Annotated in this window: 60 protein-coding genes and 1 tRNA gene; 50 read left to right on the forward strand and 11 right to left on the reverse strand. The window is 50.2% G+C overall.

Translation table 11 applies throughout. From position 1 onward, the window contains the following. Positions 1–120 precede the first annotated feature (120 nt). Complete coding sequence (locus ACQ9LF_RS08695) at positions 121–1,068, forward strand: PEP-CTERM sorting domain-containing protein (protein ID WP_462489001.1); 948 nt, start codon at positions 121–123, stop codon at positions 1,066–1,068. A 141-nt stretch (positions 1,069–1,209) separates the two neighbouring features. Further along, positions 1,210–3,828, forward strand: coding sequence for a LamG domain-containing protein (locus ACQ9LF_RS08700; RefSeq protein WP_462489002.1), 2,619 nt, complete (start codon positions 1,210–1,212; stop codon positions 3,826–3,828). A 109-nt stretch (positions 3,829–3,937) separates the two neighbouring features. Here ACQ9LF_RS08700 and ACQ9LF_RS08705 read toward each other — a convergent pair whose 3' ends face one another. Continuing rightward, a complete protein-coding gene (locus tag ACQ9LF_RS08705; protein ID WP_462489003.1) occupies positions 3,938–6,373 on the reverse strand; it encodes a glycoside hydrolase family 127 protein in 2,436 nt (811 codons plus the stop codon). 294 nt (positions 6,374–6,667) lie between these two features. Here ACQ9LF_RS08705 and cimA point away from each other — a divergent pair, with 294 nt between their 5' ends. Continuing rightward, the gene (cimA, locus tag ACQ9LF_RS08710; protein WP_462489004.1) at positions 6,668–8,239 is read left to right on the forward strand and encodes a citramalate synthase; all 1,572 of its coding nucleotides are present in this window, start codon (positions 6,668–6,670) and stop codon (positions 8,237–8,239) included. A gap of 7 nt (positions 8,240–8,246) precedes the next feature. Here cimA and nikR read toward each other — a convergent pair whose 3' ends face one another. Continuing rightward, positions 8,247–8,684 carry a nickel-responsive transcriptional regulator NikR gene (nikR, locus tag ACQ9LF_RS08715; RefSeq protein WP_462489005.1) on the reverse strand — a complete coding sequence of 146 codons (438 nt, stop codon included), beginning with the start codon at positions 8,682–8,684 and terminating at the stop codon, positions 8,247–8,249. A 437-nt stretch (positions 8,685–9,121) separates the two neighbouring features. Here nikR and ACQ9LF_RS08720 point away from each other — a divergent pair, with 437 nt between their 5' ends. The 9 genes from ACQ9LF_RS08720 to ACQ9LF_RS08760 all read left to right on the forward strand — a co-directional run bounded on the left by ACQ9LF_RS08720 (position 9,122) and on the right by ACQ9LF_RS08760 (position 17,066). Beyond that, positions 9,122–9,832 (forward strand): energy-coupling factor ABC transporter ATP-binding protein, encoded by a 711-nt coding sequence (locus ACQ9LF_RS08720; protein ID WP_462489006.1) that lies wholly within the window; start codon positions 9,122–9,124, stop codon positions 9,830–9,832. A gap of 133 nt (positions 9,833–9,965) precedes the next feature. Then, positions 9,966–10,745 carry a hypothetical protein gene (locus tag ACQ9LF_RS08725; protein ID WP_462489007.1) on the forward strand — a complete coding sequence of 260 codons (780 nt, stop codon included), beginning with the start codon at positions 9,966–9,968 and terminating at the stop codon, positions 10,743–10,745. Beyond that, entirely contained in the window at positions 10,742–11,428 is a 687-nt protein-coding gene (locus ACQ9LF_RS08730; RefSeq protein ID WP_462489008.1) for a hypothetical protein, read from the forward strand. The genes ACQ9LF_RS08725 and ACQ9LF_RS08730 overlap by 4 nt, the downstream gene beginning before the upstream one ends. A gap of 99 nt (positions 11,429–11,527) precedes the next feature. After that, positions 11,528–12,907 carry a replication-associated recombination protein A gene (locus ACQ9LF_RS08735; protein ID WP_462489009.1) on the forward strand — a complete coding sequence of 460 codons (1,380 nt, stop codon included), beginning with the start codon at positions 11,528–11,530 and terminating at the stop codon, positions 12,905–12,907. Positions 12,908–13,013: 106 nt separating this feature from the next. Continuing rightward, entirely contained in the window at positions 13,014–13,598 is a 585-nt protein-coding gene (locus ACQ9LF_RS08740) for a 5-formyltetrahydrofolate cyclo-ligase (protein ID WP_462489010.1), read from the forward strand. A 51-nt stretch (positions 13,599–13,649) separates the two neighbouring features. Beyond that, positions 13,650–14,816 carry a L,D-transpeptidase family protein gene (locus tag ACQ9LF_RS08745; RefSeq protein WP_462489011.1) on the forward strand — a complete coding sequence of 389 codons (1,167 nt, stop codon included), beginning with the start codon at positions 13,650–13,652 and terminating at the stop codon, positions 14,814–14,816. Between the two features lie 97 nt (positions 14,817–14,913). Beyond that, the gene (locus ACQ9LF_RS08750; RefSeq protein ID WP_462489012.1) at positions 14,914–15,768 is read left to right on the forward strand and encodes a vWA domain-containing protein; all 855 of its coding nucleotides are present in this window, start codon (positions 14,914–14,916) and stop codon (positions 15,766–15,768) included. A gap of 72 nt (positions 15,769–15,840) precedes the next feature. Continuing rightward, complete coding sequence (locus ACQ9LF_RS08755; RefSeq protein ID WP_462489013.1) at positions 15,841–16,620, forward strand: MotA/TolQ/ExbB proton channel family protein; 780 nt, start codon at positions 15,841–15,843, stop codon at positions 16,618–16,620. Next, on the forward strand, positions 16,620–17,066 hold the full coding sequence (locus ACQ9LF_RS08760; RefSeq protein ID WP_462489014.1) for an ExbD/TolR family protein: 447 nt from the start codon (positions 16,620–16,622) through the stop codon (positions 17,064–17,066). The genes ACQ9LF_RS08755 and ACQ9LF_RS08760 overlap by 1 nt, the downstream gene beginning before the upstream one ends. 72 nt (positions 17,067–17,138) lie before the next feature. On the opposite strand, the gene ACQ9LF_RS08765 is transcribed toward ACQ9LF_RS08760, so the two are convergent. Further along, positions 17,139–17,861 carry a sensor histidine kinase gene (locus ACQ9LF_RS08765; RefSeq protein ID WP_462489015.1) on the reverse strand — a complete coding sequence of 241 codons (723 nt, stop codon included), beginning with the start codon at positions 17,859–17,861 and terminating at the stop codon, positions 17,139–17,141. Between the two features lie 179 nt (positions 17,862–18,040). On the opposite strand from ACQ9LF_RS08765, the gene ACQ9LF_RS08770 reads away from it, so the two are divergent. The 4 genes from ACQ9LF_RS08770 (at position 18,041) to ACQ9LF_RS08785 (ending at position 23,588) form a co-directional block, all read left to right on the forward strand. Next, positions 18,041–19,432, forward strand: coding sequence for an ArnT family glycosyltransferase (locus ACQ9LF_RS08770; protein ID WP_462489016.1), 1,392 nt, complete (start codon positions 18,041–18,043; stop codon positions 19,430–19,432). Then, positions 19,429–19,584 carry a hypothetical protein gene (locus tag ACQ9LF_RS08775; protein ID WP_462489017.1) on the forward strand — a complete coding sequence of 52 codons (156 nt, stop codon included), beginning with the start codon at positions 19,429–19,431 and terminating at the stop codon, positions 19,582–19,584. Before ACQ9LF_RS08770 ends, ACQ9LF_RS08775 begins: the two co-directional genes overlap by 4 nt. Next, entirely contained in the window at positions 19,581–20,045 is a 465-nt protein-coding gene (locus tag ACQ9LF_RS08780) for a DUF3568 family protein (RefSeq protein ID WP_462489018.1), read from the forward strand. Before ACQ9LF_RS08775 ends, ACQ9LF_RS08780 begins: the two co-directional genes overlap by 4 nt. 558 nt (positions 20,046–20,603) lie before the next feature. Further along, entirely contained in the window at positions 20,604–23,588 is a 2,985-nt protein-coding gene (locus ACQ9LF_RS08785; RefSeq protein WP_462489019.1) for a chitobiase/beta-hexosaminidase C-terminal domain-containing protein, read from the forward strand. Between the two features lie 134 nt (positions 23,589–23,722). Here ACQ9LF_RS08785 and ACQ9LF_RS08790 read toward each other — a convergent pair whose 3' ends face one another. Both ACQ9LF_RS08790 and ACQ9LF_RS08795 read right to left on the reverse strand, forming a co-directional pair. Further along, positions 23,723–24,571, reverse strand: a complete 849-nt coding sequence (locus ACQ9LF_RS08790; RefSeq protein ID WP_462489020.1) for a metallophosphoesterase — start codon at positions 24,569–24,571, stop codon at positions 23,723–23,725. After that, the gene (locus tag ACQ9LF_RS08795) at positions 24,543–25,412 is read right to left on the reverse strand and encodes a serine/threonine protein kinase (RefSeq protein ID WP_462489021.1); all 870 of its coding nucleotides are present in this window, start codon (positions 25,410–25,412) and stop codon (positions 24,543–24,545) included. The genes ACQ9LF_RS08790 and ACQ9LF_RS08795 overlap by 29 nt, the downstream gene beginning before the upstream one ends. Positions 25,413–25,656: 244 nt before the next feature. On the opposite strand from ACQ9LF_RS08795, the gene ACQ9LF_RS08800 reads away from it, so the two are divergent. The 18 genes from ACQ9LF_RS08800 to ACQ9LF_RS08885 all read left to right on the forward strand — a co-directional run bounded on the left by ACQ9LF_RS08800 (position 25,657) and on the right by ACQ9LF_RS08885 (position 41,705). Then, positions 25,657–25,729, forward strand: a tRNA-Asn gene (locus tag ACQ9LF_RS08800). 318 nt (positions 25,730–26,047) lie between these two features. Beyond that, a complete protein-coding gene (locus tag ACQ9LF_RS08805) occupies positions 26,048–26,242 on the forward strand; it encodes a hypothetical protein (protein WP_462489022.1) in 195 nt (64 codons plus the stop codon). 19 nt (positions 26,243–26,261) lie between these two features. Then, positions 26,262–26,753: a DUF2924 domain-containing protein gene (locus ACQ9LF_RS08810; protein WP_462489023.1), complete on the forward strand. Its 492-nt coding sequence runs from the start codon at positions 26,262–26,264 to the stop codon at positions 26,751–26,753. Next, positions 26,750–28,288: a recombinase family protein gene (locus tag ACQ9LF_RS08815; protein WP_462489024.1), complete on the forward strand. Its 1,539-nt coding sequence runs from the start codon at positions 26,750–26,752 to the stop codon at positions 28,286–28,288. The genes ACQ9LF_RS08810 and ACQ9LF_RS08815 overlap by 4 nt, the downstream gene beginning before the upstream one ends. Continuing rightward, complete coding sequence (locus ACQ9LF_RS08820) at positions 28,285–28,692, forward strand: hypothetical protein (RefSeq protein ID WP_462489025.1); 408 nt, start codon at positions 28,285–28,287, stop codon at positions 28,690–28,692. Before ACQ9LF_RS08815 ends, ACQ9LF_RS08820 begins: the two co-directional genes overlap by 4 nt. Positions 28,693–28,828: 136 nt before the next feature. Beyond that, positions 28,829–29,191, forward strand: a complete 363-nt coding sequence (locus tag ACQ9LF_RS08825) for a helix-turn-helix domain-containing protein (RefSeq protein WP_462489026.1) — start codon at positions 28,829–28,831, stop codon at positions 29,189–29,191. 22 nt (positions 29,192–29,213) lie between these two features. After that, positions 29,214–29,903, forward strand: a complete 690-nt coding sequence (locus tag ACQ9LF_RS08830; protein ID WP_462489027.1) for an ImmA/IrrE family metallo-endopeptidase — start codon at positions 29,214–29,216, stop codon at positions 29,901–29,903. Between the two features lie 59 nt (positions 29,904–29,962). Beyond that, positions 29,963–31,159: a hypothetical protein gene (locus ACQ9LF_RS08835; RefSeq protein ID WP_462489028.1), complete on the forward strand. Its 1,197-nt coding sequence runs from the start codon at positions 29,963–29,965 to the stop codon at positions 31,157–31,159. Further along, complete coding sequence (locus tag ACQ9LF_RS08840; protein ID WP_462489029.1) at positions 31,125–32,096, forward strand: hypothetical protein; 972 nt, start codon at positions 31,125–31,127, stop codon at positions 32,094–32,096. The genes ACQ9LF_RS08835 and ACQ9LF_RS08840 overlap by 35 nt, the downstream gene beginning before the upstream one ends. Positions 32,097–32,303: 207 nt before the next feature. Beyond that, positions 32,304–32,912 carry a helix-turn-helix domain-containing protein gene (locus tag ACQ9LF_RS08845; RefSeq protein WP_462489030.1) on the forward strand — a complete coding sequence of 203 codons (609 nt, stop codon included), beginning with the start codon at positions 32,304–32,306 and terminating at the stop codon, positions 32,910–32,912. A gap of 159 nt (positions 32,913–33,071) precedes the next feature. Further along, entirely contained in the window at positions 33,072–33,866 is a 795-nt protein-coding gene (locus ACQ9LF_RS08850) for an ATP-binding protein (RefSeq protein ID WP_462489031.1), read from the forward strand. Then, a complete protein-coding gene (locus ACQ9LF_RS08855) occupies positions 33,859–34,311 on the forward strand; it encodes a DUF669 domain-containing protein (protein ID WP_462489032.1) in 453 nt (150 codons plus the stop codon). The genes ACQ9LF_RS08850 and ACQ9LF_RS08855 overlap by 8 nt, the downstream gene beginning before the upstream one ends. After that, complete coding sequence (locus tag ACQ9LF_RS08860; protein ID WP_462489033.1) at positions 34,299–34,685, forward strand: RusA family crossover junction endodeoxyribonuclease; 387 nt, start codon at positions 34,299–34,301, stop codon at positions 34,683–34,685. Before ACQ9LF_RS08855 ends, ACQ9LF_RS08860 begins: the two co-directional genes overlap by 13 nt. Further along, a complete protein-coding gene (locus tag ACQ9LF_RS08865; protein ID WP_462489034.1) occupies positions 34,648–36,324 on the forward strand; it encodes a DEAD/DEAH box helicase in 1,677 nt (558 codons plus the stop codon). Before ACQ9LF_RS08860 ends, ACQ9LF_RS08865 begins: the two co-directional genes overlap by 38 nt. Positions 36,325–36,338: 14 nt before the next feature. After that, a complete protein-coding gene (locus ACQ9LF_RS08870) occupies positions 36,339–38,429 on the forward strand; it encodes a bifunctional DNA primase/polymerase (RefSeq protein WP_462489035.1) in 2,091 nt (696 codons plus the stop codon). A 294-nt stretch (positions 38,430–38,723) separates the two neighbouring features. After that, positions 38,724–39,359 carry a hypothetical protein gene (locus ACQ9LF_RS08875; protein WP_462489036.1) on the forward strand — a complete coding sequence of 212 codons (636 nt, stop codon included), beginning with the start codon at positions 38,724–38,726 and terminating at the stop codon, positions 39,357–39,359. 220 nt (positions 39,360–39,579) lie between these two features. Beyond that, the gene (locus ACQ9LF_RS08880; protein ID WP_462489037.1) at positions 39,580–40,875 is read left to right on the forward strand and encodes a DNA modification methylase; all 1,296 of its coding nucleotides are present in this window, start codon (positions 39,580–39,582) and stop codon (positions 40,873–40,875) included. Beyond that, positions 40,872–41,705 carry a Mom family adenine methylcarbamoylation protein gene (locus tag ACQ9LF_RS08885; RefSeq protein WP_462489038.1) on the forward strand — a complete coding sequence of 278 codons (834 nt, stop codon included), beginning with the start codon at positions 40,872–40,874 and terminating at the stop codon, positions 41,703–41,705. Before ACQ9LF_RS08880 ends, ACQ9LF_RS08885 begins: the two co-directional genes overlap by 4 nt. Before the next feature lie 58 nt (positions 41,706–41,763). On the opposite strand, the gene ACQ9LF_RS08890 is transcribed toward ACQ9LF_RS08885, so the two are convergent. From ACQ9LF_RS08890 to ACQ9LF_RS08915, 6 genes are all read right to left on the reverse strand, one after another. Continuing rightward, positions 41,764–42,156, reverse strand: coding sequence for a type II toxin-antitoxin system death-on-curing family toxin (locus ACQ9LF_RS08890; RefSeq protein WP_462489039.1), 393 nt, complete (start codon positions 42,154–42,156; stop codon positions 41,764–41,766). A 3-nt stretch (positions 42,157–42,159) separates the two neighbouring features. Then, the gene (locus tag ACQ9LF_RS08895) at positions 42,160–42,387 is read right to left on the reverse strand and encodes an AbrB/MazE/SpoVT family DNA-binding domain-containing protein (protein ID WP_462489040.1); all 228 of its coding nucleotides are present in this window, start codon (positions 42,385–42,387) and stop codon (positions 42,160–42,162) included. 129 nt (positions 42,388–42,516) lie between these two features. Continuing rightward, complete coding sequence (locus ACQ9LF_RS08900) at positions 42,517–42,981, reverse strand: winged helix-turn-helix domain-containing protein (protein WP_462489041.1); 465 nt, start codon at positions 42,979–42,981, stop codon at positions 42,517–42,519. 27 nt (positions 42,982–43,008) lie between these two features. After that, positions 43,009–43,239: a hypothetical protein gene (locus tag ACQ9LF_RS08905; protein WP_462489042.1), complete on the reverse strand. Its 231-nt coding sequence runs from the start codon at positions 43,237–43,239 to the stop codon at positions 43,009–43,011. A gap of 15 nt (positions 43,240–43,254) precedes the next feature. Next, on the reverse strand, positions 43,255–43,479 hold the full coding sequence (locus ACQ9LF_RS08910; protein ID WP_462489043.1) for a hypothetical protein: 225 nt from the start codon (positions 43,477–43,479) through the stop codon (positions 43,255–43,257). Positions 43,480–43,493: 14 nt separating this feature from the next. Next, positions 43,494–43,742 (reverse strand): hypothetical protein, encoded by a 249-nt coding sequence (locus ACQ9LF_RS08915; RefSeq protein ID WP_462489044.1) that lies wholly within the window; start codon positions 43,740–43,742, stop codon positions 43,494–43,496. A 320-nt stretch (positions 43,743–44,062) separates the two neighbouring features. On the opposite strand from ACQ9LF_RS08915, the gene ACQ9LF_RS08920 reads away from it, so the two are divergent. The 16 genes from ACQ9LF_RS08920 (at position 44,063) to ACQ9LF_RS08995 (ending at position 56,278) form a co-directional block, all read left to right on the forward strand. Further along, on the forward strand, positions 44,063–46,342 hold the full coding sequence (locus tag ACQ9LF_RS08920) for a terminase gpA endonuclease subunit (protein WP_462489045.1): 2,280 nt from the start codon (positions 44,063–44,065) through the stop codon (positions 46,340–46,342). Further along, a complete protein-coding gene (locus ACQ9LF_RS08925) occupies positions 46,332–46,517 on the forward strand; it encodes a hypothetical protein (RefSeq protein ID WP_462489046.1) in 186 nt (61 codons plus the stop codon). The genes ACQ9LF_RS08920 and ACQ9LF_RS08925 overlap by 11 nt, the downstream gene beginning before the upstream one ends. A 189-nt stretch (positions 46,518–46,706) precedes the next feature. Continuing rightward, positions 46,707–46,904 (forward strand): hypothetical protein, encoded by a 198-nt coding sequence (locus tag ACQ9LF_RS08930; protein WP_462489047.1) that lies wholly within the window; start codon positions 46,707–46,709, stop codon positions 46,902–46,904. Further along, on the forward strand, positions 46,904–48,352 hold the full coding sequence (locus ACQ9LF_RS08935) for a phage portal protein (RefSeq protein ID WP_462489048.1): 1,449 nt from the start codon (positions 46,904–46,906) through the stop codon (positions 48,350–48,352). Before ACQ9LF_RS08930 ends, ACQ9LF_RS08935 begins: the two co-directional genes overlap by 1 nt. Further along, positions 48,339–50,246, forward strand: coding sequence for a phage major capsid protein (locus ACQ9LF_RS08940; protein WP_462489049.1), 1,908 nt, complete (start codon positions 48,339–48,341; stop codon positions 50,244–50,246). The genes ACQ9LF_RS08935 and ACQ9LF_RS08940 overlap by 14 nt, the downstream gene beginning before the upstream one ends. Positions 50,247–50,284: 38 nt before the next feature. Then, a complete protein-coding gene (locus ACQ9LF_RS08945) occupies positions 50,285–50,641 on the forward strand; it encodes a capsid cement protein (RefSeq protein ID WP_462489050.1) in 357 nt (118 codons plus the stop codon). A 72-nt stretch (positions 50,642–50,713) separates the two neighbouring features. After that, positions 50,714–51,079, forward strand: a complete 366-nt coding sequence (locus tag ACQ9LF_RS08950; protein WP_462489051.1) for a hypothetical protein — start codon at positions 50,714–50,716, stop codon at positions 51,077–51,079. Beyond that, the gene (locus ACQ9LF_RS08955; RefSeq protein WP_462489052.1) at positions 51,076–51,429 is read left to right on the forward strand and encodes a hypothetical protein; all 354 of its coding nucleotides are present in this window, start codon (positions 51,076–51,078) and stop codon (positions 51,427–51,429) included. Before ACQ9LF_RS08950 ends, ACQ9LF_RS08955 begins: the two co-directional genes overlap by 4 nt. A gap of 7 nt (positions 51,430–51,436) precedes the next feature. Further along, entirely contained in the window at positions 51,437–52,651 is a 1,215-nt protein-coding gene (locus ACQ9LF_RS08960; protein WP_462489053.1) for a LamG domain-containing protein, read from the forward strand. A 9-nt stretch (positions 52,652–52,660) separates the two neighbouring features. Continuing rightward, a complete protein-coding gene (locus tag ACQ9LF_RS08965) occupies positions 52,661–52,963 on the forward strand; it encodes a hypothetical protein (protein WP_462489054.1) in 303 nt (100 codons plus the stop codon). After that, the gene (locus ACQ9LF_RS08970; protein WP_462489055.1) at positions 52,964–54,136 is read left to right on the forward strand and encodes a hypothetical protein; all 1,173 of its coding nucleotides are present in this window, start codon (positions 52,964–52,966) and stop codon (positions 54,134–54,136) included. A gap of 11 nt (positions 54,137–54,147) precedes the next feature. Beyond that, the gene (locus ACQ9LF_RS08975; RefSeq protein WP_462489056.1) at positions 54,148–54,636 is read left to right on the forward strand and encodes a hypothetical protein; all 489 of its coding nucleotides are present in this window, start codon (positions 54,148–54,150) and stop codon (positions 54,634–54,636) included. Then, entirely contained in the window at positions 54,633–55,079 is a 447-nt protein-coding gene (locus ACQ9LF_RS08980) for a hypothetical protein (RefSeq protein WP_462489057.1), read from the forward strand. Before ACQ9LF_RS08975 ends, ACQ9LF_RS08980 begins: the two co-directional genes overlap by 4 nt. Positions 55,080–55,097: 18 nt before the next feature. After that, the gene (locus ACQ9LF_RS08985) at positions 55,098–55,532 is read left to right on the forward strand and encodes a phage tail tube protein (RefSeq protein WP_462489058.1); all 435 of its coding nucleotides are present in this window, start codon (positions 55,098–55,100) and stop codon (positions 55,530–55,532) included. Between the two features lie 12 nt (positions 55,533–55,544). After that, the gene (locus ACQ9LF_RS08990) at positions 55,545–55,991 is read left to right on the forward strand and encodes a hypothetical protein (RefSeq protein ID WP_462489059.1); all 447 of its coding nucleotides are present in this window, start codon (positions 55,545–55,547) and stop codon (positions 55,989–55,991) included. Positions 55,992–55,996: 5 nt separating this feature from the next. Further along, a complete protein-coding gene (locus tag ACQ9LF_RS08995) occupies positions 55,997–56,278 on the forward strand; it encodes a hypothetical protein (protein ID WP_462489060.1) in 282 nt (93 codons plus the stop codon).

A 56,278-nucleotide genomic window follows, 5' to 3' on the forward strand; every position in this document is an offset into this window, starting at 1 on the left:
TAATTGTTGATTGAAAGGGAAATATGGCATAAACGACAAATAGTGAGTAGTGTGTTGGTGAAATTACTTAAGTGAATGCGTATAAATAACGATACAATAATTAATTTGGAGGTGGTTTAGATGAAAAAGCAAATGGTAGTATTATTGGCCGTATTGAGTCTGTTATCAATGACTGTAACTGCTGACACTGTTGCCTATTGGCGTTTTGAGGATGGCACCCCAGATGCCCCGGTGGCACATCCGGTTGGGGATGGTCAGTATTATGAAGGGGTTGTCGATGTCTCAGGCAACGGTAACGGCCTGTCGGTGTGGAATGAAAGCTGGGCGGGTTATGTGTACAAATCGGAAGTTGGCGGTACCAGCGTCAATGGGCTTGCCAACAATTTAAGTGTCAAAAATGCTGGCGGCTACCCTGCGATGTGGACCGATCCGTCCGACCCCATCAGTTCAATCACTCCCGCGGCCTTCACCATTGAAGCCACGTTTAAACTGGAAAACGGCGGTTATAAGACCATCGTCGGCCGGGATTCGCGTGGAAGCGCATCCATCAACGGTGACCTTGCCGCTCTGTATTTCCAGGCCGTACCGGACAATGGACTCGCGATCAAATTCTGTGATGTATCCGGCTATTGGCATGAAGCGGTTGCGGCTCCGGGTTCCTATATTGGTTTTGACTGGGGGACCGACCCGGATGGAACACAGGCCCACTGGTACAGCATGGCCGGCGTCAGCGATGGCTCAACGCTGTCCCTGTGGCTCAGAGATGTAACGACCAATGGCGCCTGGCAGTTAATTGCTCAGACCGATATGACTCTGGCTGGCAGCCCTGACACCGCTCTGACCAAGGGCACCGGTTCCGCCGGCGACTGGACAGCGGGGCAGTGGTCCGTGGGACGCGGCCTGTATGCCGGCGGCCACGGTGATCGTGCCTATGGCTATATCGATGAAGTCCGTATTTCCGATGCAGCTCTGAGCGTGGATCAGTTCCTGATGGTTGTTCCGGAACCGGCTACGATGGCGGTTTTGGGGCTTGGTGCTTTGATGGCTGCCCGTATGCGTCGTAAATAATCTTGCTCTTTTGGCAGCATTGAATTTAGAAATGATGTAAAAGAGAGGGAATGGCGAGGAAACCCATTCCCTTTCTATTTCCCAGGATGTTACAGTGTAAACTGTTGTATGTGTAAGATTAACTGAGTTATGGAGGTAACAATGAACAAAAGGAATTTATGGATTATCTGTGGGGTATGCCTGATGCTGGTCAGCATATCCGCCAGCGCCAAGACGGTTGCGTACTGGCGATTCGAAGCAGGTCCGGCGGGGACCAATATCCAGCACGGGGCTGCGGCAGGGGTTTACAGTCCGGACGTTCCGGATGTCTCGGGCAACGGCAATCACCTGGCTGTGTGGACCAGCAGCCAGTGGCAGTACCGTGCCAATGTGCCTTATGCCACCGTTCCCAATACCGGTGAGGCGAATCTGTACAGTGTCAAAAATGTCACCGGCTATCCTTCCTTGTGGAACAAATCACTGGCAACCTGGGAACCTGCCCAGTGGACGATCGAGGCGACGTTTAAAGCCGAAAACAACGGCTGGAAAACCATTGTGGGCCGTGATTCGCGGGGTATCCCCATGATGGGAGAAAACACCAATGGTGACCTGGCGGCCTTATATCTCCAGACGACCGACAGTCCGGCCAGAGGGCTTGCGATCAAGTTTATCGACAAAGCCGGTTACTGGCATTCCGCTGAAGCCGGGCCGGATGCATATGTCGGCTTTAATTACTCGACTGATCCGGACGGCAACTCGGCGCCGTGGTACTCCATTGCGGCCACCAGTGACGGCCGATGGCTGAGATTGTATCTGTACAACCACAGTCAGCCGCAAAATGGGTATGTCAAGATTGCCGAGACTGATATGACCGTGGTCAATCCCGGCAGCACCAATACGGCGCTGAACAAAGGTGCCGGTGATGGCTCTGACTGGGATGCCGGTGATATCACCGTCGGGCGTGGTATGTACGCCGGCGGTCATGGCGACCGTTTCTATGGCTATATTGACGAAGTTCGTCTTTCTGACAGGGCCTTGAAGCCCAGTGAGTTCCTGATGGCTCCTGGCTATGTCAAGCCGGTGTCCCCGGCCAAGGACGAATTCCTTGCCACGACAGCTGCCACGACCTATACCTGGACGACCAACACAGAAGCGATGAATGCAAATAATGTGGTGTTTGATCGGTATATCATTTATATTGCCAATAATGCGGCAGACCTGACGCCGGAAACCCCCACAACGTACCTGCATTCCAATACCATTACCAATGTTGCTACACAGTCCTATAGCGGCTATACGGGCACATATGCGTACAGTGAGGATTACTTCTGGCGTATTGATATGGTTGCCATGGATCCCAATGAGACCGATCCCAATCATATTGTCTATAATGTTCCTCATCTCTATCAGGGTATGCCGGTCCGCTTCTTTGGGCCGCGAGCCTGCCCGTCGGTGTCGATTTCCGGTAATGTGTCGATTGTTCCCGACCCGATTACTCAAATTTATACCGCACAGGATGCCGTCTTTACTGCCGATATCGCCCGCGGCAATGTCAATGTGGCTGCGATTAGCTGGTACAAGGTCAATGGTGTCCAGGATAAAGGTGTATTCGACCCCAATGATCTGCCGGATACCCTTATCAGTCATGTGCCCGGTGTGACCCAGATTACCTATACTCCGAATCTGGCGACGGCCACATCGACCACTCTGACGATTGTGAATGCGACTCCGGCGAACAATGGCAGCTATTATGCCAAGGTGCGTCTGGTGGATCCGCTGGGTGGCTCTACCGGATGCGAAGACGTTTCACCGACGGCTGAGCTGTTTGTCCGTGATGATACCCATGCTTCGACGAACTATCTGGTTCATCGGTATGGCTTCGACGGTAACGCCAATGACTCGATTGGCACAGCTCATGGTACCGTCGTGGATCTGGGCGATGTCAATCATGCCTTCCAGGATGGTCAGCTGGTGCTCAACAATGCGGGCTTGAATTCCAGGCCGATTCAGAATGAGCCGGGGGTTGGTGATCGGCTTCTGGATGCACAGGGAGCCTATGTCGATCTGCCCAACGGCCTGATTTCGCCTCTGGGCAAGAGTGCCACCTTTATGGCGTGGTTTACGTTTACGCCCGTTGCCAATGATGCATGGCCTCGCATCTTTGACTTTGGCACATCGACCGGCGGCGAAGGGTTTGCCACCGGTGCCGACGGGGTTAAATATATTAACGGCCTGCCGTATCTGGATACTGCCGCAGAAGACCAGCAGGAATACGTGATGCTGACTCCGCAGCAGGGAACCGGTTCGTCATGGCGTTTCGAATCGCAGGTTCGTCCGCCGTCAAACAGCGTCTATGTTGATCCGTCGGACAACACCGCTCTGAAGAATGTGGAAGTCTGCGTAACGTGCGTCTTTGATGCGGTCTCCGGATTCAACACCGTGTATCTCAACGGTGTTCAGGTCCTCCGCTCGGCCAATACCACACACAGCCTGGCCAATATCAATGATGTCAATAACTGGCTGGGTCGTTCCCAGTGGCCGGATGCCATGTTTACCGGCAAGCTCAATGAATTCCGCATCTATGATGTGGCCCTGAGCAAGTACTGGGTCAAGGCCTATTATCTGCAGGGTCCCGATGACTATCTGACCCGGCCGAATCCCTGCATTCAGGATCAGGCCAATGCAATGGACTTCAACAGCGACTGTGCGGTCGATATGCTGGACTTTATGGAATTTGCCCAGCAGTGGCTGTCCTGCGATCGTCTGTATGGCTGCAACTAAGTTCTGGCTGAATTGTCGCAGATAGCGGCTTTGCAAGTAAAAACAAAAGCGGGCCTCGGATTTCCGAGGTCCGCTTTTTTGTTTGAGCCAATCCCAGACTGCTGTGGGGTTAGTTGACTGTCCATTCATGGACGCCGGTGGAATAACCAGGCTGACAGGTAATCTCCATCCGCAATCCATCTGTCTTGACAGGGGTAAAACTGAGCCGATCCATATCATCTTTGGTGACTTTATAATCGCTGAAATTGTTCACCGGCTTCCATTGTCCGTTATCCCGGTATAGAACCTTCCAGGCCTTGGGGACGCGGCATTCACCCCGGCCGGTATCGTCAAACCAGTACACCGACACAGAGCCGACTTCCTGAACCCCGTCGAAATCATACTGAATCCATTCGGTCGTTCCCTTGTGCGGCCACCAGTGCAGGAAGCCTTTGGATTCATCCCCGGAGCTGTCCGGCACAAGCTGGTCATTGACGTACTCGGTTTTGGTTCCGCCGACATCGCTCAGAAACGAGGTGCTGACTTTGCTGGTCGAAGCAATCGTCGGGCTGGGCAGGGGGCTGGCGTTCTTTTCGTTCCGGGGGATCCAGATCATCATCTGTCCCTTGCCCCGATGGGCCCAGGCATAATAGGGAATCGCGGCAAATTTACGTTCTGTGCGTTCCATCACATCCGGAGTGCTGGTCTTGCGTAATTCTATTGCGGTGCCTTCGATGACAGTCAGGCCGTTGAGCAAATTCGGTTTTTCCGATGCCGTCAATTGTGCCGTATCCGGCAGCATCAGATTGAACAGCTTGCCGCCTTCCACGTCCGGCCATTCGAGGCAATACACCAGCGGCCCGCGCTGGATCGCCACCCGGCCAATATTATCTTTGACGCGTTCATCACAGATAATCCGCTGCGGTGTCATGGGCAGATCGAGCCGGACCATATCCCCGTCTTTCCAGTTGCGTTCAATCACAGCAAACCCCTTGTTCGCCCTGACCTCCATTGAAGCTCCGTTAACCGACAGCGAAACCTTGTCCTGGGTCGGGTGAAGGACTGAATACAGCTTGCCGGGAACGGGCTGATTGACCGCCCAGCCCGGGATACGCACATGCAGTGCAAACGTCTGGCCCGCACTGGCAGGACTGACTTTCAGTGCAATCGTTCCATCCCAGGGATAGCGGGTGATTTGGGTGATGGCCACCTTTTTACCGCCAACCTGAAGATCGGCAGTGCTATTGACAAACAAGTTGACATAGACTGCGTTGTCGCGGACAGCATAGACATATCCCGGTACCGAAGCCAGAAAGCGGCAAATATTGCTCGGACAGCAGGCGCAGCCAAACCACGGCTGGCGGTCATGGCCGGTGCTTTCCAGCGGATTGGGATAGAAAAACAGTTTTCCGTCCAGCGATACCCCCGACAGCACATTATTATAGAGCGACCGTTCCATCACATCGATGTATCCTGCATCGCCGTGCAGCAGAAACATCCGGTGATTCCAATAGACATTGGCAATGGCCGCACAGGTTTCGCAGTAGGCTGTACGATTGGGCAATTCATAGCTGTCGCCGAAAGCTTCACCTGCATGACGGGCGCCGATGCCGCCGGTAATATACAGCTTGCTAGAGACGACATTGTTCCAAATGCGATCGATAGCGGCAATATAACTGGCATCGCCGGTCATGGCCGCAACATCGGCCATGCCGCTATACATATACCCGGCCCGGACTGCGTGACCGACGGCCTCATCCTGCTGGGTGACGGGTTTATGCTTTTGGGCATAAGCCCCTTCGTCTTTGACACCTCGCCGATCCAGAAACCGCTTGGCCTGCTCCAGATAGGTCTTGTTGCCGGTTGCCCGATACAGCTTGACTAATCCGATTTCGATTTCCTGATGGCCGGGCACATCCGTCCGTCCGTCGGGCCCGAATGTTTTGACGATTAAATCCGCACTTTTGATCGCCACATCCAGGAAACTGCGTTTGCCGGTGGCCAGGTAATGTGCTACAGCGGCCTCATACATGTGCCCAAGATTGTAAAGCTCATGACTGTCCCGGATGTTATCCCAGGGCTCGTTGATATAGCAGCAGGCGATGTTTTTGCCGTCTTTTTTCGCCCGGGCCGTCCATGCAGTGTAAAGATAGCCGTCCGGCTCCTGGGCGGCAGCAATATATGAAATGACTTCATCCAGATAGTGATCCAGTTTGGGATCCGGATGCACCATCAGACTGTATGAGGCCCCTTCGATAATCTTGTAGACGTCGCTGTCGTTAAACCCAAAATCACCCACCCAGGGCTTGTTCGACAGTTTGGCTGCGACTTTGAAGTTTTCGATACGCCCGGTGTCTTCGGATTGCTTAAACGCAAAGGGAATGGTTGCGACCCGGTTGGTTTCCATTCGCGGCAGCCAGAATGTATCCGAAAAGTGAACCTGAGTGAAGGGGACCGGCTGATACGGATAATCCGCTCCAATCTCAGCCGACACAATCCCGCAGACACTCAGGCACAACAACAGGGGGAATAAATACAAGCCCGACCGATCCAGTTTGTGTTCCATGTGCAATCCCTTTCTAATGTGGTTAAGAGTTGAAAATGTTGTTACTGTATCTTAGCATTTGGCGCCTCACTGAGCAATCATAATACAGACATACCTTATCGACATGAGGTTTCACCTGTGTTGTTCTTTAGGTACCCGCGGTTGTCAGGGAAATGTCAAAAAAAGACAAACTAAAGATGGTATAGTTTTAAATAGGATTTAGGCGTGTTTGCAAGTTTTAGGGAAGCCGCTTTACTTTGGAGGGGGGTTATCCTATAATAGCCCCTTTATTGAACCCGAAAAAAAGGTTTAACTATGGAAAAAGTCAAGATTTACGATACTACGTTGCGGGATGGGATGCAGGCCGAAGGAATTAGTTTTTCGGTTGAGGACAAACTGCTGGTTGCTCGCAAACTCGATGAGTTTGGTTTGGATTATATTGAAGGCGGTTTTCCTCAAAGCAACCCAAAGGAGGCCCAGTTTTTCCAGCGGCTGGCCGAGCAGCCCCTCAAGCATGCAAAACTGGTCGCCTTTGGCAGTACCCGGCGTGCCGGTAATACCGTACAGGATGACCCCGGCATCAGGGCCTTGCTGGAAGCCAGTGCTCCCGCCTGTACCGTGGTCGGCAAAAGCTGGGATTTGCATGTGACTACCGTGCTTCGCTGTTCGCTTGAAGACAATCTTGCTGTCTGTGCCGATTCGGTCCGTTATCTGAAGAAACACGGCAAAGAAGTCATTTTTGACGCCGAGCATTTTTTTGATGGCTACAAGGCCAATCCGGAATACGCCCTTAAAGTGCTTCAGGTTGCTGCCGAAGCGGGTGCTGTCTGTTTGGTCCTGTGCGAAACCAACGGCGGCAAACTGCCTCACGAAGTGTATGAAATCGCCTCTGCTGTGGTCAAGGCGCTGCCGGGGGTGGAAATCGGGATTCATTGTCATAATGATACGGATTGCGCGGTGGCCAATTCGCTGGCGGCAATCCGGGCCGGTGCCAGGCATGTTCAGGGGACCATCAACGGCCTCGGAGAGCGCACCGGAAACGCCAATCTGTGCACCATCATTCCGAATCTGACTCTCAAGATGGGTTTTGATACCGTTGGGACGGAAAAACTCAAAACGCTCACGGAATTGTCACGTTTTGTGTTTGAAGTGGCCAATATGACGCCCATCAACAATATGCCGTATGTGGGCGAAAGTGCCTTTGCCCACAAAGGCGGGCTGCATATTGACGCTCTGCGCAAGAATCAGAAAACCTACGAGCAGATTGACCCGGAAGCGGTAGGCAATTCCCGCAAATTCCTGATTTCCGAACTGTCTGGTGCCTCGAATGTGCTGGATAAGCTTGAGAAGAAACAACTGGTTTCCGATAAAGTGTTGGCCCGTAAAATTCTTCAGCGTGTCCAGGACCTCGAGAATGAAGGCTATCAGTTTGAGACCGCCGAGGCCAGTTTTGATTTGTTAATCCACAAAACACTTGGCGATTACAAGCCCTGCTTTGAATTGCAAAAATATCATATCGATATAGAACGTTCCCCCGATGGCAGGATCGTGACCGAGGCGACGGTAAAATTAAGCGTCGATGGCCAAACCGTGCATGTTGTCAGTGAAGGCGACGGTCCGGTTAACGCCCTCGATGGGGCCTTGCGAAAAGCACTTGAGCCGTTCTATCCGAATCTTAAAACCCTGAGCCTGATTGACTACAAAGTCCGCGTTGTCAATGCCCGGGCCGGCACTGCTGCTCGGGTCCGTGTCGTCATCGAAAACAGGGATCAGGACGGTCTGTGGGGTACTGTCGGGGTCTCCGAGAATATCATGGAAGCCAGCTGGATAGCCCTTGTGGACAGCATCGAGTACAAACTGCTCAAAGATGCTGGTCGAATGAAATAGCGGCTCCTCAAGCCAGATGCGAGTGAGGTGGGGCGTCGGTCTGCATCGCCATCATATTGACGGTGCTGATTTTGACTCCCTTGACGCTGGTCAGGCTGTCGGCCAGCTTCTGGATTTCACCTGTTTTGCCCTTGAGAATAATGACTTCAAGGCAATTATGGTGGTCCAGGTGCACATGGGTTGAGGCAATCACATGATAAAACTGGCTGTGCTGCATGTCATTGAGTTTTTGATTCAGTCCGGCAGTATGGTGATCATACACCAGAAAAATACCAGCTACGGCACAGGATTGGGGATTTTGCAATTGCTCCTGTGACAAGGCACACCGGATCAGATCCCGGATTGCCTCCGAACGATTCGGATACCCCTTCTTTGAAAGAAACGCATCAAATTGTCTTAGCAGATCGGTTTCAACCGAAATGCCGATTCGTTCGATATTGGCCATATAGAAATCCTGCTTAGAAGTCTTTGTTTGGATGCAGCCTTGTACCTGTTTTGCGTATGGCAGAACAGGCCTGAACCACTCAATACCAGCATCAGATGATAATGGTATCAGCCCCTTTTGACAAGGTCAAACAAAAGCAATCCCATCCAGCATGAGTACGAAGGATTCTCGGACCTTGTGCAAAGAGCCTTGAATGAATAGGTAATTGTCCTGGCCCAAAAAGCATTATTTTCCTCAGACAAGCAGGGTTTTTTGCCGATATTTACGGTATGTTTCGGGTCGGAGACTGCTATGAAAGAGAAAACAATACCACTGATCAGGATGTCATCACACGCGGTGCACTCTCTGTCGGATGCCACAGGGCGGTTTTTGCATCGAATCTCACTGCACAATTACAGGACGTTGCCAATCCATCTTTGTTTTGAATGGGGTCAAGTATGAATCATGCCATTGAAATCTGCAATTATTCCTATGTCTATCCGGATAGTACCGTGGCCCTGGATTCGATCAATGTCACCATTGAACCGGGTGAAAAGGTGGTGATGGTGGGGCCTAATGGAGCTGGAAAATCAACCCTTTTGCAGGCCATTATGGGTTTCATACGCGGAACAGGAACGATCCGAATCGATGGTATGGAACTATCCAGCCGTACCTTGAAACAGATTCGTGCCAGGCTCGGCTGTTGTCTGGACAACCCGGATGACCGGCTTTTTATGCCGACCCTGTATGAAGATGTCATTTTCGGACCGCTGAATATGAACCTGTCTCCTGGGCAGGTCAAAGACCAGGTGGACCGGGCTATTGAAACTGTGGGTGTAACGACACTGGCCAATAAAGCCACGCACCATCTGTCTGTCGGCCAGAAACGGGTTGCTGCAATTGCGACGGTTCTATCAATGGCCCCTCAGATTATTCTGTTTGATGGACCGGAAATAGCCCTTGACCCCCGGAACCGTAAACGGTTGGAAGAGACGCTCAGTAGTATGTCCCAGACCCTCCTGATTGCAACCTCTAATGTACGTTTTGCTGCCGCCATGGCTACTCGTGTGATGGTTATTGACCAGGGCCGGATTGTTGCAGACGGTCCTGCTGAGTCTATTCTCTATGACCAAGACCTGATGAACATGCACGGCCTGGAAACCCCTTAACAGCTTCCGACTTGATATCCAAGGATGGATTTGGGCAGTAAAATAGGCAGAATAGGGGACATAAACCCAGATTATTAATGTTAAAATAAACAATCTGACGATATGATTCCAAAGGAATTATTGTCAGGAGTTTATGGATACATTTTTAAAGGAATTTCAGGACTCTGTCTATCATTTATCTCCAATAGTTTTAATTGGAGTGGGTTTTATTCTGATTTGGATAGGGTTGAGTCTGTGGCTGGGCGGTTTAAAATGGCTAAAGATTCTGGCTGCTTTTATCGGGGCCGGAATCGGATATGCCATCGCTTATTGCTATACCAGCAAAGAGGTATATATGCTTGTTGGTATAGCAGTTCTGGGTGGATTGATTGCCCTGTTTATCGAAAAAGCCGTGGTGGTCTTTGGGGTTGCGGGACTTGCGGCGATAGCCGTCAACGTCCTGATTGCCTGGCCCACGCTGGCAGATGCCAAAACCTGGCAAGATGTCCCTAAAATCGAACTATCGGTAACCACGCCGCCTGATGTGATCCAGAGTCTCAATGTGCTTGAAACGTATGGTTGGTATGTATGTCAGAAAAGCGTTCAGGTTATTCAGTCACTGGGGACAGTGGGCTGGACGGCCGCCATCATTGCAATCCTGGTCGTTTTAGGTGTTGGTTTTGCGATGCCTCGCGGGGTATGCGCTTTGGGGTGTGCGGTCGTCGGGATTAGCTGGGTTGCGATTGGACTGCTGCTGTTATTGTTATATAAAGGCGCCAAGCCCATCGATTATATAATCCAGCAGGCCAGGGTTTTGGCGATGGTGGTGATGATTCTTGTTGCTTTTGGTACTCTTGTGGATTTGGCTTTATGTCCGGATACGAGCAAAAAGAAGTCCGGCATGATGAATCAATCGAAAGGAAATAAAAAATGATGCCATGGCTACTTGCTGAAACCGCGCCGGAAACGACGTCTTCCACCTTCAGTATGGATCCGGCATTGAATTTTGTCTGGGAACAAATTACCAATCTCACCTGGCTTCAGGCCGTGATAGGGATATCCTTCGGCCTGGTCTATCTGCTGTATGGATGGCGAATATTCCGAATCCTGGTGGTGATTGCTTTTGCCCTGATTGGGATGTTTCTGGGCATTATGGCCGGCCAGAAATTCGGCAGTGAATTAATGGGGGGCATTATGGGGGTTATCCTGTTTGCAATCCTGTCGATGAGTCTGGTCAAATGGTGCGTCTCCATTCTCGGTGCCGCCGCCGGCGGTGTCCTGACAGGAGGGCTTTGGTATGCATTTGGCCTGCCGGAACAATTTATCTGGGCCGGGGCAATTGTGGGCGTGGTGGCCGGCGGGATGATGTCATTTATTCTGCTCAAGATTTCAGTCATGCTCTTTACCAGCCTGGGCGGTTCAGCAATATTGGCAATCAATTTTCTGGCTTTGCTCCACCAATATGAAACCAAAGTCATTACGCCTCCAGGGACCACGATTCACGACTTAATCTTCCAGAAAACCTGGTTTCTTCCTATGGTTATTATTGTTCCGACAATCATTGGAATGATTGTCCAGAATAAGCTGATTAAACAATCCAGCAAATGGGATTTCTAAGCCAGACCCCCTTGGAGCCAAACCAGGACGTTCGAAATTTTAGTCTGTCCAGCTGGTTTTGGTAGAACAATGGACTCCAAACAGCTATAATACCTGTCTATGAGTGCCAGACAGGAAAAAACATTATTCCAGCCATCGGAAAGCAAAACCCTGCAAAGTGTTGCGCCCCTTGCAGTTCGGATGCGTCCCAATACGATTGACGACTTTGCAGGTCAGGAACATTTTGTCGGGCAAGGAAAACTCCTTCGCCGGATGCTCGAAGGCGGGGCTATCAGCAGTCTTATTTTCTATGGTCCGCCTGGCTGCGGCAAAACCACGCTGGCTCGCATTATTGCCAATCACACCAATGCCGTTTTTGAAATCCTGAGTGCTCCGGCTGCCGGTGTCAAGGAACTCCGGCAGGTTCTGGACACGGCCAAAGACCGTCTCATTACATCGGGACGCAGGACCGTACTGTTTATCGATGAAATTCATCGCTTTAACCGGTCCCAGCAGGATGTCCTGTTGGATGATGTCGAAAATGGGATCGTTACGCTTATCGGCGCGACGACCGAAAATCCCTTTTTCAGTGTCAATTCACCGCTTATCAGTCGAAGCACGGTCTTTACGTTTGAACCCCTGAAGATCGAGCATATTAAACTGCTCTTGTCGCGGGCCATTAAAGACGAGAAAAATGGCTTGGGGAAGATACCCCTGGTTGTTCAGGCAGAAGGTCTTGATTTTCTTGCAGAGATTTGCGATGGCGATGCCCGCAAGGCCCTGAGCGCTCTTGAGGTCGCAGTGCTGTCCAAGCAGAAACATACCAAACCAGGCGATGTTGTTGACATTTCGCTGGAGGACATTCAGGAATCCATCCAGAGAAAGTCGATCCAGTATGACGGTTCCGGCGATACCCATTATGATTTAGCCAGTGCCCTCCAGAAGTCCATGCGGGGTTCGGACCCGGATGCCACAGTCTATTGGCTGGCCCGGATGATTGCCGGGGGAGAGGATTTACGGTTTATTGCCCGTCGAATTATGATTTGTGCCGCGGAAGATGTGGGGAATGCGGATCCGACAGCAACTATTCTTGCAGCCTCGGCGATGCAAATTGCCGAATTTGTAGGGTTTCCGGAGGCACAATTACCTTTGGCACAAGCTGCCATTTATGTCGCCTGTGCTCCCAAATCGAATGCCTGCGCCAAAGCAATCTGGTCGGCAGTGGCAGATGTCCAATCCGGCCGGACGATTCCCGTGCCGCCTCATTTACGGGATTCGCATTATAAATCCGCAGCCAAACTGGGCCATGGAATCGGCTACCAGTATCCGCACGACAGCCCCACGGGGTTTATTCCTCAGGATTACGTCGGCCAGCCGCTTCCTCGCAGGTACTACGAACCCAAAAACATAGGACGGGAAAAATTAGTTGCCGAATATTTACAAAAGTTGCGAAATCAAGTAGAACAATTACGCCAAACGTCTTCTCAAACCTCGGTTTAGGCAATAGGAATAAGCCGGATAATTTGAGCAAAACAGGCAGACAGGCCGATATATGAACGGTAAAACAGGTAGCTGCGGACTGGGGCTTATTCTTCAGGACTAACGAATGAATACTGCAGAACAGAAACGGCAAGTGAGAAAACAGATTCAGCAGATTCTGGCGGGAATACAGCCGGAAGTGCGATTACAGAAAAGCCGGGTGATTTGCAATGAAGTCTTATCGTCGGAAGAATACAAAAAGGCTTCTGTCGTGATGCTGTTTTTGTCCATGCCGCATGAAGTGGATACGACAGCGATGATTTTGGATGCCTTTCAGCAGGGCAAGACGGTTGCGGTGCCCAAAGTGTCCTGGCAGCAGCGGCACATGCTCCCTGTGGAAATCCAGTCTCTGGATACGGGATTGCAGGTGGATCGCATGGGTCTGCGAAATCCGACGACCGGGACTCCTGTTCCGCTGGACGATATCGATTTAGTGATTCTTCCTGGCCTCGGGTTTGACCGACAGGGTAACCGGCTGGGCCGGGGAGGGGCCTATTATGACCGGTTTTTGGCCAGTCCGGGTATGCGTGCCAAAAAATGGGCGGTGGCCTTTGCAGAGCAGATTTTGGATGCCGTGCCCCATGATGAAAAAGATATACCTGTGGATGCAGTAATTACCGATGCCGGGATTCTGAGAATTCAGGCTGGATAATATCAGATTGTAACGATGGTGTAAAACAATGACAGCAGGAATGGATTCTGTATGAAAGTAGAGTATCGACCTTACCAGGGGAGAAATGGAAATAATACAAGGACGCGGATAATTCTGATTGTCCTTGCTGTAGCGATTGTCGGGCTGGTTGCCCTTAACCGCTGGAAGAAGAAAAAGGCCGAGCAGGCCCAATTGGAAGAGCCGTCAGACACAGTCACTGCGGTGGAAACGGCTGTCCCCCCGTCTCCCCAGAAGAATCTGCGGACTACAATCCCGGATACCACGCCGGAGCAGCTTGAACTGGCTGCCGGTTCTGGCTCTGCCAGGACCGAGACGGTCGCAGCAGCTCCCCAGACGACAATGCCGACACCCCAGCCTGCCGTGGAAACGCCGCAGCCGGCTCAAGCCCCTGTCGCTCAGGAGGGGGGCCAGCCTGCACCTGTGGCGGATACCATAACCAGTCCTGAAGCCGCTGCGATGATTCGTCAGGCGGTCCAGGATATTGCCGCAGGCAAGATCATTGCCGCTCGCGATCAGCTGAATCATGCTCTGGATTTGAACCTGAGTGATGCGGTGCGTGAAGAGGTTAAAAAGCAGTTGACCAAGCTGGCGGATACCTGGTTGTTCAGCAAACAGGTTGCCGTTGGCGATACCATGACTGAACTATACAAAGTCCAGCCAGGTGATGTGCTGGCAGTGTTGTGCAGAAAATATAAAGTCCCGCATGAGGCGATCGAGCGCATCAACGGCATCACCAACCCGGAGCGTCTTCAGGCTGGCCAGACCATCAAGGTTGTTCACGGTCCTTTTAATGCGGTTGTCAGCAAAAAGAATTTTACGATGGATATTTATCTGCAGGGCGTCTTTGTCAAGCAGTACAAAGTTGGTCTGGGTAAAATCGAGCACGATACGCCCACGGGCAAATGGAGAGCAGCTGCAGGCGGCAAGATGATCAAGCCCACCTGGACCGACCCCGATTCAGGTCGCGTCTATCAGGGCAGCGATCCGGATTATCCGCTCGGCTCACGGTGGATTGCTTTGGAAGGTCTGGACGGCGCCGCCAAAGGCCGCACCGGATTTGCAATCCACGGCACCAAAGAACCCGAAACCATCGGCACTCGTGCCTCACGCGGCTGTATCCGTCTGTTCAACGGCGATGTTGTGGAAGTCTATGATCTCCTGGAAGCGGGCGTATCGGAGGTTGTGGTTATTGAGTAGTGTTGATCTGTGCGGCATTATGGCTGCAGGGCAATCAATGGGAATCACTATCGGATATGGCAGTGAATCCGATCTATTTGCTTGTTAGGGTGAAGTCATGACAACACGACGGCCCAAGATCAGTGCTGTGGCAGCAGGGGGGTCGGCAATCGCTCATGTGCTGCTGCTGGGCGCATTTGCTGCGGTGAGTCTGCAGCCAGTCGAAACGCCTGACAGAACCCTCGGTGCCGTATCCGTCCAGCAAATCCAGCAGATCATTGAACAACCTCTGATCACTGAAAAACCAGAGGTTAAACCGCCTGTACCGGAACCCGAGCCGACACAAACATCCCGGCAACCCGAGCCAATCCAGCCGCCTGTTCAGACACCGCCCAAGGCCTATCCGGCACCCAAAACCGTGAGTCCCCGACAGGAAGCCACTTTTTTCGGCAATAAAACCGCTGCCCAAAATATTTGTTTTGTAGTCGACTGTTCCGGCAGCATGTATGGTCGGCTGGGGATGATTCAGCGTCAATTGAAAAGCTGTATTGCCGCCTTGTATGATACCCAATCGTTCAGTGTGATATTCTTTATGGACGGCAACACGCTGCTGGAAACCGGCTCTGGTATGCTGTTGCCTGCCACCGGCCAGGCCAAATCTGAGGCCTTCACGCTGATTGATAGTGTTCATCTTGGCGGCCAGACGAATGCCATCCAGGCCCTTGGACGGGCTTTGCAGCTTCGGGACAGTGTCGGAAGGGAAGTTCAGGTTATCTATTTCCTGACCGATGGTTTCGATTTATCTGAACCTTCCGGCCAGCCGTTTGATACCCAGATACAAGCGATGCGCAAATCCTATGCCCCTGCTGCGGTGATTCATACCATCGGGTTATGGGCATCTGAGCAGGACCAGCAGCGGCTCAGGCAGATTGCCGAGATGACCGGCGGCACATTTGTGCATATTGATGATTGACAGACTCTGGTTTTTCGTGTCAGATAACAACAAAACAATGAATTCCAACAACCAATACGGGATAGCAAGCTGATGATACTGGCAACCCAAAGTTCTGCGGGACCCTTGTCCCAGACTTATTTTACACAATTTGTCGTGGCCGGCGGACCGATTGTCTGGTTTGTCCTGTTGCCGATGTCAGTGGTCGGGATTTACTTCTGGCTGGAGTTATGCATTACGATACGCCGTCGCCGGCTTTTGCCTGCGAATATCAGTTCCGAGATTGCCACCATGGCCCGGCGTCACGGTACCGCAAGCCTGCCGACCCGGTTCAGCGGTAACATGGATATGGTCAGCCGGGCGATCTGTGCCGCTTTTGCCAAGACCCGCAGAATTCGTCCCACCCATGAGCTGCTCAGCCAGATCGCCGCCGAGAGCCTTCAGGAGCAGGGGCTTAAACTGCTGCGAAAGACCGAATGGTGCAGTCTGCTGGGTAATGTCGCGCCAATGATTGGTCTGTTTGGTACAGTCTGGGGGATGATAGAGGCGTTCAACCTGCTGGGTATTGCCGCAGGCCAGCCTCGCCCGGGCGAACTGGCCTCGGCCATTTCGGTCGCTCTGGTGACGACCTTCTGGGGCCTGTTGGTTGCTATTCCGTCGCTGTTTATTGCGGGCCTGTTTCGTTCTCGTATCGAAGCGTTCATTGCCGAAGCTGCCGTGGAAACCGAAACGCTGTTGGAAACGCTGCTTGAAGTCCGTCCGCATCAGACCGTCGCAGACGGCAGGTCTGATGAGTCTGCACCCAAATCCGACTCTCATCCAGAGCCTGATATCCTGCCGGAGTCTTCCCGTTCATCCCTACCGGTGCGTTAATGAAAGTCGTACTCTATCATCACCGAAAAGACGCAGGCTTTGACCTGACCCCGGTCATCGATGTGGTTTTTCTGCTGATTATATTCTTTATGCTCGTCTGCCAGTTCGGTGCTGCCGAACATTTCGAAGCCCTGCTGCCGGATAAAATTCAATCCGCCGATCCTGCCCCGCTGCAGCTTGATTCGACCGTCAGCGTCAATGTTGTCCAGCAGGACGGCAAGATTGTCTATGCAATCGGCTCTGATGTCCTGTCCGGCGCCGATCCGGAACTGTTGACTGCGATGATCTGTGCCGGAATCGACAGCCGCCTGGCTGACGGCGGCATCTCCCGCATTGTACGTCTGCGTTGTGACAAACACATCCCCTTCGAAAAAATCCGTCCCGTCCTGGCCGGCATTGCCCAAAGCCGAGCCGAAAAGATTCAGTGGGCCGCATTTCCCAAATAAAATCCAGGTTTTTTCCCCGGTCTTTCAGATAATGGGCCAATTGGGTTTGTTTTAGCCAGACAGGATCCGAGTTTAAGCTTCGTGAGTTGGGGTTTTGCATCCCTGATTGCAAGTCTCTTTTGGGAATGTAACAACAAAGCGGGTTCCGATATCGTGATTCGATTCCACATGAATCCGGCCGGCATGCTGGAGGACGATTTCTTTGGCGATAGCCAGACCCAGGCCGCTGCCGCCCGAATTTCGGTCACGGGCTTTACTGATACGATAAAAACGGTCAAACAGCAGGCTGCATTCTTCTTGAGGGATATTGCCGCCTTCGTCGTGCACTATTATTGTGACTGAATTATCATCGGTTTTCATGGCGATTGAAATGGTTGTTTTGGGCGGGGCATACTTGATTGCGTTATCAATCAAATTATTGAATAAACACTGAAGCTGTTCCCGGTTGCCATACAATTCCGCCGGGCACAAGTCCGGTTTCAGAACGAATCCCTTTTCATCAAGAAGCGGCTTGTGATATTCAATAACATCCTCAATCAAATCGTTGAGATGGATCCATTCACGCCGGGTAATAGAGGTCGGACTTTCGATACGTGATAATTCCAGTAATTGGTTGACAAGATTATGGAGTCTGTCCACATCCTCCAGTGCGTCGGCGATGGTGTTTTCATAGTATTCGGCGTCACGTTTTTTCATCTGGGCCAACTGCAATGTGCTTTTCATCAGGGCGATAGGCGTGGTATGGGAAGATCGCAAGGGTTCCAAAGTCAATCCGCTTCGTGACGGATTTGGCATGCTCAGGTCCATGATATTAATCAAACAACAAAAACGGATGGAAGTGTCTTCCGATAAAACTAAAATTCATGTTCCGAATCCCTCTTATCCCTATGTTGACGCATCAACAAACTGAAACAAAACCCTATCACGGCTGTTTTTTGTGGGTTGTACTGCTGCTTGCCGCACGGAGTGCGGTTATGCCGTTTATGCCGCTGGCGGATCCTACCGAAGGACGGTATGCCCTGATTGCCAAAGAAATGGTGGTTTCAGGCGACTGGATTACGCCGCGACTCTGGATGGACGGTCAGAAAGTGCCTTTTCTGGGCAAACCTCCGCTGTATTTCTGGTGCTCGGCGGCATGTATGAAACTATTCGGTATCAATGAATTTGCAGCGCGATTGCCCGGAATCCTATCGTTTGCGATCACTCTGGGGATTATGTGGATCGTGCTCCGCCGATACACAACGGAAGAAATCGGCTGGCGAGCGGTGTTTTTGATTCTGTCCAGTGCGGTTCTTTTTGTTGCCAGCGGGGTTGTGATTGTGGACATGATGGTCACGATGGCGGTAACAGGCGCTTTATTCAGTTTTTTTGCGTTTACCCGAGAAAACAGCTCCGGTGTTCGGAGACGCTGGAGCCTTTTGATTTTTGTAATGCTTGCACTGGGATTTATGACCAAAGGGCCGGTCGTGATCGTGCTGTTTGGTTTGCCGGTTGTCTTGTGGGCGATGTGGTTTAAACGATGGCAGATGATTCTGACGCAGGAATGGTATTGGGGAATCACTCTGTTTGCGGCGATCACCGTGCCATGGTTTGTTCTGGCCGAGCAGAGAAATCCCGGTTTTCTACGGTATTTTTTTGTGAACGAAAACTTGCTGAGATTTGTGGTCCATGAATATGGTGACAAATATGGCTCCGGCCATGAGCACATTCGCGGTACGGCTATCTGGATGATGCTGGCCGCCGCAGTTCCGTGGAGTATCTATATCCTGTATCGTCTCTTTGAGGAAAGACAGCATTTATCATTCAAATCCGTGTTTTCCTATGAGGGGACATCCTTGTTTTTATGTGTCTTTGCGGCCAATACGCTGTTCTGGGTCATGGCACGACAACTTTTGATTGCTTATTTGTTTCCTGCGGTCCCTGCCTTTGCGGCATGGCTGTCCATGCTTATATCCCGCTGGCCCTGTTTAAAGGCCCAAACCGATCCGATATTCAAAAGAACATCTATCGTTATTGGCTGGTGTATTATTTTGGCGATTCTGATATCCATCCCGTTAACGGCCCATCATTCCACGAAATACATTATCAAAAAAGCCCACACGATTTCAGGTGGCAAGCAATATGGACTGTATTTTATCCGTCGCATCCCTTATTCAGCCTATTTTTATGCCAGCAGTGCTGTAATTGCCCATCCGAATGAATCGCTGGAGAACAGTATGAATTATGATCATGGAAATGATCCATTCTTTTATATTACAGAAAAAAAGTACTGGACAAGAATGCCGGATTCTTATCGGCAGACGGTTTCTGTTCTGGCTGAGGGGAGGAAATACATTCTTTATGATGCGCCAAAGAAAGCCAGATGAGCCGACAAAATCAATTCATGGCTCTTAATCAGAAGAAACCCGCTTTTTTGAAGGAGTTCTTTGGCATTCGTCCTGGCAAAGCAGATGATATGCTCAGTATTGGGTTGGAGCATGATTGTAATCATCATTTTGATAAAGGATTTGAGAAATGATTCAGACCAAAACGCAGAAACATGCTGTCAAGGGGGCCAGAGGGTGTCAATTATTTCATATAGTGCTTCTGTTAGTCCTGTTTGTGACACTCACTTTTACCTCAGGTTGTACAGAAATGGTTGTTCTTGCTGGAGAGAAAGCCTATGCCCATCTCCGGGGAGATTTGCTGGGTATCATCCCAGAGAAATTAGACACCGTGTATGCTGCTTCGCTGGAAGCTGTGAAGCATTTGGATCATTATCAGGTACTGGACTATAAATTGACCGCGATTAACGGCACGATAACCGCTCTGGACAGGGATGCAGAAAAAACAACCATCGAACTGACAAGGACTGAAACCGATGGCACTCAAGTCCAGATCAGAATCGGAGCCTTTGGTGATAAGATAAAATCGGTTTATCTCTATGACAGTATCCGGCAGCAATTAAGCACCCCCAGGGTAGCTCGTGCGCCTTTTTAACCTGACACCCTGATGCATATCAGAAGAATGATTGTCGGATATCTCCCGGGACAGCTTCACACGCTGGGGTTGTGATGAAAAGCCATCGGGTTGGGAGATGAGCATCAGGCCTCCCCTGAATGGAAAGATTGTCGAGAAAATGGGGTGAAAAAAATTTTAAGAAATTTTTCTTGCATAGCCGATACAAGAAATTATAAAATATGCTTTGTTAAATGGGTTGATTGTTCACTGCTTGCCATAATAAAATAAATAAGGATTATCACATATTTATTGTGAATGCAGTAATTATTGATTCCATTGAGCAATCATCCGCAAAATGTGGGGAATTTTAAGGATTTGGGACAAAAATAGGGATAGGAAAAGGCGGCACCATGGGTGGGGTTCAAACGAGTTTGCAGCTGGAAACAGGGCTTTGGGGAAAATACCGGTGTTTTGATGGGGGTATGTTTCTTTAGGGCTTCATTAGAATGGAGACTTGGCGTGTCCTGATACAGGTCTAAGCGGGTGGTTATGAGGCATCAGGACGTGAAGGAATTTCAGGAAGAATGGGAGGTTACAATGGAACGACATGGGTGGGGTTTCAGGGCGTATGTGTGTGCAATCATCTTTTTATTTTCCACTTTTGCAGGGGCAACGGTGCAATTGGATCCGGTGGCAATGCCGGTGGTGTCGGTACCGGGGGGGACGTATCACGTTGAGCAGAATCCGGTATTGACCTGTGCAACGCCGGGGGCGATCATTCGTTACACCCTCGATGGAACGGATCCGAACGATGGGTTGGTGTATGAACCCAACGCGCTGATTATCGACCGGAGTGTGACCCTCAAGGCTGTGGGGCTCAAAGAGGGAATGTCGCCCAGTCCGGGATTGACGGTCGACTACAGGGTGGTCGTGGCGACGCCGAAATTCAAGCCGGAGGAGGGGATTTATTTTACGGAACCCAATGAGATTGTTGTGACAATCAGTTGTGCGACACCGGGGGCGGTGATTCATTATACCACCGATGGAAACGATCCCACCGAAAGCGACCCCGTGATTACTTCGGGGGACAGTCTCTATCTGGATTGCGGTACGACGCTAAAGGCTAGGGCGTGGAAAGAACCGATGGAACCCAGTGAAATTTGCTCTTCGCAGTATGCATTATATGTTTCGGATATCAGGTATTCTTTGTCGCCGGTTCCAATCTATAACACCGAACAAACTGTAACACTGACATGCTGGACACCGGGAGCGGTGATTCATTATACAACCAATGGGATGGATCCGACCGAAAATGATCCGGCGATTGTTTCGGGTCAAAGCATTGATCTCGATCGCAGCATGACGCTGAAGGCCAGAGGGTGGAAAGCAGGATATAATCCCAGCCAGATGCTGACCTTGTCCTATAAGCTGGTCGCTGCGACTCCGGAGTTTTCCGTAGCCGGTGGAACCTATAACACCGAACAGACGGTAACGATTACCTGTGCGACGCCGGACGCGGTGATTCATTATACGACCAATGGGATGGATCCGACCGACAGTGATCCGGTGATTGCTTCGGGCGACAGTCTATCTATTGATCGCAGTATGACACTCAAAGCCCGGGCATGGAAGGGATCCCTGACCCCCAGTGTAATCCGGTCCGAGAATTACAATATGGTTGTGTCGGATCTGGTCTTTACACCCGATGGCGGTCGGTACGAGACCGAGCAGACGGTGACCATAACCTGTGCGACACCGGGGGCGGTGATTTACTATACGACCGATGGAACCGATCCGGCCCAGAACGGGACAGTGATCGAAAACGGCGGGACGGTAATGGTTGCTGTAAATCCTGCCACGACGCTAAAGGCAATCGCCTTGAAAGATTACCTGACACCCAGTTCAAAGACTGCTGTCTATGCCCAGGCGTTTATTATTTATGTGAATGCCTCGGCAACAGGGGCCAATACCGGGGCAAGCTGGGCGGATGCCTTTACCGATTTGCAGTCGGCGCTGGATGCGGCTATTGCCGGAGATGAAATCTGGGTGGCGGCGGGGACCTACAAGCCGACGAAGATGGTGGGCGGCACGGGGGATCGATTCAAGGCGTTTCAATTGAAAAATGACGTTGGGGTTTATGGCGGATTCAACGGTACCGAAACCGACAAAGCCCAGCGGAGCTGGGAAGCAAACCCGACGATTCTGTCGGGCGATTTGAACGGCGATGATAATGATGTTGTATTGCCGACAGAACCGACGCGGCAGGATAACTGCTACCATGTCTTCAATCACCTGGCCGGAACGAATCTGACGGCCTCGGCGGTGCTGGATGGCTTTGTGATTACCGGCGGCAATGGCACAGATACCCAGGCCTTTGGCGGCGGCATGTATAACTACGCCAGCAGTCCGACGATCATCAATTGTACCTTCAGGGCCAACAGTGCTGCAGTAGTATCGGATTCCAGCTTCTTCTTGAGCGGTGGTGCGATCCTGAATTATTATTCGAGTTCTCCGGCGATTAGCCACTGTGTGTTTACTGAAAACTACGGTTGGTATGGAGGCGGGGTATGCAACCTATACAGTTCCAATCCGACAATCAGTGATTGTGTCTTCAATCATAATACGGCAGTCTGGGGAGGTGGAATATGTAATCCCCATGCTTGGGCATTATCCGGCAGCAAGCCCGTGATTAGCCGTTGTACCTTTCAGGATAATACTGCGACTGTCGGTGGCGGCATCTTTAATGGCAATTACACTCAAATGGTGATGACCGGGTGTACTTTCAGTAACAATTCGAGCGGCTCTTCCGGCGGCGGCATTCATAATGGGAACTATACGAGCCTGACGATGTCTAATTGTGTCTTTGACCGCAATAGCGCTTCAAGTTATGGTGGTGGAGTCATTGGTCCATCTCTATCCATAACTAATTGTATTTTCAGCCGGAATTCTGCTGCCTATTCCGGCGGAGGGTTGGCTGTTAACATGTCAAGTAACTCCATAATCACCAATTCTATTTTCTACGGCAATTCATCCGGCAGTGCTGGTGGGGGGTTATCTATCGACTATGGAGTTACGCTGAATAATTGCATCGTGTGGGGCAACACCGCCGGCACACCCCATTCAAAGCAGATTACTTTAATTTCGGGAATGTCGGTCAATTATTGCAATATCCAGGGCCAGATAGTATTTGGGCTTGGGAATATTGATGCCGATCCGCTGTTTGTCGATGCGGCCAATGGGAATTTCCGACTTCAGCCAGGCTCGCCGTGTATCGATGCGGGCATCAACGCGGCAATTCCCGCGGGAGTTATCGCGGACCTGGCCGGGACGCCGCGGATTGTGGATGGTAATTGTGATGGCAATGCCATAGTGGATATGGGGGCCTACGAATATTTCCTGCCCGGCGACTTGAACACGACCTGCACAGTGAACATGGAAGACTTGAGCCTGTTTAGTCCATATTGGCTGGCCGTGGATTGCACCAGTCCGGATAATTGCGGTCAGGCTGATATCGACCGTAACGGCATGGTTGATTTGTCGGACTTTGCGATTCTGGCAGGACACTGGATGAAACAGATCTAAGCGAAACAGTCGGCGGTTCACAGGCCGCGATTCTGACAAGGTGATTTTTATTACATCGTAAAGCTCAGGAAGGATTGAAGATCCAATCGTGTATCTTCGAGGCCTTCCTGGGCTTTATGTGTGTTTAGGTTCTATCAGCCGATGGACGCCATGGGGACCAGGCAGTTGCAAAGCTGCTCAAGGGTGTATCGCCGGCCGAGGTCAAAGACCAGCAGGCAGCCGTGATTGTGTTCAGAGGCAATAATGAGGGTGTTAGTGCCCGCGATGCCCCAGCCGATTTCCTGCGGCTGATGGCCCAGGACAAATAAATCCACATCGAATTTCTGGGCAAGATAATCCAGCGCCTTTTGCGAGTGACGCCGGCCCCAGGTCAGCAGATACACGGGTTTGGGCCGCTGGATGTCATCCATCGTATAGGGGCGGTCGAAGATGGTCGTGTCGAAATCCTCCTCAAAGCCGTCGGCCGGCAGCGAATGCGACAGCCAGATACGGTTGGCACATTTGACGGCCAGCGGCTGACTCATCATATAATCGGACATGGCCGCTTCGACATCCTCGAATTTGGCTTTGAAATGGCGACGCATGGCGGTCTTCATCGCCAAATTCATTTCCTTGCCGGCCTTCAGCACGCTCGTATTGCAGATCGCAGCAGTGTCGTGATTGCCCAGAATGATATGGACCTGGTCAGGGAAGCGAATTTTATACTTGATGACCTCAAACAGAAGCTGATATGACAGACACCCGCCAAAGTCATCTTCCGGACCGCCATGAATGATTTCCTGAAAAATGACATGCGTTTCCGGATTATTGTCCAGATTGGCATAGCGGACAATACGTTCAAAATTCCTTCGGTGACCGTGCAGATCGCCTGTCACGACGACTTTACCATGATCGGGAAGATACACGACATTGCCGCGGCGAAGCGGGCTGGTCGTGTTGAGTCTTGCACCCTCGTTAAAGAGTTGAATTGCCTGCTGGTGCATTGGTCGTCAGTCTTGATTGGAATATGTCACGTATCATGATATCCAGTTGTGCAATGATTTCCGACATATTGGATGGCCGATCTGCGGGTTTATCCTGGACGCACTGCGAAACCAGTTCTGACAACTCGCGAGGAATCTTTTTGTAGATTTCATGAGGCGCTTTGAATTCAGGCGGTTCCGTAACAGACAGGCCAAATTCATTGGTCCGCTGAATCAGGGTCGGGACGTGCCGGCCGGTCAATGCCCAGTACAGCGTGGCACCAAGGTTGAAAATGTCGGTACGGTGACTCAGATGTTCCCGGCGGACCTGTTCCGGGGCAATATACTCCGGCGTGCCCTGAATGCGTTTTTTGACATGGCCGATTCGGCAGCTCTGACCGAAGTCAATGATCTTAATGGCCCCGGCCTTGTTGAACAGAATATTGTTGGGTTTGATGTCGCAGTGGACATACCCTTTCTGGTGCATGGCATTCAGGGCCGAAGCGACCATCCGAAAAACCAGCAGGACATCACCGAGGCTGAGTCGTCCCAGGTCTTCCAGAGACTGACCATCGAACAGCTCCATACTCATAATTAATTCCTGGGTTCGCATGAACTTTCGCTTGCGAATCATCTTATAGCATTTACGGAGGTAGGGATGGTCTAATTGATTGGCAACATGATATTCTACCTCCATTTGCTCGAATATACGCTGGTCCTCGGGGCTTTCGAATACGGCCCGTTTCAATGCGACCAACTGCCGGGTTTCTTCGTCCTGTGCCATGTAAATGACACTGCGAGCGCCGGTGCCGATGCGCTTGATGATGCTGAATCCATCTATATCAATTGGCGTTTGAGCCATACCTTATTTGCTCCACGTAGATACGTCTCCTTCACACGCCCGATAATCGTTTATTGGGCTATCCTTAAACACTTACTGTACCTTATATTATGTGTTTTGTCCAGTGCGCATTTATTTTTTAATTTCTACGAATATTTTTCGTCCAAATCTCTTGACAAATTAGTATTTTTCGAGAAAATATCCTTTCCTTTGTATGGTTCTACCGACAAAGGATATGAAATGGGGCTGTTTAGGTCCCCAACATTCCCCGATAGCTCAATAGGTAGAGCGAGCGGCTGTTAACCGCTAGGTCGTAGGTTCGAGCCCTACTCGGGGAGTTAGCCACCAGTAGAAAATACTGGCGGCTTTTTTTGTGCGCCAAAATGCAGATTTTTCGACCTCTTCCAACTATCGGTACAACCTATTGTTATAGAATATTTTAGCTCAAAAGTAGCGAAACTTTTACTCGCTATAACAACCCTAAAAACTCTCAATCTGTTCACCCAAATCACCCTATCCCGCCAAACTCTCGGACTCTCTGAAATTCTCTTTTCTCCGGTTAATACTCTCGTTCCGTTCGTGGGTATCAACGCAACAATTTAGCCACTTTCGCTAATAAATAACCTATACAGGAACACATTATTTAAGGATTCCGAATGGGTATGAAAAAGCGTGACCGCACCAGTCTTGACATCTCAGTCCCAAAACGCCGGGATGAAATCGCAGCCTTGTTGGTGTCCGGGATATTGAAGGTAGAACCCGCTATTAAACCGCTTGCCGAAAAACTCTCAGATTCTTCACAAAAAGCCCTTGAGCTTTCACCGGAAACGAGGCTCAGTGTGTCCATATAATAGTATATCTGGAGAATATATGGATATAAAAAAAGAGATAGCGGCATTACAGAAAATGACGGTTGCCCAACTGCGGCAAAGGCATGTTGACCTGTTCAACGAGCCAACGCGGTCATGCAATCGCCAGTGGTTGTTCCGACGGTTAGCATGGCGGATTCAGGCATTGGCAGAAGGCGGTTTATCCGAACGGGCGAAAGAGCGGGCAAGACAGTTGGCTCGTGAGGCTGATTTGCGACTCTTGCCGCCCAAGGAACTTGAAATGCCAGAGGCCACCGGTATTCGCAGCGTCCCGACGACATTTAAAGTGCAGAAGGATGAGCGGTTGCCGATGCCGGGTACGGTGCTGCCCAGGAAGTTTAAAGGACAAATGTATTACGTCAAAGTCTTGACCAACGGTTTTGAGTTTGATGGCGAACTCTACCGTTCTTTGTCGGCCATAGCCCATAAAATTACCGGCTGCCATTGGAACGGCTATCATTTTTTTGGCTTAAATAAAGGAAGTAGCGAATGAACGAAAAGAAGATAATTAGATGCGCCATTTATACGCGCAAGTCCACAGAGGAAGGTCTGGAACTGGACTATAATTCGCTGGATGCCCAGCGGGATGCGGCTGAGGCGTATATCAAAAGCCAAAAACATGAGGGATGGGTGTGTCTGCCGGAACGATACGACGATGGTGGTTATACTGGCGGCAATCTTGACCGACCGGCCGCACAACGGCTGTTAGCCGATGTAGAAGACGGCAAAATAAACTGTATTGTGGTTTATAAAGTTGACCGGCTCAGTCGTTCACTGCTGGATTTTGCGAGAATTATCCAGATATTGGAAAAGCACAATGTTTCGTTTGTATCCGTAACGCAGCAATTCAATACCACCACGTCTATGGGACGTCTTACGCTTAATATCCTGTTGTCTTTTGCTCAATTTGAGCGTGAAATCATATCGGAACGCACACGGGATAAGATTGCAGGGGCACGACGGAAAGGAAAATGGACCGGCGGACGACCCGTCTTGGGTTACGATATTGAGCGTCAAATGGGCGGTTCGAAACTGGTAGTCAATCCCGTGGAAGCTCAGAAAGTACGAAAGATATTTGAAAAATACCTTGAGACCGCATCATTGATGGCGACATTAAACTGGCTCGATGACAAAAAATGGACCAATCGACCTCAACGAAACAAGGACGGTTCACTCAAGAAATCAAGGCCATTTGCAAAATCGACGCTTCTGCGGCTCCTGACCAATGTTCTTTACATTGGTAGAGTCCCGCATAAAGAAAATGTATACCAAGGTGAACATCAGGCCATCATAGATGAGGGTCTGTTTTCACAGGTACAATCGTTATTAAAAATGAACAGCCACTCCGGAGGGCCGCACCGCAATAAATACAATGCCATGCTCAAGGGCCTGGTACGGTGCAAAAACTGTGGCTGCGCAATGGGCCACCACTACGTGTTGAACAATAAAAAGCAGTATCGTTATTATGTATGCACCAACGCTCAGAAACGTGGGTGGGATAAGTGCATATCGCCATCTTTACCTGCGGCGGAATTGGAAGAGTTTGTGGTCGGCCAGATACGGGCCTTGCGTAAAGACAACCTGTTCTTAAGTGAGGTATTGGAAAAAGCCCAATCCAAATTACATGTCGACGTAGAAAATTATCAGGTATCGCTTAAAAAAGCGGAGACCGAAGTAAAACAAATGGTGCGGTCATTAGGCCAATTATCGACACAAGCGGTGTATGATACTCAGGCAGAAAATAAACTTTCCCAATTAAAGGAAGAAATACATCAGAAAGAACAAGCGATAACAAATTTGAATGAGAAAATTATCTCCGCACGCCGACGTATGGTCAACACCGACGAGATGACCGGGGTAATAGAGTCCTTTGACCCTATTTGGAAGGCACTTACACCCCATGAGCAATCCAGGCTGATTCGACTGCTGGTAGAACAGGTGGAATATGACGGGCAAAACCAGGACATTACTGTCATATTCCATCCCACAGGAATAAAATCATTAACCCAGGAGGAAGTTTGTGTATGAATGAACAATTGAAAGTGACACGTAAAATCCACTTTGCCACCAGTGCCAAAGGACGGCATAAAATCCTACCCGGTCCGGAACCCATACGCGATTTGCCGACTGCACGCATCCCCCGTATTTCACGTCTTATGGCGCTGGCTATTCATTTCGATAAAATGATCCAATCGGGTGGTCTTTTTGACTATGCGGAACTGTCATTGCTTGGGCATGTTAGCCGCGCTCGGGTTACGCAAATTATGAACTTGCTGCTTTTGGCACCGGATATTCAGGAACAAATCCTGTTTTTACCGCCGATAGCCAGGGGTCATGACCCTATTTCGGAGCGCCACCTGAGGCCAATTGTAGCGAAATGTGATTGGTCCGGCCAAAGGGCACAATGGAGCAATCTTTGTAGAAAAAAATAATATTTTCCTAACGCCATTCATTACAGCCACTTACAACTTTTTCGGTATTTCTATTGTTTCCTGTCCTTGACAAAACATGTCGAACTGTTTAGTATTACTAAACAGTTAAAAATGATTCTTTTAGACAAAGGTAATTATGGCGGGAAATCCAGTATTTGGGAAACGAATCCGAGACCTACGGGCAGCCAAGAAAGAAGCTGACCCTAAGTTCTCGCTCCGTCAGTTCGCCCAGGCTGTCGGCATCAGTGCCACGTACCTGAGTAAGGTCGAAAACGGCGAATTTGACCCACCCGCGCCGGACACAATAAAAAAAATCGCCGCTCTGCTTGAAACCGACGCTGATGAATTGTTGGCACTGGCAGGTAAAGTGGACCCCGACCTCTCGAAGATTATTATCGAGCAACCCAAAGCGATGGCTGATTTTTTACGGGTTGCCCGCGACCTTCCTGAGCACGAAATTAAAAAGTTAACCGAACAACTTCGGACGAAAAAGGAATGAGCAGCTACGATAAGGTTTAGGGATGAACGTAAAATACTTGCCGAAAAGTCATATTGAGACTGCCGCTTTTAATCTTTTGGTCGTATATGGACAGAAGTACGGTGAACTGTCAAAGCCGCCGATCCCAGTCGATGAAATAATCGAGTCCCATTTACAGCTTGATTATGGCTTTGATGACCTGTCAGTTGTGCTTTCCATGCCGGACGTACTCGGAGCAACGTGGGTACAGAATCGCAAAATATGTATCGATCAGTCACTTGACCCAACGGAAAATCCATCTGTAGAGGGACGTTACCGTTTTACCGCGGCTCATGAACTTGGGCACTGGTGTTTGCACAGGCATCAAATCATGGAAAAAAGCGGTGGACTTTTTGAGACCAAAAGCAAACCATCATTTATCTGCCGCACAAGTTCGGCCAAAGAACCCATCGAGCAGCAGGCTGATATGTTTGCAGGATATTTGTTGATGCCCAAGGAATTGATACACAATGCATGGAAGGGTATATATGGAAATCTCGAACCCTATGTTGCTGTCAATGAAATTAAAAATCTCTCAGCACGCTGGGGGTTAGCTGAAGATAACCGACCGACGGTCAAGGTGGCTAAACAATTAGCACAGATGTTTAATGTGTCAGGGCAAGCTATGCAAATTCGCCTTATTGGAATGAATCTCATTTTAACCAAAGAGCGTGAGAGAGGATTATTTGAATAAAAAATTTTAAACACTATCGTTTAGTGTTTAGTTGACACTTTAATTGGAGAAACAATAATATGGCTACAAATTTTAAACTCAGAAACTTTTCGAATCCGGAAACACTTAAAGCAATCTCACATCCATTGTTGAAGCGGTTCCTGCAGAAGTATCCTGCCTTCTTTACAGGCAGGTCTTTTGATGTGAATGCCGGCGACAATTTTGATTGTGACCATCTGGCCAATATTCTGCTGTCGCCGGATGAAGACACACCGGAAGAATTGATGGACGCATTATTCTTCATCGATGAAATGTCGTTGCCGCAGTATTACGACGACTTGATGGAGAAAATGTCGGAAGCAGGAGTTGATCCAGGGACACTGCCCAAACCCACAGCCGCAGACCTGGCCATGGCTATTTGGCTTGCCACTCCACATATCTTGGAGACCATGCATGCTGAACGGTTTATGAGCAAAGCAAAAAAATTCGATTCCTTTTTGTCACTCGATTCGGCGATTCCACCGTTTTCTATGCCGAGTCCTGCAACTGTTGCGAACCTGGAAAATGACCTCAACGGTTGGTTCGAGACCAAAAAGAGAGGCCGTGGTACAAAGGTATTTGTGTTTAAGCGTGAAGATTTAGTATGGTTTTTAGTCCGTCATGGCCAACCCTACAAGCGTGAAGGAACACTGAAAAACGGCGAATCCGCCAGTATCTTTTATCGCCCTGAAAAATTTGATGTCCTTCTGTACAATCCCGAAATCGGGGAATTGTCAATTCATACAGACACCAAGGGAGAGAAAAAGGTTTACTGCGAGTATTTCGGCAAGCATCTATTCAACAATGATTGCATATTTGACATCGATTACAGCGGTGAAAAATATACCCTTGATCCGATTCGATTTGACGGTCATCATTCACTTTTATGCACAGATGTTGTGGGCATTGACGATATCAGGCTTTGTGAATTACAGTTTCGTCATGATGCGAATATGAATCACATCGAAATACACAGAGCCAATGATGTATTTGGTGCACTTCAAATCCAGTCGCGTTGTATTCCGATGTCGGCAAAATTGATTAAGGCCAGTTTCAAAATAACTTTCTCCAATTCGGTTCGGCCAAGAATCGTCAGTATTCGGCCGCCGAATATTGCTATATTTGACCGTGAGTCTGACAGTGCAATCGTCAATGTATGGCTTGAGAAACGAGGATTTATCATCCCCAAGCAGGAGTCCACCGATGGCAAAGCTGACACCGGTTTGGCAGTTGCTTGAGAATCGTAACGATAAAACCGCCGTATTGGCAGAGTGGAAACAGCGGGTTGGCGATAGTTTCAGGGTCGTCAGCCCGTTACTTTCACCCACAGGACAATATGCCTGTGCGTATCCGCATCCGAAGCCTTATGGCCTGAAGCTGTCTATTGTAAAACATAAGAACGGTGATGTCGTTGCAGTCTGCCCCGAAGATAGTGATATTCGCATACCGCTTACGAAAACCGACATTGCACTTTACTGTCTGAATATGGGTAAGATGCGACAAACGATAGCTGAGGCACTTTCATTGACTCCGGCCAGAGATGTCATAACTGATGTATCTGATTATATATTGCTGGGTAAATATAAACCAAAGCCAGCGGCGGAATTTTCGGTGTATATGATTATTTCCAAGCCTTACTCTTTTATTACAAATGTGAAAGACCTCTGCCAGTCAACCAGACCTTTTATTTTGCTTTCGACCAGCATGAAAGACTGTACTGAGGAAGCACGGGATTTGATTGAAAGAAAGTCATCAATTATGGTTTCGCTGGATGACGTACTCGAATATTCCGATTCGGGAATGCAATGTACCAGTCAGTGGCAGCAGTGTCTATCGGTATTTGCACAAAAAGTAAATCCGACAGGACGCAGTAATTTTTCCAACAAACCAAATGGAAAGTCCGCCAAGCGGGCTGCCGATGCTGCAAAGATAAGAAAAGAACTCCAGCGATGGTTAAAAGAGCAATATAAACTTATTACCGCAGCTTATAAAGATGAAGAAGAACCTGCCAGTCCACCTAAGATTACAAAAACATTACTTGGAGCGATACTCAACTTAAAACCTTATGAAGTCAATCGTGCTTTTGAATTTGATTCAGATTTGAAGAAAATGCTTACGGCAACTGGGACAGTAGATTCCATTTTGCGATATGTCGAAAAAAGGGGGCCGCTCTAGCAATTACTTCATTCCATTTTAAAGAAACGTTTTTGCACTTGCGTTGTTTCCTGCAACTGCAAAAACGTTTTTTTATTTCATAATCTCAGCGATATAAAGAACTTATATCGCGTATTAAATATTTTTCTCTGTTTTCTGCAAATCCGCCGGAGGTTGTGCGAGCCGCGTGGCCCGCCGCTTTAACAACCTCCATCAGGAGAACATAAAATGAGAAATATTGAATACAACAGCAACATCCGAATCGCCGACACATTCCTCAAGTACCCCGGTATCACCGACACGCCCGAAAGTATCGAGGCATTCATCGACAGGCAAATCAGCGCCCGGACTTCAAAACTCAAAAGATTAATGGCACTTCGCAAAATGTCAAGCGGTGATATCCGCCAGGAGTTTTTGATGGCCATCGTGGCAGCCATGGCTCGATTCGATTCCACCCAGTCATCATGGAAAACGTATGTTTCCGGCGTATGCAACAATCGCTATTGCCAATTTCGCCGAGAGTATTGTGCCGAGACGACTGCACTCGGAAACCGGCTTGGGCTGGATGTCATGAAAGGTGATGAGTCCAGCATCATCCCAACTTATGAGGTCGATTTTGACGCACCGATTGATGTGAACACAGTCGTGGACAAACTGCCATCGCGTCTGCGTCAGGTTGCCAATCTGCTCAAAACCCATTCGCCTGCACAAGCGGCATCTCGCCTGGGGGTATCCCGTTCGACTGTCAGTCGTGCCATAAACCGAATCCGGGAATATTTCTTGGCGGCCGGATTCCAAAATTGCATGGCGATGCAACAAATTAGCCACTGGTGCTAATAAATAACCTATAGAGAGACGCACCTCTCTTCGATGAGTTCGGCAATTCACGTGATGTGCGGACTATCAGGCAGGGCCGGTTTGAACCGGCACCTGCTTTTAGCTGGCCAGCTATTTTTGGAACAAAACCGTTAACAGAAACTTTATTTGAGGATAACTATGAACGTATTAGAACAAATACACATCGGAAAGCGGTCTACACCACCCCGAATTCTACTTTACGGGACAGAAGGTATCGGCAAGAGTACATTTGCTGCACAAGCGCCCAATCCTATCTTTATTTCGACCGAGGATGGTCTGGGTGAAATCAACTGTGCCTCATTTCCATTGGCCAAGAAATTCACTGACGTCGAAACGTATCTGTCGGCACTGGCGATGGAAACGCATGACTATCAGACTGTTGTGATTGACAGCTGTGATTGGCTCGAACAGCTCATCTGGGACGATTTGTGTCAAATCTCGCATGTCTCGACGATTGAGAAAGTTGATGGCGGTTATGGCAAGGGTTACACGGCAGCCCTGGGCTATTGGCGGCAATTCTGCGATGCTCTCGAATCGTTACGCACACAGCGGAATATGGCGGTAATATTGATTGCCCATGCCAAGGTCGAACGTTTTGAAGACCCGGAATCCAGCGCTTACGACCGCTATACACCGCGGCTGCATAAGCATGCGACCGCTCTTTTGACCGAATGGAGCGACGCGGTATTATTTGCCACACGAAAGTTCCGCACCGAAAGTGAAGATGTCGGTTTCGGCCGGGAACGCACGATTGCGGTCGGGCTTGGGAAAGATGGGGGAGAACGGATTATTCGAACCGTCGGTGGTCCGTCCTGTGTCGCCAAGAACCGATACAACCTGCCGTATGAAATGACTTTATCGTGGGATGCGTTTGTCAATGCTCTCCATAACAACAATGTAACCCCTTCCAATCAGGAGACTATCCATGGCTAATTTGAATAATTTTGATGCTAATACCGTTGAATCCGCTTCCGATTTCGATCCAATCCCTGCGGGAAAATATGTTGCGGTCATCACCCATTCGGAAATGAAGCCTACCAAGGATGGCAATGGCAGCTATCTGGAACTGACGTTTCAAATCATTGAAGGCGAATATAAGGGCCAGAATTTGTGGGCTCGGCTCTGCCTGGAAAACAAAAATGAACTGACGGTCAAAATCGCCAGAAGCCAGCTGAGTGCCATCTGCAAAGCGGTAAATATCATGACACCCAGGGACAGTGTTGATCTGCACAATCTGCCGATGGTGATTAACGTCAAACTCAAGAAACGCAAAGACAATGGTGAGATGGCCAATGAAATCAAAGGCTACAGCAAGCGGGAAACACCGTCGTCGCAAGCTGCTGGCGCACCGAAAGGTGTGGCGCCTTGGAAACGCTGATATTAGAGCTGCCGTATCCGCCGAGTATCAATCATTATTTTAAGCGGCGTGGAAACAGGACGTTTATCAGTCCTGAAGGGCTGGCATTCCGAAGTCAGGTATGCCGAGTCCTTACGGCAGCCAAGGTTCGTCCGATGGCGGGTATGCTCGCAGTGAAAGTCAGAGCATACCCGCCGGATAGGCGAAAGCGGGATATTGATAACATTCAAAAGCCGCTATTGGATGCATTGGAAAAAGGCCGAGCCTATTTTAACGACTGCCAAATCAAACATCTGACAACCGTAATGCGGGAATCCATCCAGGGCGGCAAAACCATAGTCATCATACGGAGCATGCGTGATAGAACTTCGTCCATATCAAAAAACAGCCGTTGAGTCGGTTTATCATCACCTGCGAAATCATGACGATAATCCGGTGGTTGTCATCCCAACGGGTGGCGGCAAGACCCCGGTGATGGCCACTATTTGTTCAGACGCGGTCAATCTGTGGAATGGCCGTGTACTGATCCTTGCTCATGTCAAGGAATTACTTGAACAGACTGCAGATACACTTTCCAGGATGGCGCCCGAACTGAGTCTTGGAGTTTATTCGGCAGGTTTAAAACGAAAAGACACTCAACATCCTGTCATTGTTGCCGGAATACAGTCGATATATCGTCGGGCATTGGACTTAGACCCGTTCGATATTGTCATTATCGATGAGGCACACATGATACCGCCGGAAGGCGATGGAATGTATCGAACGTTTTTGAGCGAGGCTCATATCGTCAATCCCAAGCTGCGTGTCATCGGGCTTACCGCGACACCGTTTCGAATGACAACGGGCTTGATATGCCAGCCGGACCATTTCCTCAACAGCATCTGTTATGAAGTTGGCATTAAGGAACTTATCCGCGATGGGTATTTATGCCCATTGCGTTCCAAGGCATCCAAGGCCCGTATTGATACCAGTGTGCTCCATGTGCGTGGTGGTGAATTTATCGCCGCTGAAATGGAAGAACTGATGGATACGGATGCTCGTGTCAAAGCGGCCTGCACCGAGATATTGGAATATACCCAGGACCGCAAAGCGGTGCTCATATTTGCCTCGGGTATTGCACACGGAAAGCATATCCAACAGATACTTGAACAAGAGCATCATGTCGAATGCGGATTTGTTTGTGGCGACAGTCCCGATGGCTGGCGTAAGAAGATAATTGAGGATTTTAGAACCGGCAAACTCAAATATCTATGCAATGTCAATGTTCTGACCACGGGCTTTGATGCTCCGAATATCGATTGCATTGCCTTGTTGCGACCGACGATGTCGCCGGGTCTTTACTACCAGATGGTAGGGAGAGGATTTCGACTTCATGAAAGCAAAACCGATTGTCTTGTACTCGATTTTGGTGGAAATATTCTTCGTCATGGTCCCATCGATTGCTTACGGGTCACTGACGTATCAGCCAAAGGCGATGGAGATGCTCCCGCAAAAGAATGTCCCGAGTGCAGTGAAATTATTCATGCCGCCTATGCCCGATGCCCAGTCTGCGGTTTTGAATTCCCGCCGCCGGAAAAAACAAAACATGATACCACTGCCAGCTCCGAAGGAGTTTTATCCGACCAGGTCCGTGTTGAAGACTACCAAGTCCAGGAAGTTCTCTACAATGTTCACACCAAGAAAGGTGCTGCTGCCGGATCACCTCGAACCATGCGAGTGCAATACAAAATAGGCTATGGCACTACCATTTCCGAATGGGTCTGTTTTGAACACACGGGCTTTGCCCGTATCAAAGCGGAAAGCTGGTGGAAACAGCGGTCCAATGACCCAGTGCCGTCAGATTGCGAAATGGCAGTGTTCTTTGCCCAGCAAAACCGGCTGAAAGAACCTATTCAGATAACCGTCCGAAGTATCTCCGGTGAAAAATTCCCCCAAATAACCGGCTATGAGTTTGAAAATCCTCAGGTCGAAGAATGGTCATTCAATAAGTCATTGCCGGCGTATGTCCCTGCAGAGGATGAAATTCCATTTTAATAGAGGGAAACGTAATGTTCCAAAATATGCTGGCTTATGCTTTGAAATATGCGGAAATGCAGTTGCCTGTATTTCCGATTATCCCCAAAGATAAAAAACCGCTTACGGAACATGGCTTTAAGGATGCCACAATTGACACTGCAACGATTCGTCAATGGTGGCATAAGTGGCCCGATGCCAATATCGGTATGCCTACCGGTGCTGCCAGCGGTTTGCTTGTCATCGATATTGATATCAAAAATAACGGCCAATATGGCTGGCAAGGGCTTCTTGATGAATATGGGCAGCTCCCGCATACCGCACAAAGTTTTACCGGAAACGGCATGCATTTGTTTTTTAAGCATCCTGGCTATGCCATCAAATGCAGTCAGAGCAAAATCGCACATGGCGTGGACGTCAAAGCGGACGGCGGCTACGTTGTTCTTCCGCCCAGCATCCACCCCAGCGGCAAATCTTATGGGTGGGAATTGTCCAGCGATATTGCAGAGGTTACGCCGATTTCGCTACCAGATTGGCTTAGCCGCTTATTGTCCAAATCCGACGAAATCGCCCAACCTGCGCAAACGTGGTGCGAACCTGGCAGCGATTCTATTCCGGAGGGCAAGCGTAACCAGACGCTGGCCTCGATTGCCGGATACATGCAGCGGGCCGCAATTCCGAGTTCGGCTATGGTTGCGGCACTGATGGAAATCAATGCTCTTCGGTGTAAACCACCGCTGTCGGCCCAGGAAATCCAGGGTATTGTCAAAAGCATATCCCGCTACGAGCCGGATGCGGCAACGGTTATCTGTGTCGAGGATAAGTCAGATGAAATCCTGTTGGGGCAGATTGATGATTCAGCAGAGGTAGATATTGCCCATCCAGACCAGGTCCCGCTGGAATTGCTGCGTATCCCCGGTTTTGTTAGCGAATTGATGGATTACTGCATGGAGTATGCACCGTATCCCAACCAGGTGCTGTCGTTCTGTGGGGCCGTTTCGTTGCTATCGTTACTGGGGGCACGCAAAGTCCGTGACCCGGGGGATGTTCGTACCAACATGTATTTACTGGGACTGGCGCATTCATCGGCGGGTAAGGACTCGCCTCGTAAATTAAATACCCACATTCTGTGGCAGATTGGGATGGGCAATTGCGTCGGTGATAAGTTTGCATCCGGTGAAGGGATTCAGGACGCACTGTTTGTCGAGCCGGCCATGTTATTTCAGACCGATGAGATTGACACCATCCTGCAAGCGATTCGAAAAAGCGTGGATGGAAAAAATGAAAGTATGTTGGGGACACTGCTGACGTTGTTCTCCAGCAGCGCTTCCTTTTATCCGATGCGAAAAAAAGCGGGTAAGGATATCCCCAGGTTTATTGACCAGCCTAGTTTGACTGTGTTCGGCACTGCGATTCCCAACAATTATTATGAGGCACTGTCGCAGCGAATGCTGACCAATGGTCTTTTTGCCCGCATGATAATCCTCGATACCGGCAAACGTGAAAAAGGCAAGCGGGCCAAAATACTCAAAGTGCCGTCTCGAATACTTGAAATAGCCAAGTACTGGGCAGAGATCAAACCGGGAGAGGGGAATTTGTCTAATTTTCACCCAGTGCCTCTGATAATACCGCAAACACCGCAAGCGGAAAAACTCATCGACGAAATACGAGTGAGTTCTGAGGCGGAGTATTCCAAGGCTGAGGATAGGAATGATCCGATAGGCACCACAGTCTGGGGGCGTGTGTGTGAGAATGTCTGTAAATTGGCACTTATTTACGCCATGAGTGTGGACTATCGAAATCCCCAAATCACTGAAGCAGCAGTCAAGTGGGCCGGAGCGTTAATGGAACATCAGACGCGACGTTCGTTATTTATGGCGTCGGAGCATTCGTGTGAGAGTGAATTCCACGGCAAGTGCAAAAAACTGCTCAGCCTGCTTCGCAAATGGAAGGAAAAGCATGGTCCGACATCAATGCCGTTTTGGCAAATCAATCGCAAACTGCCGTGGTCTGAACGGGAGCATGAGGAAGTGCGTGTCGCACTGGAAAATCAAAGGCTTATCGAGTTTACCGTGAATATGACAAGCGGGAGGCAACAACGTTTGTATCGGCTAATTGGCAAATGAAACTTTTTTCCGCTTTTAACCTTTTGCGCGCTGACTTTACAGCAAAAAGCCCCAAATCGCTGCAAGGTGACGCGCAAAAAGTAAATAAGTCAGCAATAGGTTTAGAGTCGTAAGTATATGAAAAATAATAACATATATATAAAAAAACAACTTTTTTACTTATTACACTATACCCACACGCGATGCGTGTGCGCGCGTACGCGTGAGGGGCTGGCAATAAGTCAATGAGTTTTCCATCGCAAACATACCGACGTGTTGTCGGTTTCCAATAACCCTTTTTTTAGGAGTACGAATATGAAAACGTCAAAGCAAGTTATCGGGTGGGAAATGGTCGTGGCAGTGGTTGTTTTGGTCATGATGATGGCCGTGTGGATGGGGGGTTGTTCGGGAATCAGTGTCGACCCGGTCCAGATTCAAAACCTGGCAAGTCAAACCGAGGAGTTAAACGGCAAGATTGACCAGTTTCAGGAGCAGACCAAACTGGCTCTGCAGTCAACTAAGCAAAACGGAACCGTCGATGCCAATGCACTGGCTAAGGTCGAAAAACTCCAAACCAGTATTGACTCTGTCCAGGCAAAAACTCAAGCTATCGCAGACGCAGTCAAAAATGCACAGTATACCAACCCTGCCGATGGAGTGACCACGGCCCTGGAAGGAGCACGGGCAGCCAATGCGGCGACAACTCCTTGGAATCCGTATGCCCCTTTGATTGACTTAGGTCTTGGAATCGCTGCAGCAGCGGCAACGGTCGTCGCTCGCAGGAATGCTCAAGCCGCAGCCGAGGCGCAAGCAAAATACGATGCCCACAAGCAGGGAGTGGAGTTGACCATGAAGCAAGTCTCGCAGTCAACGATTCCTGAAGTCAAGGCCATCGAGACGCAGTTGTATCAGAACATTGGACAAGCACGCAGTGCAGTTGGAGCAAGTTAAGCATGGAAACTGGACGCACCACGTTTGCGCAGGTTCGAAGAGTGGATTGGGGCTATAGGGTGATCGCAACAATCGCACCTCTCGCAACCTGTCGCAACGTGGGCGTCCAGTGCAAATTCAACGGTTCCTTCCGGGCGGAAATTAAAGATGACCGCACGCGGAACGGTCGCAAAATAAGACAGACTTGTTTGCCGTGTAAATTATTTTTGGAGAACAGCTTATGCGTATAGAACTTCGCAGTATCGACACCATTTTTCCCTATGACAACAATCCCCGTATCAACGACAAGGCCGTCGATGCGGTGGCGGCCAGTTTGAAGGAATTTGGCTTCCGCCAGCCGATTGTGGTCGACAAAGACGGTATCATTATCGTCGGCCATACCCGCTATAAGGCGGCCGTTAAACTTGGCCTTGAGAAAGTCCCCGTCCATGTCGCTAAAGACTTGACCGATGCCCAGATAAAAGCCTACCGCATCGCGGATAATCAGACGGCGACCTTAGCCGACTGGAATTATGAACTGCTGCCGATTGAGCTCAAAGACCTTGCGGGCATGGAATTTGACCTCGACCTGCTGGGATTTGGCGAAGAAGAACTGGGCAAACTCCTCGAACAGGAGGTCAAGGACGGCTTGACTGACCCGGATGATGTGCCGCTACCGCCTGATGAACCCACGACCAAACGAGGCGACATCTGGATACTGGGTAATCACCGGCTGATGTGCGGTGACAGCGGAAGTGCCGCTGATTTGGATAGATTGCTCAATGGCCAGCCGATTCATCTGGTCAATACCGACCCTCCGTACAATGTCTGTGTCGCACCCCGCAGTCAAAACGCCCGTGCGGCCGCGGCTGCCTCGGATAACTACACCGGCCAGCAAGGGATGGACGAAGCCATTCAGGGCAAGGCCCACAAAACCACTGACAAGATGCGCCCCAAAGACCGGCCGCTGGCCAATGACTTTGTGTCAGACCAGGAGTTTGTCAAGCTCCTGCAGGCATGGTTCGGCAATATTAAACGCGTCCTGATACCCGGCCGGTCTTATTATATCTGGGGCGGCTACAGTAATATCTACAACTACCCCAATGTGCTGAAGGAATGCGAACTGTATTTTTCGCAAATGATTATCTGGGTCAAGGAGCACCCCGTCCTGACCCGCAAAGACTTTATGGGTAACCACGAATGGTGTTTTTACGGCTGGTCGGAAGGCGCTGCACACCTGTTCTTTGGTCCGGCCAACATTACCGATGTTTGGAGTGTCAAAAAGGTCAATCCGCAAAGCATGATTCATTTAACCGAAAAGCCGGTGGAACTGGCGGTGCGGGCCATGCAGTATTCCTCGCAGGTCGGTGAAAACGTGCTGGACCTCTTTGGGGGCAGCGGTTCGACACTCATCGCCGCCGAGCAGACTGGCCGCAAGGCATTCCTGATGGAACTGGACCCGCCGTACTGTGACGTCATTGTGCAGCGCTGGGAGAAATTCACCGGCAAAAAGGCTATGCTGGAGAAAGCTGAATGATTCCCGTGTCCCTTGTTCCCTTAGAAGCCGCCAAGAATCTGTGCCGAAAGTGGCATTACAGCGATATCTTCCCGCCGCACTGTATGGTGTCGCTGGGATTTTATGACGGCCAGGGTCTGGCTGGAATAGCCATCTGGGGATGGGGGACACGGCCAAGGCATACCATACAGAGACTGTTTCCGTCACTGGATACCAAAGATTACTGGGAATTGTGCCGGATGTGCTGTCGGGATGATTTACCTCGCAATACCGAAAGCCAGATGATTGCAGGCTGTGTCCAGTGGTTTAAAGATAACCAGCCGGATAAACAGGTGCTTTTTACCTGGGCTGATGGGATTCGTGGAAAACCCGGCTATGTCTATCAGGCCGCCAACTGGCTCTATGGCGGCTTTATCACCACCGAGATTTACCTGACTAGCGACCATGAGCCGGTCCATCCGCGATTGATGATTACCCGCTTTGGCAGCCGCAGCAAGGAAGTCTGGCAGGGATTGAAACTCAAGCGCATTCGCGGCAGGCAATTTCGGTACTGTACCTTTTTGTGCAGTCACAAACGCCGCAAGGAACTGCTGCGTGAAAGTTCCGTCCAGTGGACAACCCGATATCCCAAACATCCGGATTTGATTTGGCAGATTGATGCGGGCGAGGGGTCAAGAGAGACCCGCGACCTACCCAGGGTCGAGAGGTCGGGGCAGTTCCGGCAGTCCGCTTTTTCGAGCCACCGGCGGCCGGTTTCCAACCTCCGGCAAAAGACGCCGGAGCAGAGCATGTTATTTGATGATGTGAATCCGCCAACAGAAAAAACCACCCTTGAACAAGCGGTGGTTTGAGGATTATCCCATGACAGCTTTACGGAATAAAAATAGACCGAATAGAGAGTGTCCTGCATTACGGCAGTGGTTCAGAGTGCTCTTTGAAAAACGCAGCAATCTGGCTTTTGTCTTTTTGTCCCTGAGCGACCGCCAGGACAAAATCAACCAGGGCGTCATTATCCGGCTTGACGTGAATTCCATTCAGCTCCAAAAAGACAATGGCACACACGGTGCCGGTGCGTTTATTGCCGTCTACGAAGGGGTGATTCATTGCGATATGATACAGATATGTCGCTGCCATCATATACAAATCTTCGTGGGCGTACTGGCCGGCAAAGGATGCCTGGGGCATCATGACTGCCGATTCGAGAAGTCCCTGATTGCGAAGTCCGGCACTGCCTCCGTACCGGGAAATCTGGTCCGCATGAATGGCCGCTACGTCATCGAAGTCAAGAAAAACAATGTCCATCGGTTAATCGGCAAGTTTCTTGAGAGCGGGACCAAAATCGCGATTGACTTTGTCCAATATTCGGTTCAATTTGGCTTGTCGGCTGCTGGGACGCAGAGGCGAAATAACCAGTTTATCGCCATTGGTAGTCAACTCCACCTCGGTATCGGGAGTCATCTGCAGCATCTCCATGATGGGTTTGTCGATAACCAATGCGTAGCTATTGCCGTGTTTGACGAGATTTTTAACCATAGTCAAGTCTCCAGTATTTCGTATATACATAGTATATACAATGGAATACCCTCTGTCAAGCTCATTTTTAAACAAAAATCCCCGCCGTGGGCAGGTGGGGACTGGAAAGTGGATATAAAGCATCTGTCATTAAGCAATTTCGAACAATCCTTTATTGGTCTTGCGAAAGCGGGAGTCCTTGCCTTTTGCCTTGATTTCCCGGATGATGGCCGAATAAATGGTCGCGGCCGGGGTATTGCCGTCGCTTTTCCACAGCCCCTTGTCAAATATGGCCTTGACCATATCGATGCAGTTCATCGGCGTTTTGGCCTCGGCCAGCACCTGCGCTGCGGCATCCAGACCGCTCAGTTTGCGTCCCCTGGCCGGGGGAGTGTTATCTGTTGGTGCCTGTTCCTCTTTCTTCTTGCGGTGAGGTTTAGGATTGTGCGGTCCTACAATCCGCTGGGCCGAGCGGATAACGACGGGGTTGCCGCTGGCCAGCGAGACGGCTTCCCAACCCTCTTTTTCCGCCAGCCGCATAATCCTGACGGCGGTCGTGTGCCTGCCGACCTTGATGTCGTAGACGTTTCCGATTCGAATCTCTGTGTCTTTCATACCTGTTTCCTTTCCAAAATGGGTCTATTAAAGCGACAGGATGTTGCATTTGAGTTTCTCATCCAGAAAAATATTCATCGCCACGGCATCTTCGGGCATTTCCACGCCGTAATCTTTAAATTTATCGCACAGCATGTCCATCGCCTGAAAGACATATACCGCTTTGAAATACTCGCCTCGTTTGCACAGTCCGATCAGCAAATGTTCCATGTCGTTAATTGCGCCCTGTGCCGGATGTTGTTGTTTTTTTGCTTTCATGGTCGTGCTCCTTTCTTAGCTGCGGACTTCCAATCCCAATTTCTCGCCCAGCGCCCGGGCAACATTCCATGCGGTCTTTTTGTTGTCGAATGTGAAAAGTTGGTAATTGCATGGCGGCGTCACCTTGTAGATGGAATAACTATCGCCAACAAAATCCTTTTCGACCCGCAATTCTGTGACCTGCTTGTCGATGCCTTCAAATCCGCGTTTGCAATCAAAACTTCGTGCTTTCGTTTTCATGGTCGTATCCTTTCTTATTTCTGGTTTTGGGCGTCGGTTCTGATGTCTTCTAAGGTTTCCCGAATTGCGTGTTCAGCCATGCCGGTCATTCCCGAAAGGGCTTCAATCAGGTTCTGCCGCAGGCCGGTCAAATCCCCGACGTGTCCCCAATTCAATCTTTCCGGGTTCTTTTCTAATTCTTGTCCAATCCGGTCCAGCAGGCTGGCGATGTCGAGTTTGGCATTCTGGTATGCGTCTTTCATCTGTTCGGCGTTTGTTTTCATCTTTTTTATCCTTTCAAAATGGATTGTTTGTGTTGATCGGATCAGGCCAAGAATGCCAAAGAACATCAAGCTAATAACTGAAAGATTTTTAATAATTCATGAGATTTCTGCATGATTATGGACAAAGCGAATTTACAATTGAACCCATCCTCTATGACACCTACCGAGATTGCCAAATTACTTAGCGCAGTAAGCGCTCAACAGGTGTCCATATCCATGATAGAGGATGCCATCCATGCGGGAGTTCCGGTCTCTGCAAGCGGCCATGTCAATTTGATAGAGTTGATAGCCTGGCTGGAACATGAATATCACGAGGCCCGATGAGTATTGATTTAAAACATATCAAAACAGCGAAGTTGGCTGCGCTGCTGAACTCCACGCGATTGGGCGAAGTGACCAGTGAGGCCCGACTGCGCAGAAATGTCATCAAGGCAGGATTGCGAGTCAGCGACGGCCGTACCATTAATGTGGTGGCGTATGCGGCGTGGTTATTGCAAAACTGGCATCAGAGATATTCTGCCGTTCAATCTGGCGGACTGACGGGTTATGAAGCCCGGAAAGAACGGGAGCGGGCCCGCTTTGCCCAGATGTCGGCGTCCGGACGGGACATCGGCGACCTGCCAGCCGTGGTCAATCCTGACCGCAAAGAGCGGGCTTCACGTGATTTTCGATTCTTCTGTGAAGCGTATTTTCCGCAGACATTTCGGCTGGCCTGGTCCGATGACCACCTGAAAATCATAGCTAAAATCGAGCAGGCCGTCCTTCGGGGAGGGCTATTTGCTATGGCCATGCCGCGAGGCAGCGGCAAAACTACCCTGGCCGAAACCGCTTGCCTGTGGGCTATTTTGATCGGCGCCAGAGATTTTGTGTGTCTGGTGGGTTCGGATAAAGACCACGCCATCAATATGCTCGATAGTATCCGGACCGAATGCGAGGTCAATGAATTGCTGTTGGAGGACTATCCCGAAGCCATTTATCCCATCCAGTGCCTGGAACGGATAGCCAATCGTGCTAAAGGTCAGACTTATCATGGATTACCAACCCGAATCAACTGGGTTGGTGATGAAATCGTCATGCCAACGATTCAGGATTCGGCCGCCAGCGGTGCCATTATCCGTGTGGCGGGTATCGAAGGACGAATCCGCGGCATGAAATACAAACGTGCCGATGGTAGAAGCGTCCGCCCATCCCTGGTGATTATCGATGACCCGCAGACGGATGAATCAGCTCGCAGTCCCATCCAAATCAAAGCACGTATGGAGACACTCAATGGCGCGATATTAAATCTGGCTGGACCAGGACAGAAGATTTCCGGGATTATGCCCTGTACGGTGATTCGTCCTGCAGATTTAGCTGACCAGATACTGGACCGCGACAAACACCCGCAATGGCAGGGGGAACGCACAAAAATGGTGTATGCGTTCCCAATCCATGAAGCCCTTTGGTCTAAATATGCCCAGCTCCGCAGTGAAAGTTTCAAAAACGATGGCGACGGCAGCGAAGCGACGGAATTTTATCGGCAAAATCGTGCCGCGATGGATGAAGGTGCCGTCATTGCATGGCCGCAGCGGCATAATACGGATGAATTGTCTGCCATCCAGCATGCGATGAATCTTAAACTCCAGGATGAAGCGGCATTTTTTGCAGAATATCAAAATGAGCCGATTCCGGAACAGCAGGGTGACGCTGACCTGCTCACGGCTGAACAGATTGCCGAGAAATTCAATGGATTGAGCCGTGGACAGATACCCATCGGATGCAATCACCTGACGATGTTTATCGATGTGCAAGGCAAGGCGCTGTTTTATGCGGTCGCGGCATGGGAAGATGACTTTACGGGCTATATCGTTGATTATGGTACATGGCCCGACCAGAAACAGCCGTATTTTACGCTGCGAAATCTCACCCGCACACTGACAAGCGTCTCATCGGCTTCCGGTATGGAAGGAATCATCTACGAAGGGCTGGACAGATTGACCAGTTTGCATCTTTCCCGGCAATGGCGACGGGATGACGGCGCTTATTTAACCATCGAACGGTGTTTAATCGATGCCAACTGGGGACAGTCCACCGACGTGGTCTATAAATTTTGCCGCCAGAGTCCTCACACTGCGGTGCTTTTACCCAGCCATGGGAAATTCGTTGGGGCATCCAGCATCCCATTTAGCGAATATGTTAAAAAACGGGGGGACCGCGTGGGGCACCATTGGCGAATTCCCTGTATGATTAACCGCAGAGCGATTCGTCACGTGCTCATTGACACCAACTACTGGAAGTCGTTTATCCAGGCCAGACTGTCGGTTGCCATGGGTGATCCGGGATGTTTGTCCTTGTTTGGCAAGACTTCGCGGCAGCATCAGCTGTTTTCTGAACACCTGACGGCCGAATACTGTATCCGTACTGAGGGAAGGGGACGCATTGTGGATGAATGGAAGATTCGCGCCGGAAGTCCGGATAACCACTGGCTTGACTGTATCGTCGGTTGTGCGGTGGGGGCCTCTATCCAGGGGGCGGTCCTGTTTGCCGCTGATTCACAGCACAGGTCTCGCGTGCCTCTCAAACTATCTGAAATCCAGCAGAGGAGACGTTGTGAAAAATAAGCCCTATGAAACCAAACAACCTGCACCGCAAAGTATTGTCTGTCGTGATTGCGGTTGCGGGCATTTCTATACCCTCTATACCCGCCACAAACCCGGTTATATTTTGCACATGAAACAATGCCGCTACTGCGGCAGGCGCATCCACACACGCGAAGTGGCCTATGGCCACGGTTGAGCCGCGAGAACGAACAGGGTTACATAACTGGACATAGCTGCGACGAACGGTCCCCTGGTCGCTGCATTCGATAAACCATTGCCGCGACGAAGGCAGGAAATTACATATCTGGAACAATCTTCGTCTTCTTCCTCAAATCGCGGAACGGTTCGGGCGCTCCCGCTAATAAATAACCTATAGAGGGACGCGATGTCCGAAGAATTAGAAGACACAATTAAAGAAAACGCACAAAGCCCTGCGAAGGTGACTGGTGATGCCGGTTCGGTGGAGCAGCATCCGCTGCCTGACCAGATTGCGGCAGATAAGTATTTAAAGTCCCAGCAGGCTGCAAAATCAGCCGGTCTGGGTATCAAATTTACAAAACTCAGTGCCCCGGGGAGCGTGTAATGTTTGGTTTTGGAAAAAAGAAACAGGCAACGACTCTCTCGGATACCAAGCCGCAGCGGTTTGGCATCCGCGCACGCTTCGATGCCGCCCAAAACTCCACCGAAAACGCCAAGCACTGGGCGATGGCAGATCCCTTTAGTCCGGACCTTGCGGCAAGTCCGCAGGTGCGTGCGACCCTTCGCAACCGTGCCCGCTATGAGGTCGCCAATAATAGTTACGCCAAAGGGATGGTTTTGACCTTAGCCAATGATTGTATTGGAACTGGTCCCCGGCTGCAGATGCTTTTACCTGATGATGCAGCCAACAAGGTCATTGAGCAGATGTTTAAAGACTGGGCTGACGAGATTTCGCTTGCGGCTAAGTTGAGAACGGCCCGCATGGCACGGGTGGTCGATGGTGAGACCTTTTGCATCAAGACCTACAATCCCATGCTTCGTAGCCCCATCAAACTGGACCTCAAACTCATCGAGGCAGAGCAGGTGACAACCCCCTGGGATAAAATGTCTCTTACATCTTCCAATCAGGCTGACGGAATTGAATTTGATTCTTTCGGCAATCGGCAGTTGTATTATATCCTCAAGCAGCACCCGTATTCTGCCAGTCAATTTTACGACTCTGGATACGACATCGTTGCCGCCCAAAACGTGATGCATCTCTACCGTGTGGACCGGGCCGGTCAAAATCGCGGGATTCCGGAGATTACCCCGGCACTGCCGCTGTTTGCACAGCTTCGCAGATATACCTTAGCGGTTATTGCGGCCGCAGAAACCGCCGCGGATTTTGCAGCGGTGCTTTATACCGACGCACCGGCCAATGCAGAATCGGCTAATATCGCGCCCTTAGATGTGGTGGAACTGGAAAAACGTATGGCGACCACACTGCCGGAGGGCTGGAAACTCGGCCAAATCGAAGCCAATCAGCCCATCACCACCTATGCGGAGTTCGTACGCTCGATCTTAAATGAGATTGCCCGCTGCATGAATCTTCCCTTGGGTGTCGCTATCGGCAATAGTTCCCAATACAACTATGCCAGCGGCCGACTGGATTATCAGATGTACGGCAAAACTATCGATGTCGATAGAAGCGATATTGAACTGACAATACTCGACCCGATTTTAATGCAGTGGATGGATATGGCCATCTTAGCTGGTTCTCCCATGCCGCTGTCCATTCGGTCCATTCCATCGTTTCCGCACAAATGGTTCTGGGATGGCCGCGAACACGTTGACCCGGCCAAAGAATCCAGTGCCCAGGAGACACGCCTGCGCAGTAATACCACCACGCTGGCAGAAGAGTATGCCAAACAAGGCAAGGATTGGCGTCAGGAATTGGACCAGCGGGCGATAGAGGTTGCCTACTGTAAGCAAAAAGGTCTGACGCCACAAGAGGCTATGCCTGCCAACACTAAGTCTACTTCCACCCAGGAGCAAGAGGATGACAACGATTAATTTTACCTGTCAGGATATGCAGCTTTCTATTGAGGCGGCAAAGCCCGAAGCCAAAAACCGCACATTCAATATGGTCGCCTATACCGGTGGCCCGATGCGTGTGGCGGGTTGGTACGACCCGGTGGTTGTTGACCTGGCTGGTCTTAAAATCAGTGCCCAGGCCAAACCGATTTTCTTTGGGCATGAACAGGACCTGGATTCACTGGTCGGTCAGACCAATTCCATTAAGGTTGCGGATGGCCAGTTGCTGGCCAGTGGTGACATCCTGGGTGAATCCGACCGCGTCAAACAAATTTTAACGCTTGCCGACAAGGGTTTTAAATGGCAGGCCAGTATCGGAGCCAGGGCAGAAAAATCCGAGCGATTAGCTGAAGACCAGACGGCTAAAGTCAACGGCCGCCAGATTACGGGGCCTGCGACGATTATCCGTAAGGCCACCCTGGGGGAAATCAGTTTTGTCATGTTAGGAGCCGACGACCAAACCTCGGCCCAGATTGCAGCCAATAAACACCTTTTACAGGAGATACTCGACATGCCTAAAGATAAAGTTGAATCAACTCAGGACGTAGCAGCCACCACTGCTGTTGAAGTTCCGGATATTACCGTTGAAATCCGCGCCAAGGCCGCAGCGGAACTGACTCGCATTGCCGACGTCCGCAAGGCGGCTGCCGGAAATACCGACATCGAGGCCAAGGCCGTTGCCGAGGGCTGGAATGTGGATAAGACCAAACTTGCAGTTCTGGAAGCCAATCTGGCCAAGGCGCCTGCGGTCCATACCGAGGTGCGTCTGGATGCCAGGATGATTGAGGCCGCGGCGTGTCTGTCGGCCAAGATGCCCGAACAAACCGTTCTGAAAGCTTATGGTGAACAGGCCGTTAACCAGGCCGAAAAATACCGCAGTATTGGTATCCATGACCTGTTCCGACTGATTGCCCGTGCGGAAGGTCGGGAACTGCCGCAGATTATGGGCGATCCCAATGGGTTTATTCGGGCTGCCTTTAGCACAGTAAGTCTGCCGAATATTCTGAGCAATATCGCCAACAAGATGCTGCTGGAAGCGTATCTTAACCAGGAGAATTCCTGGCGCAAGGTGGTCAAGATTGCCAGCGTCAATGACTTTAAGACCCACAGCCGATATCGTCTAACGGACAATCTGGTTTTCCAGAAAGTCGGTGCCGATGGCGAACTCAAGCATGGTAAACTCGGCGAGCAGGTCTTTACCAACAAGGCCGACACCAGTGGTATCATGTTCAGTCTCAACCGTCAGACCATCATCAATGACGATCTGGGTGCATTCGCCCAGATTCCGACGATGCTGGGAATTGGGGCTGCCGATGCGATTTCCGATGCCATCTGGACTCTCATCTTGTCCAATCCCGGCAACTTCTTTTCGGCAGGCAATAACAACTATGCCGCCGGGGCAAACACGGCGCTGTCGGTCGATTCCCTCACCGCAGCAGAACTGCTGTTCTTAAATCAGACCAAACCCAACGGCAAACCGCTGGGGATTCTACCCCGGTATCTGCTGGTGCCCAATGCCCTGAAGGTCACGGCCAACTTACTGATGACCAGTATCAAACTCAACGAAGCGGCCACAGCCGGTTCGCCCAAGCCCCAGGATAATCCTCATGCCGGAAAGTATGAGGTGGTGTCCAGTTCGTGGCTTTCCAATGCAACCATTACCGGCTACAGCACCACGGCCTGGTATCTGTTTGCAGACCCGGCACGGCTGGCGGCCTTTGAAGTGGCATTTCTTAACGGCAATGAAAACCCCACCGTTGAACAGGCCGATGCAGACTTCAATACCCTGGGCATTCAGTTCCGCGGCTACATCGACTTTGGCGTCAAGGAACAGGATTACCGCGCTGCGGTGAAAATGAAGGGTATCGCATAAGCGATTACAAAAAAGAAACTCTGTTTGGAGAATAAGATATGGCGATTAATGATGTCAAAACTCAGTTTATCCAGGATGGCAACAGCATCGACTATACGCCGTCGGGTGCGGTTTCTGCCGGGGATATTGTGTCTCTGGGCAATGTGGCTGGCAATGCCGCCTCCATGATTGGTATTGCCAAATCCGACATTCCGGCTAATACCTTAGGCGCTCTTGCGATTAAGGGGGTCTTTGAGTTCCCGACGGCCACAGCCCTGGCTACCGTGGGTACGAAGGTCTATCTGTCGGCTGCGGGTCTGGTGACTACGACCAATACCGAAACACCGCTGGGCAGGACCGTGGCGCCTTCGACCGACGGTAATACCAGGGTCAAGGTCGCTATCAACGTACCATAAAAATCCTCAATGTTTCCTTGTGCAGGTCAGGCAGAACCCAGGGGTTCGCCTGACCTTTCCAAAGGATACCTTATGACCAATATGCTCAAAACCGGATTGGATTATCTTGCCGAGCAGCTCAAAATCCATGCTTCACAGGCAATTGTCTACAAGCGTGGAACAGACCAAGTTGCTCTGTATGCCGTGAGCGGCAAAACGACCATCCAAACCCAGGACCAATCGGGATTTGTCATTGGTGCTGAAAGTGTGGACTTCCTCTTTTTGGCCGATGACCTGGTTTTGAATTATCAACGGGTTACGCCTCAGCATGGCGACCGGATTGAGACCGACCGTGCGGTGTATGAAGTGCATCACTTACCCAATGAGGGCTGCTGGAAATACAGCGATCCCTTCGGTAAGCAAATACGAGTTCATGTTAAAGAGGTAGGGACAGTATGACCATAACTCCAAAATTAATTTTAACGGCCGTTCCGTTTTTGCTGCTGGCTACCGATACACAGACTCCAATCGAATCGGTGGGCGGATTAGCGGGACAGTTCTTAAAATATGGTGAACTGGGCCTGTGCTTTGCCCTGGTGGCCTATCTGGTCTACAGCAATTATTCCCTGATTACCTCCATGCACCGTCTCATGCAGGATAAAACCAAGCAGGAAGAACGACTGATTGCGGCCATCCACACCTTCTGTTCGGTCTGCCGGGAGCGGCCGTGTCTGTTGGAGGCAGGCGCCTTTAAGACCGAAAATCCCGATAGTATTACCAAGACCCCTTCGGAGGAAAACCATGAATAAGAAACTATTGTTTGGAATTATCCTGTTACTTCCGGCCATTGGTTTTGGGGCGTACCCCAAAGAAAGGCATGTCATGAGTCGGTATTTCGCAAAAATTTTCCATTCAACCAATAGTCCTATTGTTGTTTCAGATAATCCGGCCATAGATATTGGTTATCAAAGTTTTAGTTTTAGCTTTTGGTTTAATCCGGGCAGCGCGATTGAAAATTACGGCTCTTACGGCGATAACGTTATTATCAGGAGAATGCCGTTTAATCCTTATAACGAATACTTCATCCAGGCAATCCGTGACGGCAATGCGATAAAAATAAGTTGTTTTTTACTGGTTGTTGGTGCTGATTATACCGTGCTAACTGACCCGATTGTGCCAGACAATAAGTTCCATCACATTGTATGGGTCGTTGACAGGAAAGACGATGGAAGCGGCAGGATTGTGACCTATGTGGATTCTGTCCTGCAATCGCAATCTATTATCGCCCCGTCATTACAGGAAAGCATCTCCACTAACAGGAATCTTGAGATTGGATTAAGCGGCTTCGACTACGGGTTGGATGATGTAAGATTCTATCGCTCGGCATTGACGGCCCAAGAGGTCTCTGTGTTATGGAATCATGGAGTTGGAATTACCGGAAGCGGGTTGTTCTATGGCCTTCCAATCCCAAGCTGGCGGATGGATTTCGACGTATTTGAAGGCGACACAATTCAAGGGATAAAAGCCAATGGCTTTGAGCTCAATGGAACCAAAAGTTCCGCCATAACGCTGGTCTCGGGCGGCATTCCGCTGTCTATCTCACAGGGTGTCACGGCTCTTTTACTGGCCGATGCGGTTGTGGAAACGCTTAATACCGGCGATTGGAACCTGCCGTTTACGGCCATTCGGACCACATTGCCGTATTATGATGTCAAAGAGTTGACGATATTGAAGGTCTCGGTTGTCCCTCGGTCGTTGGATATATCCAATATCACTCGGGCCTCTAATGAATGTCTGTATCAAATTGACATCGCCATCCAGAAAGCGGTGGCCCATGTCAATCATCAGGACATCCATGCCTTGATGAATCTGGCATTGAATATCTCTAAATCTTTCAGGGGGAAAACCTATCCATCCCTGGATGCTGTTTGTTCCAAGCAGGCCATCGATCCGCTGTATCAAGCGGAACATATTGCGCCGCCATCGGTTTTTACAACCGTTGTCACGTTAAACTTTAAGGTCTTTGAATAGGAGAACCTTATGCCAATACCTTTAGAAAAATCCTATGCCGCACCCAATGCCATTTATGCCCCGCAAATACTGTTACAGTCGGCCATCGTCAATGGGCAACTGATGACCTCGGCCCACATCACCCTGCAGACGGCCCGAGTCAGTGAAAAAGGCGTTTGGGAAATCGCCCCCGGCCGCTCGGAGACGGTGGTGATTAACGACATCCTGAATCTTCCCGACGACCTATCCAGCCAGGCAAAGCGGATTCAGGACATCTATGGGGCTATCGTTGAGATGATTGGTCAAGTCAACGCCACCCGGAAGGTCTTATAGATGACGGTTTGGTTTGCACAATCCTCCAACGGCAATATCAATGATGCCAGCAAATGGGGTGATGCTCCTACATCGCCATCGTCCTATCTGACCTTTGACAACCTGGCCGCTGGGGATATTTTGCAACTCAACGGCAAGACAGCAATCAATATCAATGTGTCCTTTGCCTGTACACGGGTGTCCTCGGCACAGGAAGGCGGCCTGGGCACTGCCAGTGGTAATCTTGTCATCAGTAGTGGTACTATCACTATCGGAACCAGCCAGACTAAAACTGAAATTAGGGCAGGCAGTTCGTGTCCTTTGACGATTAGCGGTGGAACGGTAGTGATTAATGGAGATGTGACGGCCGGTAATTCCTATCACGGCCTGACCTTATCCGGTGACAGCACTTCATTGACCGTAAATGGTCGCATTACTGGCGGCTCTGCTCCAACAACTCATGGCATATCCAGGACCGGCAGCGGTACACTGGTGGTCTCCAACCCCGGTGCAGATGCCTTATATACGCCGCAAAGCGGTAAAGCGATCAACGACAATGGCGGCGGCGGAACCATCACCATTAACGGCAACATCAACGCCTATGGCACAACGTATTGTCTTTATACAACCAATTCACTGGCCACCATTATCGTCAACGGCAATGTCTACGGCACCAGCGGTTGCGGTATCTCGCACAATTCCGTGTCAGGTATGGGCGCCACGTTGACCATTAATGGCAATGTCACTGGCGGCTCGTGGGCATCCTGTTCTTATGCCATGGTCAGTATCAGTCAGTATGTATCCGCCACGATTTACGGCAATGTCACCGGCGGCGGTAATTGCGGCGCATACGGATTTGCCACAACGATGAATTCTCGTCCTTCTTATGTTTATGGAAATGTCATTGCCTCGTCGGTCTGTAGCGGCGTCTCTTCCAACAGTCTGGGGGCGGCCATTATATACATCCAAGGCTGTATTTATGATTCGCTCTCTGCATCTGCTTATTGCGGCGGCGTAAGACTCAATCTACCCAGCACAGCATCGATTCACCGTGTCTACGATTGGAGCGGCAACCCCGTCAATCTGCCCTTGCAGCTACCCCCTGATGACGTTAAAAAAGGCTTGGTCCACGGTGAGGTTGTCGGAACATTGCCGCCGGCCAGTGCATTTCGGCGAACAGGACGATTTGTATGAGAGGAGAAATTATGACTCAAGCACACCATTCCGGATGGCAATTACTCAGGCAGGCTGCGGCAGTTGACAGTCCCGCTATCAACGCAGCGACGATGGATAGTAAGCCATCCTACGCACAACCTATTGGCGCTGACACGATTAAAGGAATCGAACTTATCCTGGCTGGCGTCGGGGATGAAGAGGGAACTGTACAGACCAAGGTCTGGATGGGTAAACGCGACGGTGGTCCGGCCCGCCTTGCGACCATTATTACCTGGACCTTAGGTTCGATGGCAGTCAATCAAGACCCGCAGACCCAACAGCCGACAGCACTTGAACGCTATGCTGACACGGCGGTCGTGACATCCTATTGGCCGACTGATATCAAAACACCCAACAGCGGCAACAACATGCTTTGTGTCGTCAGTCTGGATGGCCTGGACTATGACTGGATTGCTGTCGAGATTACAGCAATGACCAATGTACAACGGGCTGACATCTTTATGGGGTATTTCGCATGAACGGTGCCGGACTGAACCAATCCTTAGTCAAGGTCAAGGCGTTATTTTTTGACCGAGAGATGGTGATGCGCTGTGTGGATAAGGCCATCCTGAAAAACCTCAACTATATCGGCGGTTATATCAGGCGTGTGGCCAAAAACTCCATCAAGAAGGCCAGTGCCCGTCATGCCGTCAGTACGGTAGGAAAACCGCCCTTGAGTCACACCGGGCTCTTGAAACAGCATATTTATTATGCGTTTGACCCGCAGGCACAATCGGTCGTCGTAGGTCCGGCGTTACTGAATGCCAAGGGCAAGAATGCCCCGCATAACCTCGAATATGGCGGCCGGACGAATGTCAACCACAAGAAAGTCTCCATCCGGCCGCGGCCCTATATGCGTCCGGCGATGGATAAAAGTCAAAACAAGATCGCTGAAATCTGGCGAGATAGTGTCAAAAAATAATATTTAGGAGAATCCATTATGGCCGATTTTGTACTCGGTATTAACGCCAAGATGTATTACGGCATCAATGATGCCGCAGTGTCTGCAATGACCGAGGCATCCAATGTCAAGGAAGTCACCGTCTCGGTCTTGGCCGGGGAAGCCGATGTCTCCACCCGGGCCAATAACGGCTGGAAGGCAACCGCTCCTACATTGCGGGAGTGTGAAGTCTCTTTCCAGATGATCCACAAGACCGGGGATGCCTTTTTCACGGCAATTAAAAATGCCGCCTTAACCAGCGGTACACTCTGTCTTGCGGCACTGACCGGTGAAAAGGCCACCTCCGGTTCATCCGGTATCCACGGCAACTTTGCCATCACGAAGTTTGACCGCAAGGAAGGACTGGAAGAGGCCATCACTTATGATGTGACGGCAAAACTGTCAAAATTCATCGCCTGGATTGATGTCGCTTAACAAGGAGAACCGATGAAAACATTTACCGATAATGCCGGAAAAGTCTGGACGCTTGTCTTAACGATTGACAGCGCCAAGCGGGTGAAAAGTCTTTTGGGGATTAATCTCCTGGAACCGGAAGCAGGGGAGCCGCCGTTACTGACACGGCTTGGGACCGATGAAATCCTGCTCTGTGATGTGCTGTACTGCCTGATTAAACCGCAGGCCGATGCACTGGGGGTTACCGACGAGATGTTCGGCCAAGCCTTAGGCGGCGATGTAATCTTAGCGGCACAGAATGCCTTCTATGATGAGCTTGTGGATTTTTTCCAGAAGCGGGGTCGGACCGACCGGGCCAAGGCGGCACAGACACAGCAGAAGATGATCAATCTGGCCATCGAGCGAATCACGAACAATCTGGCCAAAATCGATCCGGTCCAGAAAACCGCCGAGATATTTGGCCAAGTGTCTACCTCTTAGCGGGATTGATCGGCGTTGACCCCGCGCCGCTGACCTTGCGTGAACTGTGGTGGATGAGTCAGGCCATCGAATATCGTGACCGGATGGAATGGAATCGAATCTCGGCATTGATGTCACTACTGTGCAATATTAACCGTGACCCCAAGCGCGGCAAGGTATCGATACCAACAGATTTTAATCCCTATGCCCAAAACGAAACCAAAACCAAACGGCGTGAAGACGTCATTGAAGTCAAAGATGACCAATCCAAGGCGTTATTTAAGGCCGCTGTCACCGGGCAGGCATAG

Origin of the sequence: Anaeroglomus insulsum, from assembly GCF_050689095.1 — a bacterium.
Classification (GTDB): domain Bacteria; phylum Planctomycetota; class Phycisphaerae; order Sedimentisphaerales; family Anaerohalosphaeraceae; genus Anaeroglomus; species Anaeroglomus insulsum.

Excerpts from the sequence above, each read along its gene's own strand:
- ACQ9LF_RS08720 (WP_462489006.1), top strand. The coding sequence starts at position 9,122 with ATGAATCATGCCATTGAAATCTGCAATTATTCCTATGTCTATCCGGAT.
- ACQ9LF_RS08805 (WP_462489022.1), top strand. The coding sequence starts at position 26,048 with ATGGGTATGAAAAAGCGTGACCGCACCAGTCTTGACATCTCAGTCCCA.
- ACQ9LF_RS08890 (WP_462489039.1), bottom strand. The coding sequence starts at position 42,156 with ATGGACATTGTTTTTCTTGACTTCGATGACGTAGCGGCCATTCATGCG.
- ACQ9LF_RS08700 (WP_462489002.1), top strand. The coding sequence starts at position 1,210 with ATGAACAAAAGGAATTTATGGATTATCTGTGGGGTATGCCTGATGCTG.
- ACQ9LF_RS08900 (WP_462489041.1), bottom strand. The coding sequence starts at position 42,981 with ATGAAAGACACAGAGATTCGAATCGGAAACGTCTACGACATCAAGGTC.
- ACQ9LF_RS08765 (WP_462489015.1), bottom strand. The coding sequence starts at position 17,861 with ATGCCAAATCCGTCACGAAGCGGATTGACTTTGGAACCCTTGCGATCT.
- ACQ9LF_RS08810 (WP_462489023.1), top strand. The coding sequence starts at position 26,262 with ATGGATATAAAAAAAGAGATAGCGGCATTACAGAAAATGACGGTTGCC.
- ACQ9LF_RS08730 (WP_462489008.1), top strand. The coding sequence starts at position 10,742 with ATGATGCCATGGCTACTTGCTGAAACCGCGCCGGAAACGACGTCTTCC.
- ACQ9LF_RS08705 (WP_462489003.1), bottom strand. The coding sequence starts at position 6,373 with ATGGAACACAAACTGGATCGGTCGGGCTTGTATTTATTCCCCCTGTTG.
- ACQ9LF_RS08905 (WP_462489042.1), bottom strand. The coding sequence starts at position 43,239 with ATGAAAGCAAAAAAACAACAACATCCGGCACAGGGCGCAATTAACGAC.
- ACQ9LF_RS08955 (WP_462489052.1), top strand. The coding sequence starts at position 51,076 with ATGACCATAACTCCAAAATTAATTTTAACGGCCGTTCCGTTTTTGCTG.
- ACQ9LF_RS08845 (WP_462489030.1), top strand. The coding sequence starts at position 32,304 with ATGAGAAATATTGAATACAACAGCAACATCCGAATCGCCGACACATTC.
- ACQ9LF_RS08850 (WP_462489031.1), top strand. The coding sequence starts at position 33,072 with ATGAACGTATTAGAACAAATACACATCGGAAAGCGGTCTACACCACCC.
- ACQ9LF_RS08795 (WP_462489021.1), bottom strand. The coding sequence starts at position 25,412 with ATGGCTCAAACGCCAATTGATATAGATGGATTCAGCATCATCAAGCGC.
- ACQ9LF_RS08880 (WP_462489037.1), top strand. The coding sequence starts at position 39,580 with ATGCGTATAGAACTTCGCAGTATCGACACCATTTTTCCCTATGACAAC.
- ACQ9LF_RS08950 (WP_462489051.1), top strand. The coding sequence starts at position 50,714 with ATGACCAATATGCTCAAAACCGGATTGGATTATCTTGCCGAGCAGCTC.
- ACQ9LF_RS08745 (WP_462489011.1), top strand. The coding sequence starts at position 13,650 with ATGAAAGTAGAGTATCGACCTTACCAGGGGAGAAATGGAAATAATACA.
- ACQ9LF_RS08840 (WP_462489029.1), top strand. The coding sequence starts at position 31,125 with ATGGCAAAGCTGACACCGGTTTGGCAGTTGCTTGAGAATCGTAACGAT.
- ACQ9LF_RS08820 (WP_462489025.1), top strand. The coding sequence starts at position 28,285 with ATGAATGAACAATTGAAAGTGACACGTAAAATCCACTTTGCCACCAGT.
- ACQ9LF_RS08790 (WP_462489020.1), bottom strand. The coding sequence starts at position 24,571 with ATGCACCAGCAGGCAATTCAACTCTTTAACGAGGGTGCAAGACTCAAC.
- ACQ9LF_RS08980 (WP_462489057.1), top strand. The coding sequence starts at position 54,633 with ATGAACGGTGCCGGACTGAACCAATCCTTAGTCAAGGTCAAGGCGTTA.
- ACQ9LF_RS08825 (WP_462489026.1), top strand. The coding sequence starts at position 28,829 with ATGGCGGGAAATCCAGTATTTGGGAAACGAATCCGAGACCTACGGGCA.
- ACQ9LF_RS08940 (WP_462489049.1), top strand. The coding sequence starts at position 48,339 with ATGACAACGATTAATTTTACCTGTCAGGATATGCAGCTTTCTATTGAG.
- ACQ9LF_RS08770 (WP_462489016.1), top strand. The coding sequence starts at position 18,041 with ATGCCGTTTATGCCGCTGGCGGATCCTACCGAAGGACGGTATGCCCTG.
- ACQ9LF_RS08870 (WP_462489035.1), top strand. The coding sequence starts at position 36,339 with ATGTTCCAAAATATGCTGGCTTATGCTTTGAAATATGCGGAAATGCAG.
- ACQ9LF_RS08740 (WP_462489010.1), top strand. The coding sequence starts at position 13,014 with ATGAATACTGCAGAACAGAAACGGCAAGTGAGAAAACAGATTCAGCAG.
- ACQ9LF_RS08760 (WP_462489014.1), top strand. The coding sequence starts at position 16,620 with ATGAAAGTCGTACTCTATCATCACCGAAAAGACGCAGGCTTTGACCTG.
- ACQ9LF_RS08915 (WP_462489044.1), bottom strand. The coding sequence starts at position 43,742 with ATGAAAACAAACGCCGAACAGATGAAAGACGCATACCAGAATGCCAAA.
- nikR (WP_462489005.1), bottom strand. The coding sequence starts at position 8,684 with ATGGCCAATATCGAACGAATCGGCATTTCGGTTGAAACCGATCTGCTA.
- ACQ9LF_RS08695 (WP_462489001.1), top strand. The coding sequence starts at position 121 with ATGAAAAAGCAAATGGTAGTATTATTGGCCGTATTGAGTCTGTTATCA.
- ACQ9LF_RS08755 (WP_462489013.1), top strand. The coding sequence starts at position 15,841 with ATGATACTGGCAACCCAAAGTTCTGCGGGACCCTTGTCCCAGACTTAT.
- ACQ9LF_RS08750 (WP_462489012.1), top strand. The coding sequence starts at position 14,914 with ATGACAACACGACGGCCCAAGATCAGTGCTGTGGCAGCAGGGGGGTCG.
- ACQ9LF_RS08945 (WP_462489050.1), top strand. The coding sequence starts at position 50,285 with ATGGCGATTAATGATGTCAAAACTCAGTTTATCCAGGATGGCAACAGC.
- ACQ9LF_RS08990 (WP_462489059.1), top strand. The coding sequence starts at position 55,545 with ATGAAAACATTTACCGATAATGCCGGAAAAGTCTGGACGCTTGTCTTA.
- ACQ9LF_RS08930 (WP_462489047.1), top strand. The coding sequence starts at position 46,707 with ATGTCCGAAGAATTAGAAGACACAATTAAAGAAAACGCACAAAGCCCT.
- ACQ9LF_RS08835 (WP_462489028.1), top strand. The coding sequence starts at position 29,963 with ATGGCTACAAATTTTAAACTCAGAAACTTTTCGAATCCGGAAACACTT.
- ACQ9LF_RS08935 (WP_462489048.1), top strand. The coding sequence starts at position 46,904 with ATGTTTGGTTTTGGAAAAAAGAAACAGGCAACGACTCTCTCGGATACC.
- ACQ9LF_RS08895 (WP_462489040.1), bottom strand. The coding sequence starts at position 42,387 with ATGGTTAAAAATCTCGTCAAACACGGCAATAGCTACGCATTGGTTATC.
- ACQ9LF_RS08735 (WP_462489009.1), top strand. The coding sequence starts at position 11,528 with ATGAGTGCCAGACAGGAAAAAACATTATTCCAGCCATCGGAAAGCAAA.
- ACQ9LF_RS08885 (WP_462489038.1), top strand. The coding sequence starts at position 40,872 with ATGATTCCCGTGTCCCTTGTTCCCTTAGAAGCCGCCAAGAATCTGTGC.
- ACQ9LF_RS08775 (WP_462489017.1), top strand. The coding sequence starts at position 19,429 with ATGAGCCGACAAAATCAATTCATGGCTCTTAATCAGAAGAAACCCGCT.
- cimA (WP_462489004.1), top strand. The coding sequence starts at position 6,668 with ATGGAAAAAGTCAAGATTTACGATACTACGTTGCGGGATGGGATGCAG.
- ACQ9LF_RS08965 (WP_462489054.1), top strand. The coding sequence starts at position 52,661 with ATGCCAATACCTTTAGAAAAATCCTATGCCGCACCCAATGCCATTTAT.
- ACQ9LF_RS08830 (WP_462489027.1), top strand. The coding sequence starts at position 29,214 with ATGAACGTAAAATACTTGCCGAAAAGTCATATTGAGACTGCCGCTTTT.
- ACQ9LF_RS08985 (WP_462489058.1), top strand. The coding sequence starts at position 55,098 with ATGGCCGATTTTGTACTCGGTATTAACGCCAAGATGTATTACGGCATC.
- ACQ9LF_RS08725 (WP_462489007.1), top strand. The coding sequence starts at position 9,966 with ATGGATACATTTTTAAAGGAATTTCAGGACTCTGTCTATCATTTATCT.
- ACQ9LF_RS08920 (WP_462489045.1), top strand. The coding sequence starts at position 44,063 with ATGAGTATTGATTTAAAACATATCAAAACAGCGAAGTTGGCTGCGCTG.
- ACQ9LF_RS08785 (WP_462489019.1), top strand. The coding sequence starts at position 20,604 with ATGGAACGACATGGGTGGGGTTTCAGGGCGTATGTGTGTGCAATCATC.
- ACQ9LF_RS08910 (WP_462489043.1), bottom strand. The coding sequence starts at position 43,479 with ATGAAAACGAAAGCACGAAGTTTTGATTGCAAACGCGGATTTGAAGGC.
- ACQ9LF_RS08815 (WP_462489024.1), top strand. The coding sequence starts at position 26,750 with ATGAACGAAAAGAAGATAATTAGATGCGCCATTTATACGCGCAAGTCC.
- ACQ9LF_RS08875 (WP_462489036.1), top strand. The coding sequence starts at position 38,724 with ATGAAAACGTCAAAGCAAGTTATCGGGTGGGAAATGGTCGTGGCAGTG.
- ACQ9LF_RS08855 (WP_462489032.1), top strand. The coding sequence starts at position 33,859 with ATGGCTAATTTGAATAATTTTGATGCTAATACCGTTGAATCCGCTTCC.
- ACQ9LF_RS08970 (WP_462489055.1), top strand. The coding sequence starts at position 52,964 with ATGACGGTTTGGTTTGCACAATCCTCCAACGGCAATATCAATGATGCC.
- ACQ9LF_RS08975 (WP_462489056.1), top strand. The coding sequence starts at position 54,148 with ATGACTCAAGCACACCATTCCGGATGGCAATTACTCAGGCAGGCTGCG.
- ACQ9LF_RS08780 (WP_462489018.1), top strand. The coding sequence starts at position 19,581 with ATGATTCAGACCAAAACGCAGAAACATGCTGTCAAGGGGGCCAGAGGG.